36 protein-coding genes, 7 tRNA genes and 1 pseudogene are annotated in these 41,699 nt (G+C 62.7%); 30 read left to right on the forward strand and 14 right to left on the reverse strand.

What is annotated here, in order from left to right; genetic code table 11:
* The first annotated feature begins 172 nt into the window (after positions 1-172).
* Entirely contained in the window at positions 173-517 is a 345-nt protein-coding gene (locus MnOB_RS16190; RefSeq protein ID WP_158713826.1) for a hypothetical protein, read from the forward strand.
* 29 nt (positions 518-546) lie between these two features.
* Here the strand turns inward: MnOB_RS16190 and MnOB_RS16195 are convergent, their stop codons facing one another.
* Complete coding sequence (locus MnOB_RS16195) at positions 547-1,275, reverse strand: substrate-binding periplasmic protein (RefSeq protein WP_077525258.1); 729 nt, start codon at positions 1,273-1,275, stop codon at positions 547-549.
* 142 nt (positions 1,276-1,417) lie between these two features.
* Between MnOB_RS16195 and dnaX the strand changes: the two genes are divergently transcribed.
* The 5 genes from dnaX (at position 1,418) to MnOB_RS16220 (ending at position 6,561) form a co-directional block, all read left to right on the forward strand.
* Positions 1,418-3,553: a DNA polymerase III subunit gamma/tau gene (gene dnaX, locus MnOB_RS16200; protein WP_077525259.1), complete on the forward strand. Its 2,136-nt coding sequence runs from the start codon at positions 1,418-1,420 to the stop codon at positions 3,551-3,553.
* Between the two features lie 11 nt (positions 3,554-3,564).
* Positions 3,565-3,891, forward strand: coding sequence for a YbaB/EbfC family nucleoid-associated protein (locus MnOB_RS16205; protein WP_077525260.1), 327 nt, complete (start codon positions 3,565-3,567; stop codon positions 3,889-3,891).
* Positions 3,892-4,075: 184 nt separating this feature from the next.
* Entirely contained in the window at positions 4,076-4,675 is a 600-nt protein-coding gene (gene recR / locus MnOB_RS16210) for a recombination mediator RecR (RefSeq protein ID WP_077525261.1), read from the forward strand.
* Positions 4,676-4,779: 104 nt separating this feature from the next.
* Positions 4,780-5,928 carry an acyl-CoA dehydrogenase family protein gene (locus MnOB_RS16215; RefSeq protein ID WP_077525262.1) on the forward strand — a complete coding sequence of 383 codons (1,149 nt, stop codon included), beginning with the start codon at positions 4,780-4,782 and terminating at the stop codon, positions 5,926-5,928.
* A 99-nt stretch (positions 5,929-6,027) separates the two neighbouring features.
* The gene (locus MnOB_RS16220) at positions 6,028-6,561 is read left to right on the forward strand and encodes a PaaI family thioesterase (RefSeq protein WP_077525263.1); all 534 of its coding nucleotides are present in this window, start codon (positions 6,028-6,030) and stop codon (positions 6,559-6,561) included.
* 240 nt (positions 6,562-6,801) lie between these two features.
* Here the strand turns inward: MnOB_RS16220 and putA are convergent, their stop codons facing one another.
* Positions 6,802-10,779, reverse strand: coding sequence for a trifunctional transcriptional regulator/proline dehydrogenase/L-glutamate gamma-semialdehyde dehydrogenase (gene putA / locus MnOB_RS16225; RefSeq protein WP_077525264.1), 3,978 nt, complete (start codon positions 10,777-10,779; stop codon positions 6,802-6,804).
* Positions 10,780-11,086: 307 nt separating this feature from the next.
* The gene (locus tag MnOB_RS16230; RefSeq protein WP_077525290.1) at positions 11,087-11,656 is read right to left on the reverse strand and encodes a TetR/AcrR family transcriptional regulator; all 570 of its coding nucleotides are present in this window, start codon (positions 11,654-11,656) and stop codon (positions 11,087-11,089) included.
* A 335-nt stretch (positions 11,657-11,991) separates the two neighbouring features.
* Here MnOB_RS16230 and MnOB_RS16235 point away from each other — a divergent pair, with 335 nt between their 5' ends.
* Complete coding sequence (locus tag MnOB_RS16235) at positions 11,992-12,873, forward strand: DMT family transporter (RefSeq protein WP_077525265.1); 882 nt, start codon at positions 11,992-11,994, stop codon at positions 12,871-12,873.
* Here the strand turns inward: MnOB_RS16235 and MnOB_RS16240 are convergent.
* Positions 12,870-13,181, reverse strand: coding sequence for a transcriptional regulator (locus MnOB_RS16240; RefSeq protein ID WP_077525266.1), 312 nt, complete (start codon positions 13,179-13,181; stop codon positions 12,870-12,872). The genes MnOB_RS16235 and MnOB_RS16240 overlap by 4 nt on opposite strands.
* 286 nt (positions 13,182-13,467) lie before the next feature.
* Between MnOB_RS16240 and MnOB_RS16245 the strand changes: the two genes are divergently transcribed.
* Positions 13,468-14,157, forward strand: a complete 690-nt coding sequence (locus MnOB_RS16245; RefSeq protein WP_077525267.1) for an endonuclease — start codon at positions 13,468-13,470, stop codon at positions 14,155-14,157.
* Positions 14,158-14,265: 108 nt separating this feature from the next.
* Here the strand turns inward: MnOB_RS16245 and MnOB_RS16250 are convergent, their stop codons facing one another.
* The gene (locus MnOB_RS16250) at positions 14,266-16,518 is read right to left on the reverse strand and encodes an ATP-dependent DNA helicase (RefSeq protein WP_077525268.1); all 2,253 of its coding nucleotides are present in this window, start codon (positions 16,516-16,518) and stop codon (positions 14,266-14,268) included.
* Position 16,519: 1 nt separating this feature from the next.
* Positions 16,520-18,151, reverse strand: a complete 1,632-nt coding sequence (locus tag MnOB_RS16255; RefSeq protein WP_077525269.1) for a VRR-NUC domain-containing protein — start codon at positions 18,149-18,151, stop codon at positions 16,520-16,522.
* Positions 18,152-18,473: 322 nt separating this feature from the next.
* Between MnOB_RS16255 and MnOB_RS16260 the strand changes: the two genes are divergently transcribed.
* The 7 genes from MnOB_RS16260 (at position 18,474) to MnOB_RS16290 (ending at position 25,328) form a co-directional block, all read left to right on the forward strand.
* On the forward strand, positions 18,474-19,790 hold the full coding sequence (locus MnOB_RS16260) for a flavin-containing monooxygenase (RefSeq protein WP_077525270.1): 1,317 nt from the start codon (positions 18,474-18,476) through the stop codon (positions 19,788-19,790).
* A 72-nt stretch (positions 19,791-19,862) separates the two neighbouring features.
* Positions 19,863-20,294 (forward strand): RidA family protein, encoded by a 432-nt coding sequence (locus MnOB_RS16265; protein WP_077525271.1) that lies wholly within the window; start codon positions 19,863-19,865, stop codon positions 20,292-20,294.
* 11 nt (positions 20,295-20,305) lie between these two features.
* On the forward strand, positions 20,306-20,983 hold the full coding sequence (locus MnOB_RS16270) for a DUF1028 domain-containing protein (protein ID WP_077525272.1): 678 nt from the start codon (positions 20,306-20,308) through the stop codon (positions 20,981-20,983).
* A complete protein-coding gene (argE, locus tag MnOB_RS16275) occupies positions 20,976-22,148 on the forward strand; it encodes an acetylornithine deacetylase (RefSeq protein ID WP_077525273.1) in 1,173 nt (390 codons plus the stop codon). The genes MnOB_RS16270 and argE overlap by 8 nt, the downstream gene beginning before the upstream one ends.
* Positions 22,149-22,429: 281 nt before the next feature.
* Positions 22,430-24,109, forward strand: a complete 1,680-nt coding sequence (gene rpsA, locus MnOB_RS16280; RefSeq protein ID WP_077525291.1) for a 30S ribosomal protein S1 — start codon at positions 22,430-22,432, stop codon at positions 24,107-24,109.
* A 148-nt stretch (positions 24,110-24,257) separates the two neighbouring features.
* Positions 24,258-24,536, forward strand: a complete 279-nt coding sequence (ihfB, locus tag MnOB_RS16285; protein ID WP_077525274.1) for an integration host factor subunit beta — start codon at positions 24,258-24,260, stop codon at positions 24,534-24,536.
* A gap of 468 nt (positions 24,537-25,004) precedes the next feature.
* Positions 25,005-25,328, forward strand: coding sequence for a ComEA family DNA-binding protein (locus MnOB_RS16290; RefSeq protein WP_077525275.1), 324 nt, complete (start codon positions 25,005-25,007; stop codon positions 25,326-25,328).
* 205 nt (positions 25,329-25,533) lie between these two features.
* Here the strand turns inward: MnOB_RS16290 and MnOB_RS16295 are convergent.
* Both MnOB_RS16295 and MnOB_RS16300 read right to left on the reverse strand, forming a co-directional pair.
* A tRNA-Asn gene (locus MnOB_RS16295) sits at positions 25,534-25,609 on the reverse strand.
* 69 nt (positions 25,610-25,678) lie between these two features.
* On the reverse strand, positions 25,679-26,875 hold the full coding sequence (locus MnOB_RS16300; RefSeq protein ID WP_077525276.1) for an amino acid aminotransferase: 1,197 nt from the start codon (positions 26,873-26,875) through the stop codon (positions 25,679-25,681).
* Between the two features lie 180 nt (positions 26,876-27,055).
* Between MnOB_RS16300 and uvrB the strand changes: the two genes are divergently transcribed.
* Positions 27,056-29,071, forward strand: coding sequence for an excinuclease ABC subunit UvrB (gene uvrB / locus MnOB_RS16305; protein WP_077525277.1), 2,016 nt, complete (start codon positions 27,056-27,058; stop codon positions 29,069-29,071).
* A 39-nt stretch (positions 29,072-29,110) separates the two neighbouring features.
* Here uvrB and MnOB_RS29270 read toward each other — a convergent pair whose 3' ends face one another.
* The 4 genes and pseudogenes from MnOB_RS29270 to MnOB_RS16320 form a co-directional block, all read right to left on the reverse strand.
* A complete protein-coding gene (locus tag MnOB_RS29270; RefSeq protein WP_234358278.1) occupies positions 29,111-29,488 on the reverse strand; it encodes an EamA family transporter in 378 nt (125 codons plus the stop codon).
* 154 nt (positions 29,489-29,642) lie between these two features.
* A pseudogene (locus tag MnOB_RS29275) lies at positions 29,643-30,011 on the reverse strand (EamA family transporter); the annotation flags it as partial.
* A gap of 41 nt (positions 30,012-30,052) precedes the next feature.
* Positions 30,053-31,612: an MDR family MFS transporter gene (locus MnOB_RS16315; protein ID WP_077525278.1), complete on the reverse strand. Its 1,560-nt coding sequence runs from the start codon at positions 31,610-31,612 to the stop codon at positions 30,053-30,055.
* Positions 31,602-32,648 (reverse strand): HlyD family secretion protein, encoded by a 1,047-nt coding sequence (locus MnOB_RS16320; protein ID WP_077525279.1) that lies wholly within the window; start codon positions 32,646-32,648, stop codon positions 31,602-31,604. Before MnOB_RS16320 ends, MnOB_RS16315 begins: the two co-directional genes overlap by 11 nt.
* A 107-nt stretch (positions 32,649-32,755) precedes the next feature.
* Here MnOB_RS16320 and MnOB_RS16325 point away from each other — a divergent pair, with 107 nt between their 5' ends.
* The 12 genes from MnOB_RS16325 to MnOB_RS16380 all read left to right on the forward strand — a co-directional run bounded on the left by MnOB_RS16325 (position 32,756) and on the right by MnOB_RS16380 (position 38,792).
* Positions 32,756-33,676: a LysR family transcriptional regulator gene (locus MnOB_RS16325; protein ID WP_077525280.1), complete on the forward strand. Its 921-nt coding sequence runs from the start codon at positions 32,756-32,758 to the stop codon at positions 33,674-33,676.
* 26 nt (positions 33,677-33,702) lie between these two features.
* Positions 33,703-35,184 carry a glutamate--tRNA ligase gene (gltX, locus tag MnOB_RS16330; RefSeq protein WP_077525281.1) on the forward strand — a complete coding sequence of 494 codons (1,482 nt, stop codon included), beginning with the start codon at positions 33,703-33,705 and terminating at the stop codon, positions 35,182-35,184.
* A 146-nt stretch (positions 35,185-35,330) separates the two neighbouring features.
* A tRNA-Ala gene (locus MnOB_RS16335) sits at positions 35,331-35,406 on the forward strand.
* Between the two features lie 39 nt (positions 35,407-35,445).
* Positions 35,446-35,521, forward strand: a tRNA-Glu gene (locus MnOB_RS16340).
* Positions 35,522-35,564: 43 nt separating this feature from the next.
* Positions 35,565-35,640: transfer RNA gene (locus tag MnOB_RS16345), tRNA-Ala, on the forward strand.
* A 63-nt stretch (positions 35,641-35,703) separates the two neighbouring features.
* Positions 35,704-35,779: transfer RNA gene (locus MnOB_RS16350), tRNA-Glu, on the forward strand.
* A gap of 43 nt (positions 35,780-35,822) precedes the next feature.
* A tRNA-Ala gene (locus MnOB_RS16355) sits at positions 35,823-35,898 on the forward strand.
* Between the two features lie 63 nt (positions 35,899-35,961).
* Positions 35,962-36,037: transfer RNA gene (locus MnOB_RS16360), tRNA-Glu, on the forward strand.
* A gap of 161 nt (positions 36,038-36,198) precedes the next feature.
* Positions 36,199-36,738, forward strand: a complete 540-nt coding sequence (locus tag MnOB_RS16365; RefSeq protein WP_077525282.1) for a TetR/AcrR family transcriptional regulator — start codon at positions 36,199-36,201, stop codon at positions 36,736-36,738.
* A gap of 11 nt (positions 36,739-36,749) precedes the next feature.
* The gene (locus MnOB_RS16370) at positions 36,750-37,592 is read left to right on the forward strand and encodes an alpha/beta hydrolase (RefSeq protein WP_077525283.1); all 843 of its coding nucleotides are present in this window, start codon (positions 36,750-36,752) and stop codon (positions 37,590-37,592) included.
* Between the two features lie 103 nt (positions 37,593-37,695).
* Complete coding sequence (locus MnOB_RS16375; protein WP_077525284.1) at positions 37,696-38,346, forward strand: bifunctional 4-hydroxy-2-oxoglutarate aldolase/2-dehydro-3-deoxy-phosphogluconate aldolase; 651 nt, start codon at positions 37,696-37,698, stop codon at positions 38,344-38,346.
* Complete coding sequence (locus MnOB_RS16380; protein ID WP_077525285.1) at positions 38,343-38,792, forward strand: acyl-CoA thioesterase; 450 nt, start codon at positions 38,343-38,345, stop codon at positions 38,790-38,792. Before MnOB_RS16375 ends, MnOB_RS16380 begins: the two co-directional genes overlap by 4 nt.
* Positions 38,793-38,795: 3 nt before the next feature.
* Here the strand turns inward: MnOB_RS16380 and MnOB_RS16385 are convergent, their stop codons facing one another.
* Positions 38,796-39,188 carry a hypothetical protein gene (locus MnOB_RS16385; RefSeq protein ID WP_077525286.1) on the reverse strand — a complete coding sequence of 131 codons (393 nt, stop codon included), beginning with the start codon at positions 39,186-39,188 and terminating at the stop codon, positions 38,796-38,798.
* A gap of 126 nt (positions 39,189-39,314) precedes the next feature.
* On the opposite strand from MnOB_RS16385, the gene MnOB_RS16390 reads away from it, so the two are divergent.
* Entirely contained in the window at positions 39,315-40,295 is a 981-nt protein-coding gene (locus MnOB_RS16390) for a tRNA dihydrouridine synthase (protein WP_077525287.1), read from the forward strand.
* Here MnOB_RS16390 and MnOB_RS16395 read toward each other — a convergent pair.
* Positions 40,292-41,038 carry an SDR family oxidoreductase gene (locus MnOB_RS16395; protein WP_077525288.1) on the reverse strand — a complete coding sequence of 249 codons (747 nt, stop codon included), beginning with the start codon at positions 41,036-41,038 and terminating at the stop codon, positions 40,292-40,294. The two genes, MnOB_RS16390 and MnOB_RS16395, sit on opposite strands and share 4 nt — an antisense overlap.
* A 112-nt stretch (positions 41,039-41,150) precedes the next feature.
* Between MnOB_RS16395 and MnOB_RS16400 the strand changes: the two genes are divergently transcribed.
* The gene (locus MnOB_RS16400; RefSeq protein ID WP_077525289.1) at positions 41,151-41,597 is read left to right on the forward strand and encodes an Hsp20 family protein; all 447 of its coding nucleotides are present in this window, start codon (positions 41,151-41,153) and stop codon (positions 41,595-41,597) included.
* Positions 41,598-41,699: the final 102 nt, after the last annotated feature.

Below are 41,699 nucleotides of genomic sequence, written 5' to 3' on the forward strand. Positions count from 1 at the left end.
CTTCAACCAAATCGCCGTTCTTTTTTCATGGCTCCCCGGAAATCCGTGAAGAACCTTTTATCTCCCCTAGCGGACATCTGGCGTAGTGCGCTCCCCATGACAGCATCGGCGTCTGTCGACTACCCGTCTGACCTAAACTCATGTATGGCCTACTCGAGTGGGGGCCGTCGATATGAGCATTTCAAGAACGTTCGTGGCGCTACTTGCGATTTTGCTTTACTCGGGAGCGGCATACGGTTTGGGCTGCAACCACACATTCGACCTTGAAATGAGGACACGCATGTGTGCCTTGGAGCTTGAGAACGAGTGGAGGGCAAAACTGAAGCCCGATGATTCGTGTGCGAGGCTGATGGCTGAAGCCAGAAGGTTTGTCTCCAACTTTGAAAGAGGGGAAATACAGGTCAATGAGGGTTGTACGGCAGAGGCGTTGATGAAGGCCGCGGAGAACGCGACTGCGACGATCGCCAAGGCCCGAGAAAAGGGCTGGACAACTCTTGAGGACTATTTGAATTACTAGGGCGGGAATCATTTTTCAGTGGCGCATCCTCACTGGTAGCGCGCCAGAATCTCATCGATCTCCCCTGACTCCTTCATCTGCACCAGCGTGCGCAGGATGCGTTGCGCCGGAACTGCGGGGTCGTTTCGGATCAGGCAGCCCACAGGTTCTTCTTCCAGGATGCCGACGCTCACCAGCTGGTCCGTGTCTGGAAGGTCGCGATTGAACCAGCCCAGGGCCAACTCGTTGCTTACTGCGTACTTGTAGCGGCCGGCCAGCAGCTTCTGCAGGACCAGTTCCTGGTTGCGTGCTTCGTCGCGCAGCAGTGAGCCGCGATCGAACAGGGGTTGCAGGCGTGGATAGGTGTAGCCCAGCACGGTGCCGACACTTTCGCCCGAGCTGGCGTCGGGGCTGGCCAGGCGTTCGCTTCCCTGGCGCGAGACGATCAGGTCGCGCTGATAAAGGAGGGGCACGCTCCAGAGGAAATCGGTGCTGTTGGTGATCCACTTCGGGCTGACGTAGCAGCGTACGTCGATTTCTCCCTGCTTCACGGCCAGCTCCACGCGGTTGCGCGGGAGGACCAGGATCTGTGCGGGGATGTCGAGGTGTTGCGCCAGGCGGTTGATCAGGTCGTGAAGGATGCCGCCGATCAGATGGTTGTTCTTGAACTCGGCCAGCGGCATGGCCCAGCTATCCACCGCCGAGAAGCGCAGGACGGCCGGCGCAGCGGTGCTGAGGGAGCTCCAGCAGAGCAATAGGGCGAGGACAAATGAGCGCATCAGGCTCCCTCGTCTGGATGGACGGTGGCCCACAATGCCTGTTGTCGGGCGGATTGAACAGGGCGCCGTTCGCATCGGATGCAATTTGCGCATCGCTCCGCTAGCATTAGCTCCTTCTGCTCTCCAGACGCGATGGTTTTCAATGAGTTATCAGGTCCTTGCACGCAAATGGCGTCCGCGCTCGTTCCGCGAAATGGTCGGCCAGACCCATGTGCTGAAGGCTTTGATCAACGCCCTGGACAACCAGCGCCTGCACCACGCGTACCTGTTTACCGGTACGCGCGGCGTTGGCAAGACCACCATCGCGCGCATCCTGGCCAAGTGCCTGAACTGCGAGACCGGCATCAGCTCCACCCCCTGCGGCCAGTGTTCGGTGTGCCGGGAGATCGATGAGGGGCGTTTCGTCGACCTGATCGAAGTGGACGCCGCCAGCCGCACGAAGGTGGAAGACACCCGCGAACTGCTCGATAACGTGCAGTACGCTCCCAGCCGCGGTCGTTACAAGGTCTACCTGATCGACGAAGTGCACATGCTCTCCACGCACTCGTTCAACGCACTGCTGAAGACCCTTGAAGAGCCGCCGCCCCACGTCAAGTTCCTGCTGGCCACCACTGATCCGCAGAAGCTGCCCGTCACCATTCTTTCGCGCTGCCTGCAGTTCTCCCTGAAGAACATGCCGCCGGAGCGTGTGGTCGAGCACCTGACCCACGTACTCGGGGCCGAAAACGTGCCCTTCGAGGCCGATGCGCTCTGGTTGCTGGGCCGTGCCGCCGATGGCTCGATGCGTGATGCCATGAGCCTCACCGACCAGGCCATCGCCTTCGGGGAAGGCAAGGTTCTGGCCGCCGACGTACGCGCCATGCTCGGCACCCTCGATCATGGCCAGGTCTACGGCGTGCTCCACGCGCTGCTGCAGGGCGATGCCCGCGCGCTGCTGGAGGCCGTACGCCACTTGGCCGAGCAGGGGCCGGACTGGAACGGCGTGCTCTCCGAAATGCTCAATGTGTTGCACCGCGTGGCGATTGCCCAGGTGCTGCCGGACGCTGTCGACAACGGTCAGGGTGATCGCGACCGCGTACTGGCGCTGGCACAGGCCCTGCCGGGCGAAGATGTCCAGTTCTACTACCAGATGGGTCTGATCGGCCGGCGCGACCTGCCGTTGGCCCCGGACCCCCGCAGCGGCTTCGAGATGGTGCTGCTGCGCATGTTGGCGTTCCGTCCGGCAGATGCCGATGGTGCGCCGCGGGTCCAGCTAAAGGACCCGGGGATCAGCCAGGCCACGGTTGATCCCCAGAAGAACCCAGTGGCCGGAGCCACCTCGTCGGCTTCGGTCGCTATTGCTGCGCCGCAACCTGCTCCCATACAGGCGCCCGCCCCAGTGGTTGTACCTGCTCCCGTAGTCAGCCAGCCTGTCGCGGCTCCGGCTCCGGCTCCGGCTCCGGTCGTTGAAGCGCCTGCGCCCGTTCCGGTGGCCGCTGTCGAGGAGGTCGCTGCTCCCGTATCTGCGGTCGAGGCCGCTCCCGAACCGGTAGCAGAACCCGTGACGGAAGAGCCTGTAGCTGTAGTCGAGGCACCGGCTGAGGTAGTCGACCTGCCTTGGGATGAGCCTTCGGTCCCGGTTGCCGCTGCACCAGTAATCGCGCCCCTGGCTGCGCCCGAACCGGAGCCTGTGGTCGAGTCCGCGCCGGTTGTTGAGGCGCCCGTGGTCCAGCCAGCGGCCGAGCCGCCAGTTGCCGAGTCCACTGACGAATCCGACGACGAGCCGCCGCCCGGCGATTACGACGACTATTACGAGGGCGATGCCGACAGCATTGCCTATATGGACGACATCGGACCGGCGGATGAACCTGCCGCTGTCGCCGAGGTCCTGCCTGCCGCGAAGCCTGCCACTGGGCTGGCTGCCGAATGGCTGGACCTGTTCCCGCGCCTCGGGCTTTCGGGCATGACCGGAAACATCGGCGCCAACTGCACCCTGGTGGCGGTGGAAGACGATGTCTGGCGCCTGCACCTGGACCCGGCACAGAGCGCGCTGTTCAATGCGAACCAGCAGCGCCGCCTGAACGATGCGCTGAACCAGTACCACGGCCGATCTCTGAAACTCGAAGTTGAAGTGCGTCGTCCTGAGCAGGAAACCCCTGCGCAGGCTGCCGCACGCAAGCGCGCCGCTCGTCAGCGGCAGGCCGAAGAGGCCATTGCCAGCGATCCGCTGGTGCTGAAAATGATCGAACTGTTCGGCGCCCAGGTGCGCGCCGACACCATTGAACCCCTTGACCGCTGAGGACAATCATCATGATGAAGGGTGGCATGGCAGGCCTGATGAAACAGGCCCAACAGATGCAGGAAAAGATGCAGAAGATGCAGGAAGAGCTGGCCAATGCCGAGGTTACCGGCCAGTCCGGCGCCGGCCTGGTGACAGTGGTGATGACCGGTCGCCATGACGTCAAGCGCGTCTCCCTGGATGACAGCCTGATGCAGGAAGACAAGGAAATCCTGGAAGACCTGATCGCGGCTGCGGTGAACGACGCCGTGCGCAAGATCGAGCAGAACAACCAGGAAAAAATGGCCGGCATGACGGCCGGGATGCAATTACCCCCCGGCTTCAAAATGCCCTTCTGAGTGAGTGACGCCCAGCCAGCACGCATTACTGCGTTGCGCGCGGCCCCGGGCATCCTCATTTACAGACGTAAACTCCGGTGCCCGAGGCCGCTCGCGCCTTGTACTGCATACCGTCTGGTCGCCCCAGTCGATGCTGTCGAGAGGCACTGGAGTCCATCCATTCCATCCGCACTTTGAGACGCCCATGAGCTTCAGCCCGCTGATCCGCCAATTGATCGATGCTCTGCGCATTCTGCCCGGTGTGGGCCAGAAGACTGCGCAACGCATGGCGCTGCAGATGCTGGAGCGTGATCGCAGTGGCGGCCTGCGTCTGGCGCAGGCGCTGACGGCGGCCATGGAAGGCGTCGGACATTGCACGCAATGCCGTACCTTGAGCGAGGAAGCGCTCTGCCCGCAGTGTGCTGATCCGCGCCGCGACGATTCCCTGCTTTGCGTCGTGGAAGGTCCGCTGGATGTGTTCGCCGTGGAGCAGACCGGCTATCGCGGTCGCTTCTTCGTGCTCAAGGGGCATCTGTCACCACTGGATGGCCTGGGGCCGGAGGCCATTGGCATCCCGGAACTGCTGGCGCGAATCGAAGCCGGGCAGTTCACCGAGGTGATCCTCGCCACCAACCCCACGGTGGAGGGCGAAGCCACCGCCCATTACATCGCCCAACTGCTGGCGCCCAAATCCATTACGGTTTCCCGCATCGCCCATGGCGTACCGCTGGGCGGCGAGCTGGAGCTGGTGGACGGCGGCACCCTTGCCCACGCGCTCGCGGGGCGTCGTCCTATCGGGCTTTGAGGCCGGGTTGCGCGGCTGATACGGCCGCGTCGATGGCACAAGTCTCGCCTTGAAAACCAAGCAAGCGCTCGGTAAGTTCGTTTGATCTTACCGGGAGTCTTGCCATGTCTGCCTACCAGGAATACTTCGACGAGTCCCATCAACTGGTCCGGGATTCGGTTCGCCGCTTCGTCGAGCGGGAAATCCTGCCCCATATCGCCGAGTGGGAAGAGGCCGAGGAGTTTCCCCGCGAGCTCTACCTCAAGGCGGGCGCTGCCGGCATCCTCGGTATCGGTTATCCGGAAGCGTTTGGCGGCAGCCACGAAGGCGACGTGTTCGCCAAGGTGGCGGCCAGCGAAGAGTTGATGCGTTGTGGCTCCGGCGGGCTGGTTGCCGGGCTGGGCTCCCTGGATATCGGCCTGCCGCCGGTCATCAAATGGGGGCGTGCCGAGCTGCGCGAGCGCGTCGTGCCGCAGGTCCTGTCCGGCGAGAAGATCATGGCGCTGGCAGTCACCGAGCCATCTGGCGGTTCGGACGTGGCCAACCTCAAGACCCGAGCCGTACGCGACGGCGACTTCTATCGCGTCTCCGGCAGCAAGACCTTCATCACCAGCGGTGTGCGTGCCGACTACTACACGGTGGCGGTGCGCACCGGTGGCGAAGGTTTCGGTGGCGTGAGCCTGTTGCTGGTGGAGAAGGACACTCCGGGTTTCACTGTCGGCCGCAAGTTGAAGAAGATGGGCTGGTGGGCGTCCGACACTGCCGAATTGTTCTTCGATGATTGCAAGGTGCCGGTGGCGAACCTGATCGGCATGGAAAACATGGGCTTTGCCTGCATCATGGCCAATTTCCAGAGCGAGCGTCTGGCGCTGGCCATCATGGCCAATATGACCGCGCAGTTGGCCCTGGAGGAGTCGCTGAACTGGGCCCGCGAGCGCGAAGCCTTCGGCAAGCCCATTGGCCGTTTCCAGGTGCTTCGTCACCGGATGGCGGAAATGGCTACGCAGCTGGAGGTATCCCGCGAGTTCACGTATCGCCAGGCGGCGAAGATGGCGGCGGGCAAGAGCGTGATCAAGGAAATTTCCATGGCGAAGAACTTCGCCACCGACATCGCCGACCGCCTTACTTACGACGCCGTGCAGATCCTCGGTGGCATGGGCTACATGCGCGAGAGCCTGGTGGAGCGGCTGTATCGTGACAACCGGATCCTCTCCATAGGTGGCGGTACGCGGGAGATCATGAACGAGATCATCGCCAAGCAGATGAGCCTCTGAATCGGGCCGGAACTTCCGAACGGGAGTTCCGGTTTTCTTTGGTTGATATATATTACGGTCGACATTCAATTCATTCATGTGATCCAGGAGATGACCCCGATGAGCGATCTGTCCCGCGAAGAGAAACTCCAAGTCTGGCTGGCCGCAGAGGCCGAAATCCGTGCCCGTCTCAAGCCCGGCACCATGAGCATTGCAGAGGTGGCGACGCTCAACCCCCTGGAGTTCTTTGATGGCATCGGTCGCGGCGACCTGCCGGCACCGCCCATTGGCGAGTTGATGGGCTTCGTCCCGGTCGAATGGTCGAAGGAGCGTTTCGTCTTCCAGGGTGTGCCGCAGATGCAGCACTACAACCCGATCGGGTCGGTGCACGGGGGATACGCAGCCACGCTGCTGGATTCGTGCATGGGCTGCGCCATCCACGCCAATCTGGAGAAAGGGCAGGGCTATACCACCACCGACCTGCGCATCAGCTACATTCGCGCTCTGACCACCAAGACCGGCCCGGTGCGGGCTGAGGGACGGATCATCCATGTCGGCCGCTCCACCGCGCTGGCGGAAGGACGCATCTACGATGTGGATGGCAAGCTCTACGCGACCGGCTCCACCACCTGCCTGATCCTGGGTGGCAAGTAGCTCCTGCGATGACCTGTAGGGGCGAATTCATTCGCCAAGCAGGCCGAAGGCCTGCCCTGACGGGCAAAAAGAAGGGGGCACGCTTGTGGCGTGCCCCCTTTTGCCATCAGTGAATGACAGCCAACCGTTGAAGAGATGGGCGAAGTCGCCCGGTAAGGCGGTCCGCCTGGAGGCCAGGCCTCCGGTGTAGCGACCGTCGCTCGCCTTGTGGGTGAACGACGGGTGAAGCGATGTCGCGTGTCAGCCGATGGTCATCAGGCTGGCGTTGCCGCCAGCGGCGGCGGTGTTGACGCTGATGGCGCGTTCGATCAGCAGACGCTCCAGCGGGACCGAGGTCTCGCCGCGGGACAGGCCCTGGACGCCGATGATCGGCCCCTTGCGCGAAGCGACCTGTTTGCAAACCGCGCCCAGCTGGTCGGAGTCGCCATGGTGCAGAACGGCATCGAACTCCACTTCGGCCTGGTTCCAGTCGGCTACCAGTTGGATACGAGCCTGCACGGCCTTCGGCAGGGCGCCGCGCAGCTTGCTGGTCAGGTCGCTGGTGGCCCAGAGCGCGCTGCTGCCAACGGCGAGTGTTGCGGCCAGTTGGGTCAGCAGATCGGCTTCATCGTCAGCCAGGCAAAGCACGGCCTCGCGCGGCAGCAGCACATAGGTGTTGCGCTCGCCGGTCGGGCCGGGGAGCACGCGGCTCAGGCCGCTCTGGGAGTGCTCGGCGAAGTTGTCGCAGGCACTGGCGAGGCCATCCTTGCCGTTCTTGGCGGCCCAGGCCTTAAGGGCTTCCAGCGGCTTGCCCTGGCTTTCCTGCAGGGACTTGCGCTGCTGCGAGTCGGCGACGTTCTGGCCATCCAGGCGCTGGAAGGTGCGGCTCACGCCATCGGCCGGGCGGGTGGCGAGCAGGCGGTACATGTACAACGGGCCGCCGGCTTTCGGGCCGGTGCCGGACAGGCCTTCACCACCGAAGGGCTGCACACCGACCACGGCGCCCACCATGTTGCGGTTGACGTAGAGGTTGCCGGCATGAGCCTTGTCCACCACCTTGGCGATGGTTTCGTCAATGCGGGTGTGGACGCCGAGGGTCAGGCCGTAGCCGGTGGCGTTGATCTGATCGAGCAGCGCGTCCATGTCCTCGCGCTTGTAGCGCAGCAGGTGCAGGACCGGGCCGAAGATTTCACGTTCCAGGTCGGCGAGGCTGTCCAGTTCGATCAGGGTCGGCATCACGAAGGTGCCGCGCTGCATCACATCACCCTCGGTGCGGGCGATCTGGAACACGCTGCGACCTTTGCTGCGCATGGCCTGGATGTGCTTGTCGATGTTGGTCTTGGCTTCGGCGTCGATGACCGGGCCGATATCCACATTCAGGTGCTCGGGATTGCCGATGCGGCACTCGGCCATGGCGCCCTTGAGCATTTCAACCACGCGATCGGCCACGTCTTCCTGTACGCAGAGTATGCGCAGGGCGGAGCAGCGCTGGCCGGCGCTGTCGAAGGCGGAGGCGATCACGTCGGTCACCACCTGCTCGGCGAGAGCGGAGGAGTCCACGATCATCGCGTTCTGGCCGCCGGTTTCGGCGATCAGCGGAATCGGGCGACCCTGGGCGTCCAGGCGACCGGCGACGTTGCGGGCGAGGATGCCGGCGACTTCGGTGGAGCCGGTGAACATCACCCCTTTCACGCGCTCATCGCTCACCAGGGCGGCGCCTACGGTGTGGCCGAGGCCCGGCAGCAGCTGCACCACGCCTTCCGGAATGCCGGCCTGGAGCATGATGCGCACGGCCTGGGCGGCGATCAGCGGAGTCTGTTCGGCGGGCTTGGCCAGCACGGTATTACCGGCGGCGAGCGCGGCGGCTACCTGGCCGGCGAAGATCGCCAGAGGGAAGTTCCACGGGCTGATGCACACCACCGGGCCCAGTGGGCGGTGGGTGTCGTTGGCGAAGTCGTGACGGGCCTGGGCGGCGTAGTAGCGCAGGAAATCGACGGCTTCGCGCACTTCGGCGATGGCGTTGGCGAAGGTTTTGCCGGCTTCACGGGCGAGGATGCCCATCAGCGGTTGCATTTCGCTTTCCATCAGGTCGGCGGCGCGATCCAGGGCGGCCGCGCGCTCAACCGGCGGAGTGGACTGCCAAATCGGTGCGGCGGTGATGGAGGCCAGCACGGCATTGCCGACGTCAGCGGTCGTGGCGTTCTGCACGTGGCCCACCACATCGCGGTGATCCGCGGGGTTCAGCACGGGCTCAGCCGCGCCTTCACTGGTCGGGCAGCCGAGCATGGGCTGGGCGCGCCAGTCAGCGTGCCCCGAGCTCAGCAGGGCGCTGGACAGCGAGGCCAGGCGGTGTTCGTTGGCCATGTCGATGCCGCTGGAGTTGACGCGGGCTTCGCCGTACAGGGCCTTGGGTTGCGGGATGCGCGGATGCGGCAGGCCCAGGGAGCCTTCGACGCTGGCCATGGATTCGGCGCTGGTCACCGGGTCTTCCACCAGGTCCTTGATGGAGATGCTGTGGTCGGCGATGCGGTTGACGAAGCTGGTGTTGGCGCCGTTTTCCAGCAGGCGGCGGACCAGGTAGGCCAGCAGGGTTTCATGGGTGCCGACCGGTGCGTAGATACGGCACGGGCGGTTCAGCTTGCCGTCGGCGACCTTGCCCACCACTTGCTCGTACAGGGGCTCGCCCATGCCGTGCAGGCACTGGAACTCGTACTGGCCCGGGTAGTAGTTCTGGCCGGCGATCTGGTAGATGGCCGACAGGGTGTGGGCGTTGTGGGTGGCGAACTGCGGGTAGATCGCGTCCGGTACGCCCAGCAGCTTGCGGGCGCAAGCGATGTAGGAGATGTCGGTGTAGACCTTGCGGCTGTAGACCGGGAAGCCTTCCAGGCCGTCCACCTGGGCGCGCTTGATCTCGCTGTCCCAGTAGGCGCCTTTCACCAGGCGGATCATCAGGCGGTGCTGGCTGCGGCGAGCGAGGTCGATCACGTAGTCGATCACGTACGGGCAACGCTTCTGGTAGGCCTGGATGACGAAGCCGACGCCGTTCCAGCCCTTCAGGGACGGCTCGAAGCAGAGGCGCTCAAGCATGTCGAGGGAGATTTCCAGGCGGTCGGCTTCTTCGGCGTCGATATTCAGGCCGATGTCGTACTGCTTGGCCAGCAGGGTCAGGGACAGCAGGCGCGGGTAAAGCTCGCCCATCATGCGCTCGTACTGGGTGCGGCTGTAGCGCGGGTGCAGGGCCGACAGCTTGATGGAGATGCCTGGGCCTTCATAGATGCCACGGCCGTGGGAGGCCTTGCCGATGGCATGGATGGCCTGCTCGTAGGAGGCGTAGTAGCGCTGGGCGTCTTCTTCGGTCAGCGCGGCTTCGCCGAGCATGTCGTAGGAGTAGCGGAAGCCCTTGGCTTCGAAGTTGGTGGCATTGGCCAGCGCTTCGGCGATGGTTTCGCCGGTGACGAACTGCTCGCCCATCAGGCGCATCGCCATGTCCACGCCCTTGCGGATCACGGGCTCGCCGCTCTTGCCGATGATGCGATTCAGCGAAGACGACAGGCCGGCTTCGTTGTGGGTGGACACCAGCTTGCCGGTGATCAGCAGGCCCCAGGAGGCGGCGTTGACGAACATCGACGGGCTCTGGCCCAGGTGCTGTTGCCAGTTGCCGGTGCTGATCTTGTCGCGGATCAGGGCGTCACGGGTGCCCTTGTCCGGGATACGCAGCAGGGCTTCGGCCAGGCACATCAGCGCCACGCCTTCCTGGGAAGACAGGGAGAACTCCTGCAGCAGGCCCTGGACGATGCCGGCACGGCCGCCAGCGCTCTTCTGGTTGCGCAGCTTCTCGGCGATGCCGTAGGCCAGTTTGTAGGCAGCGTCGGCCATTTCGGCGGGCAGGCGCGCCTGCTCCAGCAGCATGGGTACGGCTTCCTGCTCGGGGCGGCGGTAGGCGGCGGTGATGGCCGCACGCAGCACGGATTGCGGCAGGATGCTTTCGGCGAATTCGAGGAATGGCTGGTGAGTGGCCTCGGGCAGGGCTTCGAGGGCGTCGTGGTCACCTTCGGCCAGGCGCTGGGCGATGCCCTGGAGTTCCGGCAGGGTCATGCCGCTTTCCAGTGCCTCGAGGTAGCTGAAGATCGCTTGCTTGATCAGCCAATGCGGGGTGCGCTCGATCTTGCGCGCAGCTTCCTTGAGACGATCGCGGGTCGCTTCGTCCAGTTTCACGCCAAGGGTGGTGCTCGTAGCCATTTCTTGTCCTCTTCTCAGCCGTGGTCGACGGCATTTAGCGGCGCAAAGAGTAGCGATGTCCTACAAGGGGTGCAACCGGGTGCAACCAAAGGTTGTGGGCTGGCGACATTCTCCAGATGAAAGGTCGTATCAGGGCTTGTAAAAGTTGCACCTGAAAAGTGTGGAGGCAGGGCAATCCGGGGATTCAGCGGCACATGCGTGGCGGAAAAGAGGGAGGGTGCAACCCAGGTGCAGCCGGTTTCGGCCCTACCTGGAAAGCATAGGCTGCCCTCGGTGGATGCCGAAGGCGGCGACGGATGGCGAGACCTCAGACCTTGGCCGCTTGTGCTGCCTCTACTTGGGCGAGGAGGGTGGTGCGGGCGCTTTCGAGAATGCGGTCGGACAGTTCTTCACTGGCCACGCTGCGGGCCAGAGTCAGCGCGCCCACAAGGGTGGATAGCATGGTCAGGGCCTGATCGGAGCTGCCGACTTCCTTCTCCACCAGTACCAGCAGGTTGTTCAGCACGCTGTCCGTGATGGGGCTGGCATTGCCGCGATGGCCGAGCTCCGCCGCCATGGTGGGCAGCGGGCAACCCTGTTCGGGATGGGCGCGGTGCTGCGGGGAAAGGTAGCGCTCGAAGAAGGTCCTCAGCGGCTGGTCCTTGGCGAAGGCCTTGACCCATTGGGCGTTGGCGTCGTTCGCCGCTGCCTGCAGAGCTTCTTCCACCAGGGCGTCCTTGGATTTGAAGTGTGCATAAAAGCCGCCATGGGTCAGGCCGAGGGCCTTCATCAGCGGTTGCAGGCCAGTGGCGTCGATGCCTTCGGCACGGAAACGGCGGGACGCTTCGGCAACGATACGCTTGTGGGTTTCGGCTTTGTGATCTTCGGGGTAGCGCATGTCGGTCGCCTCGTTCGCAAAGTTGATATGGCGATTGTAATTCATATCCCCTGTTGTGCGAGGCGTAATCGACCGGCGCGCATGAGGGCGCCGTGGACCTTCGTCGGATCGATGTCCGGTTCGCGGGTACAGGTGGGGATCGGTCAGCCGGAAGCCAGGGCTTGTTCGGTTTTCACCGCATTGGAAGGCCTGCATGGTGGAGCGAGGCCAGCTCGTTCCCGCCCGGCACCGCACGCCAGCCGGCTCTTGAGTCATGCAGGCTTAGCCGATATCTTGAGTCGCCTAATCATTAGTCTGCTACCAAGCCCTTCCCCGGCAGACGACCCGGACCCCTGATGAGCTCCCAAAGTCCCTTGTCGCAACGCATCGACCAGCCGCTGAAAGGTATCGTGCTGGTCTGCCTGGCTACTTTCCTGTTCTCCAGCCACGACGCGATTTCCAAGTACCTGTCCGCCTTCTACCCCATCGTGATGGTGGTCTGGGTGCGCTATCTGGTGCACACGCTGCTGATGGCGGGCTTCCTGCTGCCGCGTGAGGGGATGCGGGTGCTGCGCACCAAGCGGCCTTTGTTACAGATAGCACGAGCCCTCTGCCTGATCGGGGTGAGCCTGCTGTTCACGACCGGCTTGCGCTATATCCCGCTGGCCGAGGCGACCTCGGTAATCTTCCTCGCGCCGCTATTGGTCACCATGCTTTCGGTGCCCCTGCTGCGCGAGCGGGTCTCCCGCGGGCAATGGGGGGCGGTGCTGGTGGGCTTCGCCGGGGTGCTTCTGATCGTGCGCCCGGGCGGTTCGCTGTTCACTCCGGCCGTTCTGTTTCCGTTGGCTGCGGCCGTGTGCTTTGCCTTCTACCAGTTGTTGACGCGCATCCTCACGCGCACCGACAGCTCGGCCACCAGCAACTTCATCACGGGGCTGACCAACACGCTGATCATGAGTGCTCTGGTGCCGTTCTTCTGGCATCTGCCGAACAACCTCGGCCACAGCCTGCTGATGCTGGCCCTGGGGGCCTGCGGCATGGGCGGGCACATGCTGCTGACCCAGGCGTTCCGCCACGCATCGCCGCCGCTGCTGGCGCCCTTCGGTTACGGGCAGATCGTCTTTGCCGGCCTGCTCGGGTTGCTGCTGTTCAACCACGCGCCGGACCAGGTCGGCCTGCTCGGCATCGCGATCATCGTGGGTAGCGGACTGTTCATGGCCTACGCGCAGAAGCGTTAAGCACTTTCTGCTTGACGCGAGTCGACGTAGTCCTTCAGCCACCGCAGTACCTGCACCGGCTCCCAACGGGACGGGTCGAACAGGGCATAGGCCTGCCCCTGGTACCCCACCACATCCAGTTGCCGGTGATAGCCGGCACGCTGGAACAGGGCCTCGATCTCAGCCAGGCAGGTGTTGAAGTGCAAGCGGCCGAAGGGCGTCTTGCCGTCGGTCACCAGGCCTTCCAGGCGTAGTTCTTCCACCGCTTCGCGGATTTCTTCCGGGGCCATGCGGCTCACGGTGTACTTCAACTGGCGCACATCCAGCATCGGGTCTTCCTCGGATTCAGTGCAGCCGCCGGCTGGCGGACAAAGGCTGCACCCGGCCACGGGGTGGGAAGGGCAGCGGCAGCTGATAGGGCAGCGGTACGTTTGATGGAACAGGTTGCTCGGGCATCGGCAAGCGGATCGGTGCTGATACAGGCATAGGACTTTTCCTGAATTACTGTATATTTATACAGATATCAGTTGCCGCCGTCTGATGGCAACCAAACCAAAGGAAAAATCTGTTGTCAGTCATTTCCCCTGACGCAGTACCCCGAGAACAAGAAAACTGATGATTCGCTCTATCCTGCTGTTTTGCCTGCTGTTTTCCGCCACTACCGAAGCCGCCGCGCCACGCACCTTCAACGAAGCGAAGAAGGTCGCCTGGAAGCTCTATGCCACTCACCCGGTGGAGTTCTATTGCGGCTGCCGTTATCAGGGCAATCGCGTGGACCTGAAAAGCTGCGGTTACGTGCCGAGGAAGACACCGCAACGGGCCAAGCGCATCGAATGGGAGCACATCGTGCCGGCCTGGGTGATCGGCCATCAGCGCCAGTGCTGGCAGCAGGGCGGGCGCAAGAACTGCGCGGAGAACGATCCGGCCTACCAGCGTGCCGAAGCGGACCTGCATAACCTGGTGCCGAGCATCGGCGAGGTGAACGGCGATCGCAGCAACTACAGCTTCGCCTGGCTGCCGCAGAAGCCGAGCCAATACGGCGCTTGCCCGATGGTGGTGGACTTCAAGGCACGCAAGGCGATGCCGCGCCAGCAGATCCGCGGGATGATCGCGCGTACCTACTTCTACATGAGCGACCGCTATGGCCTGCGAATCTCCAGCCAGGACCGCAAGCTCTACAACGCCTGGAACCGCCAGTACCCGGTGGAAGCCTGGGAGCGTAACCGCAACCAGCGTGTGGCCTGCGTGATGGGCTACGGCAATCCGTTCGTGGGGAAGGTGGATATGGGTGTTTGCCGGCGATAGATAAGAGACTCTGCTCCAAGGGCGGCGTTGTGCGCACCCGGTGAACTCGTAGGGTGCGCCATGCGCACCACCGAGCCGGCAGGAGGTCTGCGGTGCGCGCGGCGCACCCTACGTTCGTGGCTCCACCACCCACCAGCTGGGCAGTAGCCGCTGCACCTCCGGCCGCGCAAAACGGTCGTCGATCAGGTGCACCACGCCCCTGTCCTCGGTCGTGCGGATGACCCGCCCGGCCGCCTGCACCACTTTCTGCAAGCCGGGGTAGAGATAGGCGTAGTCGTAGCCGGCGCCGAACTGTGCGGCCATGCGCAGCTTCAACTGCTCGTTGATGGGGTTCAGTTGTGGCAGGCCAAGGGTGGCGACGAAGGCGCCGATCAGTCGCTCGCCGGGTAGGTCGATGCCTTCACCGAATGCGCCGCCGAGCACGGCGAAGCCGATGCCCTGGCCGCCGGCTTCGAAGCGCTGGATGAATGCCTGGCGCTCGGCTTCGTCCATCTGCCGTGCCTGCAGCCAGACGGGCACCTGCGGATGTTCGCGGGCGAACAGGCTGGCGACCTGCTGCAGATAGTCATAGCTGCTGAAGAAGGCCAGGTAGTTGCCGGGACGTTCCGCAAACTGCCGGGCCATCAGCCGTGCGATGGGGGTGAGCGATGCGTCGCGGTGCTGGTAACGCGTGGAGACGTCGGTGGCAATCCGAACCTGGAGCTGTTCGGCGCTGAAGGGGGAGTCCACTTCCAGCCAGGGTGTATTGGCGGCCAGTCCCAGCAGGTCGCTGTAATAGCGGCGCGGGTTGAGGGTGGCCGAGAACAGCACGGTGGAATGGCTGGCGGCGAATCGGGGACCGATGAAGGGGGCGGGCACCAGATTGCGCAGACACAGGCGTGACAGGCTGCTTCCACTTTTGCCGAGGCGCTTGCTGAGGTCGAACAACGAATGGCTGTCGAACTGCTCGGCCATGCGACCGAATTGCATGGCTTCGAAGTAGAACTCCTGCAGGGCGGCATCCATGGCGGTGGGGTTGTCGGTGAGGTAGTCGGTAATTGCGGTTACCGCCCCCTGAAGGGCATTGAGCAGTTTGGTCGGAGGTGCGTCATAGGCGCGGTAGTCCTCGGCCTGCTCCTTGTTCAGTTCGCTCCAGGCGCGGCCGACCCGTTCCAGGGATTTCTTCAGCACGGCCGGTGCGCTCTTGCGCAGCGCCTTGAGGCTGAGTTGGTCGAGCCCGGCCGAATACATCTTGCGCGCCCGTTCCACGAGGTTGTGGGCTTCGTCCACCAGCACCGCAACGCGCCACTGGTTGACGTTGGTCAGCCCATGGAGCAGGGCGCTCGCGTCGAAGTAGTAGTTGTAATCGCCTACCACCACATCGCTCCAGCGGGCCATCTCCTGGGCCAGGTAGTAGGGGCAGACCTGATGGGCGAGTGCGATTTCACGAAGGGTTTCTCGGTCCAGCCAGCGGCGTTCCGTTGCTGCCTTGCGGGCGGCCGGCAAGCGGTCGTAGAAGCCGTGGGCGAGGGGACAGGATTCGCCGTGACAGGCGTTTTCCGGGTGTTCGCAGGCCTTGTCGCGAGCGACCAGCTCGAGCACCCGCAGGGGTGCGGCCTCGATCTGCTGAAGGGCGTCCAGGGCCAGTTGGCGGCCGGGTGTTTTCGCGGCGAGGAAGAACACCTTGTCCAGCGCCTGGCGCGGAACTGCCTTGAGCAGGGGGAACAGGGTGCCGAGGGTCTTGCCGATGCCGGTGGGCGCCTGGGCCATCAAGCAGCAACCGGTGCTGGCTGCCTTGTACACGGCCTCGGCAAGCTGGCGCTGGCCTTGGCGGAACGCGGCATGGGGAAAGGTGAGGGTTTCAAGTGTGGCGTTGCGCGCCGCTGTGTGGGCGAGCTCCTGTTCGGCCCAGGCAATGAAGCGTTGGCACTGGGTTTCGAAAAACAGGCGCAGGTCTTCGGCCTTGTGGCGCTCGGTGAACAGGGTTTCCTTCTGGCTGCCGATGTCGAAATAGACCAGCGTTAGCTCGACTTCCGGAAGCGACTGCTGGCGGCAGAGCAGCCAGCCGTAGACCTTTAACTGGGCCCAGTGCAGGTGTCGGTGATTGTCCGGCATGCGCTGGAGATCACCGCGATAGGTCTTCACTTCCTCCAGACGGTTCAGCACCGGGTCGTAGCCGTCGGCGCGACCGCGTACACGCAGTGGGCCGAACTCGCCAACCAGCGTGACTTCCGTCTGGTAGCCCTCGCCCCGACGGCTGGCCACGAGCGCGTGGCCGGCGATGCCTTCCTGGGCAGTGGGCGCCGGGGTGAAGCGCAGGTCGAGGTCGCCCGTCTTGGCGGTGAACTCGCAGAGCGCGCGCACGGCGACGCTGTAGTTCATGTCAGGCGTCCACCCATTGCACGTAGCAGACTTCCACGGGAATCCCGTGTTGGGCGCAGAACTCCAGCCAGCGCAGCTGGTTGTCCTGCAGGCGGTCACCGGGACCCTTCACCTCGATCAGGCGGTAGCGGCGTTCGGCCGGCCAGAACTGGATCAGGTCCGGCAGGCCGGCGCGGTTGGACTTGATGTCGGCAAGGATTCGCTGGAAACAGGCCTTGAGCTGTGCTGCCGGCAGGCAGGTCAGGGCCTGGTCGAGCAGGGTTTCGTCCAGGTTGCCCCAGTAGACGAAGGGCGACAGCAACCCCTGCTTGGCGGCGAAGGTCCGGCGAATGCTGGCCTGGTAGGCGTCGCTATCCAGTTGTGCCAGGCAGGCATCGAACAGTTCTGCCCGGCGTGCATGGAAATCAGGACTGAGCAGGTCCGACGGCCCATTGTGGAACGGGTGGAAGAAGGCGCCGGGTAGCGCGGCGAAGATGGCGTCCCAGCACAGCAGGCCAAACAGCGAGTTCAGCAGGGTGTTCTCCACGTAGTGCACGGGCGCGCCGTCTTCGTGGAAATGCAGCAGCACGGCATGCTCCACCGATAGCGGTTCCGGGGGTTGCGGCAGCAGCAAGTCGATACGCTGCACCGTTGCGCTGCCGGCTGGCGGCTCCTTGGGCAGGCCAAGTTTGCGTCGCAGGCGCGGCAGGATGCGGGTCAGGTGCTGCTGCTCTTCCTCGCTTTCGGGTGCTGCGTTGGCGAGTTGCGCAAGGCCGAAGGCATCGTCATGGGCTTCCAGGCGTTCGAACACACGGATGCGTCGCACCCGCGCCCCTGGGTAGTCGCAAAGGCCGTACAGGCCAAGCGCCGCTTCCAGCAGCTCGCAGCGCTCGCAGTGCTGGCCGACCTGGAACAGCAGCTTGCGCCGACGCGCATCCAGCCAGGGGTTGGCGTGGGTTTCCAGCGGAAGTTCGGGCAGCAGTTGTTCGAGTGCTTCACCCGCCTCGAATCGCTCTCTCCAACGGTGAAGGCGCAGGTAGTAGTCGAGATCGGCACGCTCGCGGAAACCCCTTGCGGAGGCATCGATCTCCACCTTTTCGTACTGATAGATGCCGAGGTCGGCGAGGACGAATTCGGACCAGTCCTGGTAGAGGTTGCCGAAGAACATCAGCCGCAGGCGGTCGCAGATCTCCATCAGGTCCACGGCATAGACACAATCGCTGCTGGCCGGAAACCAGTTCGCGAAGGTGCGGCGCCCATCGTGATCGGCAAGCAGGTTCTCCAGACGCTCCGCCTTGCGCCCCGGTGCCTTGCCGAAGCACGCATCCACTTCGCCCAGCGTGAGCAGGCCGAAGAGCTGGATGAGGTCCAGTTCCGCTGCTGCATCCACCCAGCCAAGTGTCAGCAGCGGAAGAGCCGCCTCGCGGGTGTCGCCGATCTCCTCGTAGTTCAGCTTGCTCGCTCGAAACAGCGTGCCTTTGCGCATCACCATGCGAACCAGGAGTGCCTGGGAGGCCCGGGGCAGGGCACGGAAATCTTCGATGAACGCCACTTCCTCGCTGTCCAGCAGGTCGTGATAACGCTCACTGATCCAGTCCAGTAGGGTGTGGAAGTTGTGCAGGTAATAGAAAGGATCGTCGAGTGCGGCAGGCATGGCGGGGAAGGCAGACCGGTCTTTCACTGTGGATATATACAGATATCAGGCGCGGCGGGGGCGCGGCAAATGCATTTCGATCAGTGGGGCTGCGGGCGGCGCGACGCTATTTATTTTGTCGCGCCTGAATCTAAAAAACCTATATCCAAAGCCTTCTGGCGCGCGGGGCCCAGCGCTTTTCGCCCTGGTAGCTTTTTCCTAGCCAGCGACTACAAAAATCATAATTTCGCGAATTCCTCGCTCTGAACAGAATGCGGCCAACACCCCTTACCGATAGCCGCATCAGCAAAACAAGAATGATCAGAGTCAGAGGAGGCAAGCGATGACCGACCTGAACCAGACCGCGTTTCAGAAGTACGCGGAGAAGGCAGTTGAAACAATAGAAATCGATACGCTGGTTGTGGGTGCCGGCCAGGCCGGCGTGGCCATGAGCGAGCACCTGACCAAGCTCGGCGTACCGCACCTGGTGCTGGAGCGCAATCGCATTGCCGAAGCCTGGCGCACAGGGCGCTGGGACTCGCTGGTGGCCAACGGGCCGGCCTGGCATGACCGTTTCCCGGGGCTGGAGTTTGACCTCGATCCCGACGCCTTCGCTTCCAAGGAGCAGGTGGCGGCCTATTTCGAAGCCTACGCCAAGCAGTTCGATGCCCCCATCCGCACCGGTGTGGAAGTGAAGTCGGTGGTGCGCAATGCCGACCGTCCAGGATTCACCGTCGAAACCTCCGAGGGTGTGATCCAGGCCAATCGTGTGGTCGCCGCTACCGGACCTTTCCAGCGCCCGATCATCCCACCGATCGCGCCCAACAACGCAAGCGTCACGCAGATTCACTCCGCCCAGTACCGCAATCCGCAGCAACTGCCGGAAGGCGGTGTACTGGTGGTAGGGGCCGGATCGTCCGGGGTGCAGATTGCCGATGAGCTGCAGCGCGCCGGCAAGCAGGTCTACCTGTCGGTCGGTCCGCACGATCGTCCGCCGCGCGCCTACCGCAATCGCGACTTCTGCTGGTGGCTTGGTGTGCTCGGTCTGTGGGACGCGGAAGCCGCACAGCCGGGCAAAGAGCACGTGACCATTGCTGTGAGCGGGGCTCGTGGTGGTCATACGGTCGACTTCCGGGCACTGGCCCATCAAGGTGTGACGCTCGTCGGTCTGACCAAGTCGTTCGAAGGTGACGCGGTGACGTTCCAGGCGGACCTTGCGGAAAACATCGCTCGCGGCGACGAGAACTATCTGTCGCTGCTGGATGCAGCGGACGCATACATCGAGCGCAATGGCCTCGATCTGCCGGAGGAACCCGAAGCCCGCGCGACCTATCCGGACCCGGAATGCGTGAGCAACCCGATGATCGAGCTGGACCTGGCCAAGGCCGGTGTTACCTCGATCATCTGGGCGACTGGCTACGCGGTCGATTACAGCTGGCTGAGGGTCAACGCCTTCGACGCCAAGGGCAAGCCGCAGCACCAGCGCGGTGTGTCGGCTGAGCCGGGCATCTATTTCCTCGGCCTGCCGTGGCTGTCCCGCCGGGGCTCCACCTTTATCTGGGGTGTCTGGCACGACGCCAAGCACATCGCCGACCACATCGCCACTCAACACAAATACCTCGCCTACCGCGATGCCTCGCAGCGCCGGGTGAAAAGCTGAGAGACAGCGCTTCCGTGCAGGCGACTGCCGTTATTCGTGTGTTCAAACAATCAGATTTCAGGAAGTGATTCGATGCCTACCCATACTCGCATCCGCATGTTCAACACCAAGGACACTTATCCGAACCAGTCGCTGGACAACGACCTGTGCCAGGCCGTGCGTGCCGGCAACACCGTCTATGTTCGCGGCCAGGTCGGGACCGATTTCGAGGGACGGCTGGTCGGCCTCGGCGACCCTCGCGCGCAGACCGAACAGGCCATGAAGAACGTCAAGCAACTGCTGGAAGAGGCGGGCAGCGATCTGTCCCACATCGTCAAGACCACCACCTACCTGATCGACCCCCGCTACCGCGAGCCGGTCTACCAGGAAGTGGGCAAGTGGCTCAAAGGCGTGTTCCCGATCTCCACCGGGCTGGTGGTTTCCGCCCTGGGCCAGCCCCAGTGGCTGATGGAGATCGATGTGATCGCGGTGATTCCGGACGACTGGCAGTCGGCACAGGCATAAGGAGCAGGAGCATGACGTTCTCTATCATTGGTCGCTGCCCTGAGACTGGGCAGCTCGGCATCGCCATCAGCTCTTCGAGCATCGCGGTCGGCGCGCGTTGCCCGTGGGTGCGGGCGGGAGTGGGTGCGGTGGCGACCCAGAACGTCACCCTGCCGGCCTTGGGGCCGCAGATTCTCGATCTGCTCGACGCGCAGCAGCTGGAGCCCGCGGCGGCCCTGGATCGGGCCCTCAGTACCAACGGCTGGAGCCAGTATCGCCAGGTCACGGTGATCGATAGCCACGGCCGCACCGCGCTGTTCAGTGGCAGCGAGGCGTTGGGCGTGCACAACGCGGTGGCTGGCGAGCAGTGCGTCGCAGCAGGGAACCTGTTGTCCGGCACCCATGTCATCGAAGCCATGGTGAAGGCGTTCGAGGCAGCTCCCGGCCTTCTGGCGGACCGCCTGCTGGCTGCCATGCATGCCGCGATGGCGGCAGGTGGCGAGGCGGGCCCGGTTCACTCGGCAGCACTCAAGGTGATGGGTGACCTCACCTGGCCGCTCGTCGATCTGCGGGTCGATTGGGCGGAGGAGGACCCTATCGGCCAGCTGGACGCTCTCTGGCAGGCCTATCGGCCGCAGATGCAGGATTACGTCACCCGTGCACTGAACCCGACGGCGGCCCCCAGTTACGGGGTACCAGGTGATGAATGAGGTCTCCAGTCGCGATCTGCTCGAACGGCTGGTGGGTTTCGCCACCGTCAGCTGGGACTCCAACCTGGAGCTGATCGCGTTCATCCGGGATTACCTCTCCGGGCTCGGGGTCGAGAGTGAGCTGTTCTATAACCCGGAACGCACCAAGGCCAACCTGTTTGCCACCATCGGTCCTCGCGACCGGGGTGGCGTTGTGCTGTCTGGCCATACCGACGTGGTGCCCGTGGACGGGCAGGCCTGGACGGTCGAGCCATTCAGGCTGACCGAACGGGAAGGGCGGTTGTACGGGCGCGGTACGGCGGATATGAAAGGCTTCATTGCCTCGGTACTGGCTGCTGTCCCGGTCTTTCTGGAGCGGCCACTGACGCTGCCGGTGCATCTGGCCTTCTCCTATGACGAGGAGGTTGGCTGCCTGGGGGTGCGTCCCATGCTGGCGGAGCTGGAAAAACGACCGCACAAGTCGCGCCTGTGCCTGATCGGCGAACCCACGGAGCTGAAGCCGGTGCTGGGCCACAAGGGGAAGCTGGCCATGCGCTGTGAAGTCCAGGGCGCCGCCTGTCATTCCGCGTACGCGCCTTACGGCGTGAATGCCATAGAGTACGCGGCTCGATTGATCGGCAAGCTGGGCGAGATCGGTGCGGAGCTGGCACGGCCGGAACTTCACGATGAACGTTTCGATCCGCCGTTCTCCACGGTGCAGACCGGCACCATCAAGGGCGGTCGTGCGCTGAACATCGTGCCGGCGGAATGCGAGTTCGACTTTGAGGTGCGCGCGCTGCCAGGCTTCGATGCGCAGCAGGTGGCGGATGAGCTGCAGGCCTTTGCCGAGGACGAACTGGTACCGCGGATGCGCAGGGTGCAGGCGGACACTGGCATCAGTCTCAAGCCGTTGAGCGCCTATCCGGGACTGGCAACTCCGCCCGACGGTGAAGCGGCTCGCCTGCTGGCGCTCCTCTCTGGTTCGACGGAGTTCGGCACCGTGGCCTTCGGCACTGAGGGAGGGTTGTTCGATCAGGCAGGCATTCCCACGGTCGTCTGCGGCCCGGGCAGCATGGATCAGGGGCATAAGCCGGACGAGTTCGTCAGTCTTGAACAGCTGTTGGCGTGCGACGTCATGCTGCGCCGCCTGGCGCTTTATCTACAGGGCGAAGAGCGTCTGCTGTAGACTGCCGCACCCCTTTAGGTATGGCTGGGGTGTGTGATTGACGGGCGTCAACCCCATTGCTACCATTCCAGCCCTTATGTTGGCTCGATTCCTCCGTCCGGAGGTTGAAAAAGCCAATGTCAACCCCGAGTTTTGCGCAGCTTCCGGTTTCCGCTGGGAGTTGCGCCACCGGGACGGTGTGGGATACCAGCTTCGATCCCCATCGCCTCTATTGATGACTTGACCGCATTGGCTGGAGTGCGGAATAGGGCCTTTCCTGGCCTTTGACTACAGGTATGAACATGAGCGAAAGCTTTGCAGAACTTTTTGAAGAAAGCCTGAAATCCCTCGACATGCAGCCGGGTGCAATCATCACCGGCATCGTGGTCGACATCGATGGTGACTGGGTCACCGTCCATGCTGGCCTGAAATCCGAGGGCGTCATCCCGGTCGAGCAGTTCTATAACGAACAAGGCGAACTGACCATCAAGGTGGGTGACGAGGTCCACGTTGCGCTTGACGCGGTGGAAGACGGCTTCGGTGAAACCAAGCTGTCCCGCGAAAAAGCCAAGCGCGCCGAGTCCTGGCTGGTTCTGGAAGCCGCCTTCAACGCCGAAGAAGTGGTCAAGGGCGTTATCAATGGCAAGGTCAAGGGCGGTTTCACCGTCGACGTCAGCGGCATCCGCGCGTTCCTGCCGGGCTCCCTGGTCGACGTGCGTCCCGTACGCGACACCACCCACCTGGAAGGCAAGGAACTCGAGTTCAAGGTCATCAAGCTGGATCAGAAGCGCAACAACGTTGTCGTTTCCCGTCGCAGCGTCCTGGAAGCCGAGAACAGCGCCGAGCGCGAAGCTCTGCTGGAATCCCTGCAGGAAGGCCAGCAAGTCAAAGGTATCGTCAAGAACCTCACCGACTACGGTGCGTTCGTTGACCTGGGCGGCGTAGACGGCCTGCTGCACATCACCGACATGGCTTGGAAGCGCATCAAGCATCCGTCCGAGATCGTCAACGTTGGTGACGAGATCGACGTGAAGGTCCTGAAGTTCGACCGCGAGCGCAACCGCGTTTCCCTGGGCCTGAAGCAACTGGGCGAAGACCCATGGGTTGCCATCAAGGCTCGTTACCCGGAAGGCACTCGCGTGACCGCCCGTGTAACCAACCTCACCGACTACGGCTGCTTCGCCGAGCTGGAAGAGGGCGTGGAAGGCCTGGTACACGTTTCCGAAATGGACTGGACCAACAAGAACATCCACCCGTCGAAAGTCGTTCAGGTTGGCGACGAAGTGGAAGTTCAGGTTCTGGACATCGACGAAGAGCGTCGTCGTATCTCCCTGGGCATCAAGCAGTGCAAGTCCAACCCGTGGGAAGACTTCTCCAGCCGCTTCAACAAGGGCGACAAGATCTCCGGCACCATCAAGTCGATCACTGATTTCGGTATCTTCATCGGCCTGGAAGGTGGTATCGACGGTCTGGTTCACCTGTCCGACATCTCCTGGAACGAAGTTGGCGAAGAAGCCGTACGCCGCTTCAAGAAGGGCGACGAGCTGGAAACCGTCATCCTCTCCGTTGATCCGGAGCGTGAGCGCATCTCCCTGGGCATCAAGCAACTGGAAGACGATCCGTTCTCCAGCTACGCCTCCATGCACGAGAAGGGCAGCATCGTTCGCGGCACAGTGAAAGAAGTTGACGCCAAGGGCGCTGTAATCAGCCTCGGCGGCGAGATCGAAGGTGTTCTGAAGGCTTCCGAAATCAGCCGTGACCGCGTTGAAGACGCTCGCAACGTGCTGAAGGAAGGCGAAGAAGTCGAAGCCAAGATCATCAGCATCGACCGTAAGAGCCGCGTAATCAGCCTCTCCATCAAGTCCAAGGACGTTGATGACGAGAAGGACGCCATGAAGGAACTGCGCAAGCAGGAAGTCGAGTCCACCGGCCCGACCACCATTGGTGACCTGATCCGTGCTCAGATGGAGAACCAGGGCTAATCACCCTGCTCCATCAGCAAAAAGGGCGGCCTAGGCCGCCCTTTTTGTTGCCCGCGATTTACCGTTCCGCGTTAAGGCTGTTCAAAGCCCTTTCGGCGTGCTAAAACTCATAGAGCTGATCTAGCCGCTTGAATTAGAAGGGAAAACCATGACCAAGTCGGAGTTGATCGAACGAATCGTTACCCACCAGGGGCAGCTGTCGTCCAAGGATGTTGAGCTTGCCATCAAAACGATGCTCGAACAGATGTCGCAGGCGTTGGCGACAGGTGATCGGATCGAAATTCGTGGGTTTGGCAGTTTTTCCCTGCACTTTCGTGCGCCGCGAGTCGGACGTAACCCGAAGACTGGGGAGTCGGTGCGTCTCGACGGTAAATTTGTGCCGCATTTCAAGCCGGGCAAGGAGTTGCGCGATCGAGTTAATGAGTAACTCGGTCCATTGAGGGGCGATAACTCCCCATCCCTCGTTAGAGTGGGTGAATCAACCTCTGGAGTTCCCCGATTGCGCTTGGGGCGCAGTTCCTTGCGCAGAATCAAGCATCTCTCGATACCCTTTATTTCTCTATTGCACGCAGATATCTACCGTTAGCAGCACAGTACGGTGGGCGGTGTGCTCAATTGGGTAATGAGCCTTGCGGTAAGGTCGCGGTTAGAGTCTTGCGCTGAAAACTCGTGTTGAATTCGGCAAGGGTCGTTCGCTGCTGTTGAGGCCGATGACTACGTTCGAGTGCGCCAACTCCTACGCGAGACCGTCAACGGTTACACCCCGGAAGAGGAAATTGTTGACTGGATCCATCAGCAGCGACGAATTGAGCCTTCTAACTCCAGGCATTAGTTTGTGTCGGGCGGTTTCTGGATGTACCGCCCTTCCCCTTACTGATGACAAGGAGTGTTCACGATGTTTCGTGTACGTATCGCCTCGCTGTTTCTCGTTCTCTGTTCATCTTGTCTCGGCTATAGCCAAGTAGCTTTAGCAGCTAAGGCTGCGCCAGCGGCAGTAGTTGAAAGTTCTGCGAACCAGGCGGGCAAGCTGAATATCAATTCCGCGGACGAGTTGGCGTTGCAGGACCATATGGTTGGGATTGGTGCAGCGAAGGCCAAAGCAATCGTGCAGTACCGCGAGGAGAACGGTCCGTTCTCCTCGGTAGACGACCTGCTAGAGGTCAAGGGAATTGGTGTCAAGACTCTGGAGAAGAGTCGTGACAGGCTGACCGTCGAGTAGCGTACGGGCAAATCTAGAGCCGGCCTTCAAGGCCGGCTTTTTGTTGGCTGTCCCTGCTGCTAGCCAGAATGGCGGCGTTGCGATTTGGATATGGGGCGAAAGCCCAGCGCGCTTAAGAGAGGGGGCGGGGTGAGCGACGTGGGTCTAGACGAGTGTCCGTCGCCCAAAAGAAAAAGCCCCCGGCATGTGCCGAGGGCTTTTAATTTGGCTCCGCGACCTGGACTCGAACCAGGGACCCAATGATTAACAGTCATTTGCTCTACCGACTGAGCTATCGCGGATCGGATGCGCGTATCTTACTGATTAGAAAGGAGAAGTCAAGCATCTGCTTGAGCTTCTCCTTTTCCACGTCAGAGTACCTGGGTAATCGCGCGGGTGATGCTTTCCAGGTTGCTGTTGTTCAGCGCGGCAACGCAGATGCGGCCGGTGCTGACGGCGTAGATGCCGAACTCGTTTTTCAGGCGTTCCACTTGCTCGGCGGTCAGGCCGGAGTAGGAGAACATGCCGCGCTGACGAGCCACGAAGCTGAAGTCGCGCTTGGCGCCCTGGGCCGCCAATTGCTCGACCATGGCCAGGCGCATGCTGTGGATGCGCGTACGCATCTCGCCTAGCTCGCCTTCCCACATGGCACGCAGTTCCGGGCTGTTGAGCACAGAGGCAACCACGGTAGCGCCATGGGTGGGCGGGTTGGAGTAGTTGGTGCGGATCACGCGCTTGACTTGCGACAGCACGCGGCCAGCCTCTTCCTTCGAGTTGGTTACCACGGACAGGGCACCGACGCGCTCGCCGTACAGCGAGAAGGACTTGGAGAAGGAGCTGGAGACGAAGAACTGCAGGCCGGATTCGGCGAACAGGCGTACCGCGAACGCGTCCTCATCAATGCCGGCGCCGAAGCCCTGATAGGCGATGTCGAGGAACGGCACATGCTCGCGCTCGCGCAGAACTTCCAGAACGGCTTTCCAGTCTTCCAGTTCGAGGTCCACGCCGGTCGGGTTGTGGCAGCAGGCGTGCAGTACCACGACGGACCGAGCGGGCAGGGCCTTGAGGTCTTCCAGCAAGCCGGCACGATTCACACCATTGGTGGCTGCATCGTAGTAGCGGTAGTTCTGCACCGGGAAACCGGCGGCTTCGAACAGGGCGCGGTGGTTTTCCCAGCTCGGGTCGCTGATGGCGACTACGGCATTGGGCAGCAGGCGCTTGAGGAAGTCGGCGCCGGTTTTCAGTGCGCCGGTACCGCCCACGGCCTGGGTGGTGACAACGCGGCCTTGGGCCAGCAGTTCGGAATCAGCGCCGAACAACAGCTTTTGCACGGCCTGGTCGTAGGACGCGATACCCTCGATTGGCAGGTAGCCACGCGGGGCGTGCGCTTCGATGCGGGCCTTTTCCGCTTCAGCTACAGCGCGCAGGAGCGGGATACGGCCCTGCTCGTTGTAGTAGACGCCCACGCCCAGGTTGATTTTGTCGGCACGGGTATCGGCGTTGAACGCTTCGTTGAGACCCAGGATAGGATCACGCGGAGCCATTTCGACGGCAGAAAACAGACTCATGATGCGGCAGCTCGGAGGAAGATGAGGATGGGATGCAACCCCGAACGATGTGCGCTAGGGGTTGCGCAATCGGGCCGGTATTATAGCGGCCCAGACAGTTTGCGGCGACATCGCGCGCAAGCTTTCCGCCAGGTATGACGCCCGTTCTGCCCAGGTGTCACATCCAATGTCGAGGTCAGCATGTCGGAGTTCCAGCTTGTAACCCGTTTCGAGCCCGCCGGCGACCAGCCGGAGGCCATTCGCCAGATGGTGGAAGGGCTTGAAGCCGGCCTTTCGCACCAGACGCTGCTGGGGGTTACCGGGTCGGGGAAGACCTTCAGCATTGCCAATGTCATTTCCCAGGTACAGCGTCCCACGCTGGTACTGGCGCCCAACAAGACATTGGCGGCGCAGCTGTATGGCGAATTCCGCGCGTTCTTCCCGAACAACTCCGTCGAGTACTTCGTTTCGTACTACGACTATTACCAGCCGGAAGCCTACGTTCCGTCCTCCGATACCTATATCGAGAAAGATGCCTCGATCAACGACCATATCGAGCAGATGCGCCTGTCCGCGACGAAGGCTCTGCTGGAGCGTCCAGACGCCATCATCGTCGCCACCGTTTCTTCCATTTATGGTCTGGGTGATCCGGCGTCCTACCTGAAGATGGTGCTGCACATCGACCGCGGCGACCGTCTCGACCAGCGGACCTTGCTGCGGCGCCTGGCAGAATTGCAGTACACACGCAATGACATGGACTTTGCCCGCGCAACCTTCCGCGTTCGCGGCGATGTCATCGATGTTTTCCCGGCAGAATCCGATCTGGAGGCGATCCGTGTCGAACTGTTCGATGATGAGGTGGAAAGCCTAGCGGCGTTCGATCCTCTGACGGGCGAGGTGATCCGCAAGCTGCCGCGCTTCACTTTCTATCCGAAAAGCCACTACGTGACGCCGCGCGAGGTGCTGCTGGAGGCGGTGGACAAGATCAAGGAAGAGCTCAAAGAGCGCCTCGAGCAGTTGCGTTCAGCCAACAAGCTGGTGGAGGCGCAGCGGCTGGAGCAGCGTACCCGCTTCGATCTGGAAATGATTCTCGAGCTGGGCTATTGCAACGGCATCGAAAACTACTCCCGCTATCTCTCCGGTCGCGCTCCGGGCGAGGCGCCGCCGACGCTCTATGACTACCTGCCTGCGAATTCGCTGCTGGTGATCGATGAATCCCACGTCACGGTTCCCCAGGTGGGGGCGATGTTCAAGGGCGACCGTTCGCGCAAGGAAACGCTGGTGGAGTACGGTTTCCGCCTGCCGTCGGCGCTGGACAACCGCCCGCTGCGCTTCGATGAGTGGGAAGCGATCAGTCCCCAGACCATCTTCGTGTCTGCCACCCCGGGCCCCTACGAGGGTGAGCATGCCGGCCGGGTGGTCGAGCAAGTGGTGCGACCGACGGGCCTGGTGGACCCGCAGGTGGAAGTACGTCCGGCTACTACCCAGGTGGACGACCTGCTTTCCGAGATTCACAAGCGTGTAGCAGTCGAAGAGCGGGTGCTGGTCACCACGCTGACCAAGCGCATGGCGGAGGACCTCACCGACTACCTGGCTGACCATGACGTCAAGGTGCGTTACCTGCACTCGGATATCGATACCGTGGAGAGGGTGGAAATCATTCGCGACCTCCGTGTCGGCGCTTTCGACGTGTTGGTGGGGATCAACCTGCTGCGCGAAGGCCTGGATATGCCGGAGGTTTCGCTGGTGGCCATCCTGGATGCCGACAAGGAAGGCTTCCTGAGATCCGAGCGTTCGCTCATCCAGACCATCGGACGCGCGGCGCGCAACCTGAACGGCAGGGCGATTCTTTACGCCGACAACGTCACCGGCTCCATGCAGCGAGCGCTGGATGAGACCGATCGACGCCGCAGCAAGCAAGTGGCGTTCAACGAAGCCCACGGCATCGTGCCGAAAGGTGTGAAGAAGGACATTCAGGACATCCTCGAAGGTGCGACCGTACCGGGCTCGCGCAGTAACAAGCGCAAGGCCATGGCCAAGGCTGCCGAGGAGAGCGCCCGGTACGAGGCGGAACTGCGTTCGCCGAGCGAGATCACCAAGCGTATTCGCCAGATGGAGGAGAAGATGTTCCAGCTGGCCCGCGACCTGGAGTTCGAAGCTGCGGCACAATTGCGCGACGAAATCCAGAAGTTGCGGGAGCGGCTGCTCCAGCTCTGAATGAAAGAGGGCGCCATCTGGCGCCCTTCTTCATTGTCGTTAGCGCCTACCGAAGATGATCATCACAACGCCTGCCAGAGTCGCCAGGCAGGCAAGCAGTGCGGCGGCTTCGAGTCGTTCTCCGAGGATCACGAAACCGAGCAGGAGTGCCACTACCGGATTGACGAAGGCGAAGGTCGAAACCAGGCTCGGTTTCACTTCCCTCAGCAGCCAGAAATAAGCGGGATAAACTCCCAGGCTGACCGGCACCACCAGATAGGCCATCCATAGCCAGGCATCCACGCTCACGCTGGACAGGTCCACTCCGCTCCAGTCCCCACGCCACAAACCGAAGATCGCGAGAATCAGCGTGCCCGTCAGCATCTGCAGGCTCAGCCCCATCCAGCTGGAACGGAAGGGCGGGCGCTGGCGCAGCATCCACGCGCCGCCCCCCCCAGAGGAGCGTGGCAATCACCACCAGCGCACTTGCGAACCATTGATCGAAGCCGGAGTCGGCGCCCAGTCCCTTGCCCATCAGCATCACAATGCCGCCGCTGGCGAGTGCCAGGCCGCAGAGGACCCAGAGCGGCGGTCGGCGATCCAGCAGCCATTCCAACGCCACGCTCCAGAGGGGGAGGGTGGTATAAAGCATCGCCAGCATGCCGGTGGGCAGGAACTGGTTGGCGTAAATCAGCGCTCCCTGGCCAACGGCAATCAAAAGGACGCCACCAACCAGGGCGCCACCGAAGTCGCTGCGCTGGACTTGCGCCTTGCCGCTGGCCAGCACCCAGCCCAGGGCCAGGGTGCCCGCGAACAGGAAGCGCAAGGTGGCGATGACAAAGGGCGGCAGTTCACGCAGGAGGAAGTGGTTGGCCAGGTAAGTGGTGCCCCAGCCGATGTAAATCATGGCGAAGGCACCGATCAGGAGAAGGGTGCGGCGGGTTGAAGCGTGGAAAGACATGTACAGCCTGAAGCGAAGCGCGCCGGATGTCCGGCGCGGGATTAGTGGGCGGCGGCGCTGGCGCCACCTGTAGCGCCGACGGGCAGGGCGCGGGTGAGCAGCACGGCGAGCATGCTGACGCCGAGGGCGATACCGATGAAATGGAAGGCGTCATTGTAGGCCATGATGCTGGCCTGCTGGTGTGCGATTTCGCTGAGCTTGCCCAGGGCCGCTTGCTCGCTGCCGAGCTTCTCCGTCAGCAGTGCCAGACGTTCGGCGACCTGCGGATTGCTGGGCACCAGGGACTCGCGCAGGTAGTCGAAGTAGACCTTGGCGCGGGCGTCCAGCAAGGTGGCAAGCAGGGCGATCCCGATGGCGCCGCCCAGGTTTCGCAGGATGTTGAACAGGCTGGAAGCAGAGCCGGCGTCCTGCGGCTGGATGTAGGCGGTGGCGATCAACGACACAGTCACCATCACCAGAGGCTGGCCGAGGGCGCGAATGATCTGGATCTGGTTGAACTGTGGCCCCGCGAAGTCCGGGTTGAGCACGCCAGAGGCAAAGCTGGCGTAACCAAACAGGCCAAAACCCAGGGCGCAGAGGAACTTGGGCGAAATGACTTTCATCAACTTGGGGACGAGCGGAATCAGGAACAGCTGCGGGACGCCCATCCACATGATCACTTCGCCGATCTGCAGTGCGTTGTAACCCTGGATCTGCGCCAGATACAGCGGCAACACATAAATCGAACCGTACAGGCCCATGCCAAGACCAACACTGGAAATGCTCGACAAGCCGAAGTTGCGGTTTTTCAGGATGCCGAGGTTGATCAGCGGATTGGGGCGCGAGACCTGGAGGATGACGAAAAGGACCAGGCTCACCAGCGCAATGCTGCCCAGTCCGACGATCAGGTCAGACTCCAGCCAGTCCTTGCGGTGGCCTTCTTCGAGAAACACCTGCAGGCAACCGAGCCCGACACCGAGCGTCACGATGCCGGCGTAGTCGGTACGCTTGAGCAGTTCCCAGTGCGGTGCCTTCTTCTCCAGTCCATAGAGCAGCCCGGCAATCATCAGCAGGCCCGGCGGCACGTTGATATAGAAGATGTATTCCCAGCCGAAGTTTTCCGTCAGCCAGCCACCCAGGGTCGGGCCGATGGAAGGGGCGAAGGTCGCAGTAATGGCAAACAGCGCCATGCCCTTGGCGCGATGATGCTCCGGCAGCTTGATCAGGGTGAGGGTGAATGCCAACGGAATCAGCGCGCCGCCAGTGAAGCCCTGCAAGGCTCGGAAGGCGATCATGCTTTCCAGGCTCCAGGCGAAGGAGCAGAGCAGGGAAGAAATCAGGAAGCCGACGGACACCCACACCGCCAGGCGCCGCGCCGAGAGGAGCTGCACCAGCCAAGCGGTGAGCGGAATCATGATGATTTCCGCTACCAGGTAGGAGGTAGAAATCCACGAGCCTTCTTCGAGCGTGGCAGAGAGCGCGCCCTGGATGTCCTTGAGCGAGGAGTTGGTGATCTGGATGTCCAGCACCGCCATGAAAGCGCCGAGCATGGCGCTCATCACAGCTATCCAGTCACGTCGGCTCGGTTCGCCAGTGGGGCGAACCAGTGCATCACCCGCCATGGTTCTCGGCCTTCAGGCGCACTTTGACCATAACGGACATGCCGGGACGGATGCGGCCCTTGAGCGGATTGTCGGAGGCGAAGGTCAGCTTCACCGGAATGCGTTGGACCACCTTGGTGAAGTTGCCTGTGGCGTTATCCGGCGGGAGTAGGCTGAACTGTGCGCCGGAGGCCGCGAAGAGGCTGTCCACGCGGGCTTCGATGGGGGTATCGGGGAAGCTGTCGAAGATCAGTTCTGCGGTCTGGCCCGGCAGCATGCGCTCGATCTGGGTTTCCTTGAAGTTCGCCTGGACCCAGATGTCTTCGTCCGGCACCAGGGACATCAGGTGCGCGCCCACCTGGACGTACTGGCCATTGCGCGCGGCGCGCTGGCCGACGCGACCGTCGATGGGCGAACGGATTTCGGTACGGCTGAGGTTCAGCTCTGCCTGGGCGACCTCGGCACGTGCTGTTGCGATCTGCGCTTCCAGGCGCTTGATCTCGGCGTTCAGCGCATCCACTTGCTGGCGCTGGGCCTTGAGGTCGGCCTCTGCCTTGGCGACCTGGGAGCGGGCGACGCGGGAGTCAGCGGACAGGGTAGTGACGCGCTCCTCGGAGACGTAGCCGGGCTTGCGCAGGGTCTGTGCGCGGGACAGGTCGATCTGAGTGCGGCCCAGGGTGGCTTGGGTCGCGGCGACATCAGCCTGGCTCGCGGCGATCAGGCTGGACTGCTGCACGAGTTTGCTCTGCGCCTGGGCCAGCTCGGCTTCGCGCGTATCGAGCTGGGCCCGGGCCCGTTCCAGGGCGAGCTTGAAGTCGTCGGCGTCGAGACGCACCAGAACATCGCCTTTCTTCACTTGCTGGTTGTCGCTGACCAGCACTTCATCGATGCGCGCACCCAGCTGGCTGGAGACGCGAGTGATTTCCCCCTGCACGTAAGCGTTGTCGGTGGATTCGAGGAATCGGCCGATCAGCAGCCAGTGGCCGAAGAGGCCGGCGGCGACCAGAGCCACCAGGGCGATGAAGGTGAACAGGCGGCGTTGCAGTTTGGCGGGCATGGAAAACGTGGCTCGAAGTCTTTGCAGAATGTTGCGAATCTAGCAGTGTTCCGTGCTCGCCAATAGCCGGTACAATTCAGAAACTTTGTTGCTTATAAGGAACAATAATGGGGCTGGATGATGCGCTTATCTTCACTCGCGTAGTCGAGTGCCACAGCTTCACCCAGGCTGCGCAAAGCCTGGGCATGCAGAAATCCACCGTCAGTCGCCGCATTGCGCTTCTGGAAGAGCGTCTCGGGGTGCGCCTGCTCAATCGCACGACCCGCAAGCTGCGGCTGACCGAAGTAGGGCTGGCGTATTACGAAAGATGCCGGCAGATCATGCTGGACTTCGCCGAAGCCGAGCAGGCGGTCATGCAATTGCAGCAGGAGCCCTCTGGCCTGCTGCGCGTCACTGCGCCTATCGAATTTGGCCAGTTGTTCCTCGGCAAGGTGCTGGGCAGTTTCATGCGCCAGTACCCGCAGATCACTGCTGAAGTTGAAATCACCTCGCGCAATGTCGATCCGCTGGAAGAGGGCGTGGACATCGCGATCATGATCGGCCAGCCGCAGGACTCAACCCTGATCGCTCGCAAGTTGTTCGAGAGCGGTCGGCGGCTTTGCGCGAGCCCGGCTTACCTCGCTGCCCACGGCACACCGCGTACGGTGGAGGCCCTTGCTGGCCATCGTGCCGTCCTGCTGCCCCAGGATTCCCAGCGCTACTGGATGCTGCAGGGGGAAAGCGTGCCCTGCCAGCGCGTCCTCTATTGCAACAACATCACCTTTGCCCGCGAGGCAGTGTTGGCGGGTGCCGGCATTGCAGGTCTACCGCTGATGTTCACCGAATCGGCCGTGCAGCGCGGCGAACTGATCGAGCTGCTGCCTGAAGCGCAATTGCCCAGTGGCGAAATCTATGCGGTCTATCCGTCGCGGCGTTTCCAGGCGATGAAGGTCAAGGCATTTCTCGACTTCCTGATGCGCAGCCTGCCGGTACAAGAAGGACACTTGCTGGAGCCGATGGCGACCAGCCTGATAAGATCGCGCCTTTGATTCACCTTGAGTTTCGAGACCACTCCATGACCACCGTCCGTACCCGTATCGCGCCGTCGCCCACCGGCGACCCGCACGTGGGCACCGCCTACATCGCCCTGTTCAATCTGTGTTTCGCGCGCCAGCACGGCGGTCAGTTCATCCTGCGTATCGAGGACACTGACCAGCTGCGTTCCACGCGTGAATCCGAACAGCAGATCTTCGACGCCCTGCGTTGGCTTGGCATCGAGTGGGACGAAGGCCCGGACGTTGGTGGCCCGCATGGCCCGTACCGCCAGAGCGAGCGCGGTGAGATCTACAAGAAGTACTCCCAGGAGCTGGTGGTCAAGGGGCATGCCTTCCCGTGCTTCTGCACCGCTGAGCGCCTGGACAAGCTGCGCGCCGAGCAGACCGAGCGCAAGGAAACCCCGCGCTACGACGGCCACTGCATGCATCTGGCCAAGGATGAGGCAGACAAGCGCATCGCCGCCGGTGAGCCCCATGTCGTGCGCATGAAGGTGCCGAGCGAAGGCGTCTGCGTGGTCCCGGACATGCTCCGTGGTGATGTCGAAATCCCGTGGGATCGCATGGATATGCAGGTCCTGATGAAGACCGACGGCCTGCCGACCTATTTCCTCGCCAACGTCGTGGATGACCACCTGATGGGCATCACCCATGTCCTGCGTGGCGAAGAATGGCTGCCTTCGGCGCCCAAGCTGATCAAGCTCTACGAGTACTTCGGTTGGGAGCAGCCCAAGCTCTGCTACATGCCGCTGCTGCGCAATCCGGACAAGAGCAAGCTCTCCAAGCGCAAGAACCCCACCTCCATCACCTTCTACGAGCGCATGGGCTTCCTGCCTGAAGCGATGCTCAACTACCTGGGCCGCATGGGCTGGTCGATGCCGGATGAGCGCGAGAAGTTCTCCTTGGCGGAGATGGTCGAGCACTTCGATCTGTCGCGTATTTCGCTGGGCGGTCCGATCTTCGATCTGGAAAAACTCTCCTGGCTGAATGGCCAGTGGATCCGGGAACTGCCGGTGGAGCGTTTCGCCGCCGAGATTCAGAAGTGGGCACTCAACCCCGAGTACCTCATGCGCATCGCGCCGCACGTGCAGGGCAGGGTGGAGACTTTCAGCCAGATTGCGCCATTGGCCGGTTTCTTCTTCTCCGGCGCGGTGCCTCTGGATGCCAAGCTGTTCGAGCACAAGAAGCTGAGCCCGGACCAGGTGCGCCAGGTCATGCAGCTGGTGCTGTGGAAGCTGGAATCCTTGCGTCAGTGGGAAAAAGACCGCATCACCGGCTGCATTCAGGCCGTTGCCGAGAGCCTGGAGCTCAAGCTGCGAGATGTGATGCCGCTGATGTTCCCTGCCATCACCGGGCAGGCCAGTTCGGTTTCGGTGCTGGATGCCATGGAAATCCTGGGGGCTGATCTCAGTCGCTTCCGGTTGCGTCAGGCCATCGAGCTTCTCGGCGGCGTATCGAAGAAAGAAACCAAGGAGTGGGAGAAGCTGCTCGCGGCCATCGCCTGATGGCCCTCCGGTCGGTTCAGGGAAGGTCCTGTGCCGACCGAGGTCGGGTAAGTGTTTGTTCTTCCAGATAAAAAAGTTCGGTTTGTAGAAAAAATATTGTTGACAGCAGGAGGGGGCGCCCCTAATATGCGCCCCGTCCTCGCGACGGGGCTATAGCTCAGCTGGGAGAGCGCTTGCATGGCATGCAAGAGGTCGACGGTTCGATCCCGTCTAGCTCCACCACTCTTTCAAGAGTGGGTCGCGAAAAGGCATGAAGGTTTCGTCCCCTTCGTCTAGTGGCCTAGGACACCGCCCTTTCACGGCGGTAACAGGGGTTCGAGTCCCCTAGGGGACGCCATTTTCCAGCAGCATCGGCCATGCCGGTGCAGCCGAAGTAATTCGGGGCTATAGCTCAGCTGGGAGAGCGCTTGCATGGCATGCAAGAGGTCGACGGTTCGATCCCGTCTAGCTCCACCAAACACGATGCGCCACGCATCACAGGGGCCAGCTTGAGAGCTGGCCCTGTTGTCAGAAGGTTTTGTCCCCTTCGTCTAGTGGCCTAGGACACCGCCCTTTCACGGCGGTAACAGGGGTTCGAGTCCCCTAGGGGACGCCACTTTCCAGCAGCATCGGCCATGCCGATGCAGCCGAAGCAATTCGGGGCTATAGCTCAGCTGGGAGAGCGCTTGCATGGCATGCAAGAGGTCGACGGTTCGATCCCGTCTAGCTCCACCAAATCGATGCCAAGCGCATCACTCAGGGCCAGCCTAAGTGCTGGCCCTGCTGTTCGAAGGTTCTGTCCCCTTCGTCTAGTGGCCTAGGACACCGCCCTTTCACGGCGGTAACAGGGGTTCGAGTCCCCTAGGGGACGCCACTTTTCATTTCCCGCTTTGCGGGCTTTCAAGGGTCATTCCAGCTTGGGATGGCCCTTTTGTTTTTCCGCCCTTTTTCCGCGCCGACGAATGGCTTTCCAGCCAGCTTGCCATTTTGTATTACACAAATAATATTATGGCTGTAATTCAAGAGGAGGCTGACATGAGCGAGAAGAAAGCCCAAACCCGAGAACGCATCCTCCAGGCCGCCGCTTCGGCCATGTTGCAGCATGGTCCGCAGGAGCCGGGTGTCGCTGATGTGATGGGGGCCGCCGGGCTGACGGTGGGCGGTTTTTACGCTCATTTCGCCAGCAAGGATGCCCTGATGCTGGAGGTGTTCGAGCAACTGCTGCGAAAGCGTCGGGATCTCATGGCGTTGATTGACCAGGGGCTCCCCGGCGCTGAGCGACGTGCTCTCGCCGCGGGTTTCTACTTGTCGCGCAAGCACCGGGATGCTACTCGCTCCGGTTGCCCGCTACCCAGCTCCCTGAGTGCGATGGCGCAGCTGCCGGGAGCGTACCGGGAACTATTGGCCGAGCACCTGGAAGTGCTCAGCGCCAGGATGTGCGACAGCCCCGAGGAGGTCGATAAGGCGCTCGCCGACCTCGCACTGATGGTAGGTGGCCTGGCGCTGGCGCGGGCCCTGGGTGAAGGTGATCTGTCCGATCGAGTACTGCGTGCCGCCAAGTCGGCGGTCATTTGAGGAGCTTGATGATGAATAGCCTTCGCCTCATTCGCGGCGTGAACGCCACCCTTGGTCGTCTGGCACCGCAGGCTGTCGCCCGGCACATGCGTCGCCAATTCATGACGCCTCGCAACCGGGCGCCGCGGGAATGGGAGATGCAGCTGCTCGGCAGCTCCGAGCGGATCACCCTGCGTTTTGGCCTATCCGCGCTGCGCTGGGGAAGCGGTCCCACTGTCTTGCTGATGCATGGTTGGGAAGGGCGCCCCACCCAGTTCGCCAGCCTGATCGAGGCACTGGTGGCGGCCGGCTATGGTGTGGTGGCGCTGGATGGTCCCGCCCATGGGCGCTCGCCCGGACACGAAGCGAATGTGGTGCTTTTCGCGCGGGCGTTGCTGGAAGCCGCAGGAGAGCTGCCGCCGCTGCATGCGGTGATCGGTCACTCCATGGGTGCCGCAAGTGTCCTGTTGGCGAGTCAGATGGGATTGCGAGCCAAGGCCCTCGTGAGCATCTCGGGCCCCAGCCGAATCCTTGGGCCGCTGCGTAGCTTCGCCCGAATGATGGGTCTGCCGGCAAAAGCGCGAGCGCATTTCGTCAACCAGGTGGAGCGGCACGCGGGCATACCCGTTGCCCATCTCGACGTGGAGCGCTATCAGCTGGAAATACCCGGACTGGTCGTGCATGCCGAGGACGACCTGTTGGTGCCGGTCGCCGATAGCCAGGTCATTCACGATGCGTGGTTCGACAGCCAGTTGCTGAGGCTGGAGCAGGGCGGCCACCAGCGCCTTCTCGCCGATACCCGTGTAATCCAGGCCGTGCTCACCCTGCTGGAACAGGTTCAGGAGGTCCGCATCGCGACAGAAGCTCTGCGTTGAGGCTGGCAGGTGACCTGCCGACAGTGCTCTACTTCCAACGTTCACCGGCTCGCTATGTCGCGTGCGGCAATGGGCCGGGGACTTTGCAATGTGGAGAACTGACATGAGCCTGACGATGGATGTGGTGCTGCAGCGGGCGCGACCGGTTCTGCCCGTGCTGGTGATCGAGGATACCGGGTTGGCCCTGGACCTCGCCGGGGCACTGAGCGCTGGCGGCGTCGAAGTGCTGGAGGTGACCTTGCGTACGCCGCGGGCGCTGGACGCACTGGCGGCAATCCGCAAGGAGTTCCCGGACCTGCTGGTGGGCGCCGGTACCTTGATCCATACCGAACAATTCCTCGAGGCGCGCGATGCCGGGGCGCATTTTGCCGTCAGCCCTGGATGTACCGAGCGTCTCGCGGCAGCCGCGGAAGATTCCGGCCTGCCATACCTGCCTGGTGTGATGACGCCCTCCGAAGTGCTGTTGGCGCTGGAGTACGGCTATCGCTCGCTGAAGCTGTTCCCGGCCAATGGCAATGGCAGTGTGAAGATGCTGAAAAGCCTCAAGGGGCCGTTTACCGGCATCCGTTTTTGCCCTACCGGCGGCGTGACGCCCGACAACTTGCCCAGTTTCCTGCGCTTGCCCAACGTGGCCTGCGTGGGTGGCACCTGGATCGCGCCCTCGAGCCTGATCCGTGCCCGCGCGTGGGACCAGATCACTCAACTCGCCACCGAGGCCCGCGAACTGGCCAGCAACCTGGAGCAGCATCCATGAACTGGGACATGCCCAATCCTTTCGTCATCGATATCAAGGTAGGTGCCGACGACATCGACGGCCTTGGTCATGCCAACAACGCCGTATACGTCAGTTGGCTGGAGCGATGTGCGTGGCGGCACTCTCAGAACCTCGGGCTGGACCTGGCCGAGTACCGCCGACTGGATCGTGCCATGGCGGTGCTGCGGCATGAGATCGACTACCTCGCCGCAGCCTACGAGGGCCAGGAGTTGCAGATGGCAACCTGGATCGTGGAGTCGGATCAACGCCTGAGGATGGATCGCCGCTTCCAGCTGGTGCGACCGGAAGATGGCGCCACCCTGCTGCGGGCGAAAACCACCTTCGTCTGCATCGAACTCTCCTCCGGCAGGCCGAAGCGTATGCCGACGGAGTTCGTCGAAGGGTATGGCCAGGCGCTGCAGCCGCCATTTCCGCTGGAGCTCTGAGGCTCACCCCTCTACCGGCGCGAGGAACACCTCGTGCTGGTCCTGGACGATACGAAAGTGGCGGACTTCGCCGGGCTTGAAGAGGGCCGACTGCGGGTCGCCGGCAAACAGTCCGGCACAGTAGCCGGAACCGCTCTGCGCCACTCTCAGCGCGACCTCGCCCGCGGGTACCGGAATGCTCACCGACTGGCCGGGCGCTATCTTCGCCACGAGTTCGTTCTGCACGTAAAGGTCGATGTCGCAGGCGTTCGGGATGTTCTCATCGCGGCTGACCAGAAGTTCACCAATGGCGTCCGGTACCGGTTGCCGCGGCGACGCCAGGATCGCCTCGCTGGCGGCGAAAACCACCGTGGAAGCCAGCGTGAGTGCGGCAAGGACGGGTACGAGCGAATTCATCGTGGCGTTTCTCCTGCGCTGAATCTGAGAAAATTCGACCACCAGTCCAGCCGGATGCTCCCCGGGATATTCGCCGTCCGTCATGCTGCGTAAACTACGCGCCTTTTTCCTGTGAGCCTGTCATCCATGCAAATCGCCCTGGCCCCGATGGAAGGGCTGGTCGACGAAATCCTTCGCGATGTGCTGACCCGTGTCGGTGGCATCGATTGGTGCGTGACCGAATTCATCCGGGTTTGCGACCGCCTGTTGGCGGCCAGCACCTTCGAGAAGTTGGCCCCCGAACTGGCCGATGGCGCCCGCACCCGTGCCGGTACGCCCATGCGCGTGCAATTGCTGGGTTCCGACCCGGTTTGCCTGGCGGAGAACGCGGCCTTTGCCTGCGAGCTCGGCGCGCCGGTGATCGACCTCAACTTCGGCTGCCCGGCCAAGACGGTGAACAAGTCTCGCGGCGGCGCGGTGCTGCTCAAGGAACCCGAGCTGCTCCATGCCATCGTCCGCGAGGTGCGCCGTGCCGTCCCCGCGTGTATTCCCGTGACCGCGAAGATGCGCCTCGGTTTCGATAGCCCCGATGGCGCCCTGGACTGCGCACGCGCGCTAGCCGACGGCGGTGCCCAGCAGATCGTGGTGCATGCGCGGACCAAGGTCGAAGGCTACAAGCCGCCAGCGCACTGGGAATGGGTGGCGCGGGTGCAGGACACGGTCAAGGTGCCCGTGTTCGCCAATGGCGAGGTCTGGACTCTGGCTGATTGGCGTCGCTGCCGCGAAGTGAGTGGCGTGGAGGACATCATGCTGGGTCGTGGCCTCGTGTCGCGGCCGGACCTGGCGCGACAGATCGCTGCGGCGCGCGCCGGAGAGCCGGTAGTGGAAATGACCTGGGCGGAGCTTCAGCCGATGCTTCAGGATTTCTGGCGCCAGGCCCGGCGCAAGCTCGCTCCACGCTATGCGCCGGGACGCCTGAAGCAGTGGCTGGGCATGCTCACTCGCAGCTATCCCGAAGCAGTCGCACTATTCGCCGAGGTGCGCCGCGAGAATGACTGCGCCCGGATCGACGCCTTGCTTGGCGTCCCGAACCTGCAGCGGGAGTGGGCTGAAGCCGTCTGCGCCTAACGCCCGCCAGAGACATCGAGGAAGCTGCCGCTGGTGTACGACGCTTCCTCGCTGGCCAGCCAGAGAATCGCTGCGGCCACTTCCTCCGCTTCGCCACCTCTGCCCATGGGCACCGACTGACGCACACGCTCGACACGATCCGGTTCGCCGCCGCTGGCGTGGATTTCGGTGCGGATCACGCCAGGGCGCACCGCGTTGACGCGAATCCCTTCCGCCGCCAGCTCCTTGGCCAGTCCCAGGGTCATGCTGTCGACAGCTCCCTTGGCTGCCGCGTAGTCGATGTACTCGTTGGGAGCGCCAATGCGCGCGGCAATGGACGACAGGTTGACGATGGCGCCGCCCTGGCCGCCATGCCGCGTCGACATGCGCTTGATGGCTTCCCGCGCGCAGAGGAAGCTGCCCACTACATTGGCCCGCAATACCCGCTCGAAACGGGCCACGTCCATGTCCTCCAGGCGCATCTGGCGCTCCAGCATGCCAGCGTTGTTGACCAGCACATCCAGCCGCCCGAATTCCTGGTCCAGGCGTTCGAACATGTCCATCACCTGGGATTCATTACCGACATCCGCGCGCAGGAGGAGGGCGCGACCGCCGGCGGACTCGATTTCACGCGCCAGTGTTTCGGCCGCTTCCTGTTGCTGTCGGTAGTTGATACCCAGGGCGTAGCCGCGTTGTGCCGCGAGGCGGGCCGTGGCGGCACCGATGCCACGGCTGGCTCCCGTGATCAGCATGACTTTCTGCATGGGATTTCCTTCGGGGCTTGAAAAGTTTTCGGCTGTCCCAATCTAGGGTACTGCGGGATGCCGAAGTCGGGTCCCGCACTTGAACCACTTGCTGATTATTCAGGAGATTTTCATGAGCACTGCATTTTCCCTTGCCCCTCTGTTCCGTCATTCCGTGGGCTTCGACCGTTTCAATGACCTGTTCGAATCCGCCCTGCGCAATGAGAGTGGCAGCACCTATCCGCCCTACAACGTCGAGAAACACGGTGACGACCAGTACCGTATCGTCATTGCCGTAGCCGGCTTCCAGGAAGAAGACCTGGAGCTCCAGGTAGAGCGCGGTGTGCTGACTGTCGGTGGCGGCAAGCGTGAGAAGAGCGACGAGTCCGTCACCTATCTGCATCACGGCATCGCCCAGCGCGCTTTCAAGCTGTCCTTCCGCCTGGCCGACCACATCGAAGTCAAGGCTGCTGCCCTGCAGAGCGGCCTGCTGAACGTCGACCTGGTACGCGTAGTGCCGGAAGAGGCCAAGGCCAAGCGCATCCCGATCAACGGGCACCGTGCAGTGCTGGAGAACTGATCTCCTGGCTTCACCCCCAAAAGAAAGGGCGCCTGCGGGCGCCCTTTTTTGTGGTTCTTCGCGGATTTCCGGGGAGCCATGAAAAAAGAACGGCGATTTGGT

The organism is Metapseudomonas resinovorans (genome assembly GCF_002003485.1).
Lineage (GTDB): Bacteria > Pseudomonadota > Gammaproteobacteria > Pseudomonadales > Pseudomonadaceae > Metapseudomonas > Metapseudomonas resinovorans_D.

What these genes read in the sequence shown, in the direction of transcription:
- MnOB_RS16380 (WP_077525285.1), top strand. Translation starts at nt 38,343, where the DNA reads ATGAACTGGGACATGCCCAATCCTTTCGTCATCGATATCAAGGTAGGT.
- MnOB_RS16300 (WP_077525276.1), bottom strand. Translation starts at nt 26,875, where the DNA reads ATGAGTCTGTTTTCTGCCGTCGAAATGGCTCCGCGTGATCCTATCCTG.
- MnOB_RS16215 (WP_077525262.1), top strand. Translation starts at nt 4,780, where the DNA reads ATGTCTGCCTACCAGGAATACTTCGACGAGTCCCATCAACTGGTCCGG.
- MnOB_RS16240 (WP_077525266.1), bottom strand. Translation starts at nt 13,181, where the DNA reads ATGCTGGATGTGCGCCAGTTGAAGTACACCGTGAGCCGCATGGCCCCG.
- MnOB_RS16390 (WP_077525287.1), top strand. Translation starts at nt 39,315, where the DNA reads ATGCAAATCGCCCTGGCCCCGATGGAAGGGCTGGTCGACGAAATCCTT.
- MnOB_RS16205 (WP_077525260.1), top strand. Translation starts at nt 3,565, where the DNA reads ATGATGAAGGGTGGCATGGCAGGCCTGATGAAACAGGCCCAACAGATG.
- MnOB_RS16235 (WP_077525265.1), top strand. Translation starts at nt 11,992, where the DNA reads ATGAGCTCCCAAAGTCCCTTGTCGCAACGCATCGACCAGCCGCTGAAA.
- ihfB (WP_077525274.1), top strand. Translation starts at nt 24,258, where the DNA reads ATGACCAAGTCGGAGTTGATCGAACGAATCGTTACCCACCAGGGGCAG.
- putA (WP_077525264.1), bottom strand. Translation starts at nt 10,779, where the DNA reads ATGGCTACGAGCACCACCCTTGGCGTGAAACTGGACGAAGCGACCCGC.
- MnOB_RS16385 (WP_077525286.1), bottom strand. Translation starts at nt 39,188, where the DNA reads ATGAATTCGCTCGTACCCGTCCTTGCCGCACTCACGCTGGCTTCCACG.
- MnOB_RS29270 (WP_234358278.1), bottom strand. Translation starts at nt 29,488, where the DNA reads ATGCTGCGCCAGCGCCCGCCCTTCCGTTCCAGCTGGATGGGGCTGAGC.
- MnOB_RS16365 (WP_077525282.1), top strand. Translation starts at nt 36,199, where the DNA reads ATGAGCGAGAAGAAAGCCCAAACCCGAGAACGCATCCTCCAGGCCGCC.
- MnOB_RS16260 (WP_077525270.1), top strand. Translation starts at nt 18,474, where the DNA reads ATGACCGACCTGAACCAGACCGCGTTTCAGAAGTACGCGGAGAAGGCA.
- uvrB (WP_077525277.1), top strand. Translation starts at nt 27,056, where the DNA reads ATGTCGGAGTTCCAGCTTGTAACCCGTTTCGAGCCCGCCGGCGACCAG.
- MnOB_RS16245 (WP_077525267.1), top strand. Translation starts at nt 13,468, where the DNA reads ATGATTCGCTCTATCCTGCTGTTTTGCCTGCTGTTTTCCGCCACTACC.
- MnOB_RS16250 (WP_077525268.1), bottom strand. Translation starts at nt 16,518, where the DNA reads ATGAACTACAGCGTCGCCGTGCGCGCGCTCTGCGAGTTCACCGCCAAG.
- MnOB_RS16195 (WP_077525258.1), bottom strand. Translation starts at nt 1,275, where the DNA reads ATGCGCTCATTTGTCCTCGCCCTATTGCTCTGCTGGAGCTCCCTCAGC.
- MnOB_RS16190 (WP_158713826.1), top strand. Translation starts at nt 173, where the DNA reads ATGAGCATTTCAAGAACGTTCGTGGCGCTACTTGCGATTTTGCTTTAC.
- MnOB_RS16320 (WP_077525279.1), bottom strand. Translation starts at nt 32,648, where the DNA reads ATGCCCGCCAAACTGCAACGCCGCCTGTTCACCTTCATCGCCCTGGTG.
- MnOB_RS16400 (WP_077525289.1), top strand. Translation starts at nt 41,151, where the DNA reads ATGAGCACTGCATTTTCCCTTGCCCCTCTGTTCCGTCATTCCGTGGGC.
- recR (WP_077525261.1), top strand. Translation starts at nt 4,076, where the DNA reads ATGAGCTTCAGCCCGCTGATCCGCCAATTGATCGATGCTCTGCGCATT.
- rpsA (WP_077525291.1), top strand. Translation starts at nt 22,430, where the DNA reads ATGAGCGAAAGCTTTGCAGAACTTTTTGAAGAAAGCCTGAAATCCCTC.
- MnOB_RS16325 (WP_077525280.1), top strand. Translation starts at nt 32,756, where the DNA reads ATGGGGCTGGATGATGCGCTTATCTTCACTCGCGTAGTCGAGTGCCAC.
- MnOB_RS16315 (WP_077525278.1), bottom strand. Translation starts at nt 31,612, where the DNA reads ATGGCGGGTGATGCACTGGTTCGCCCCACTGGCGAACCGAGCCGACGT.
- MnOB_RS16290 (WP_077525275.1), top strand. Translation starts at nt 25,005, where the DNA reads ATGTTTCGTGTACGTATCGCCTCGCTGTTTCTCGTTCTCTGTTCATCT.
- argE (WP_077525273.1), top strand. Translation starts at nt 20,976, where the DNA reads ATGAATGAGGTCTCCAGTCGCGATCTGCTCGAACGGCTGGTGGGTTTC.
- MnOB_RS16255 (WP_077525269.1), bottom strand. Translation starts at nt 18,151, where the DNA reads ATGCCTGCCGCACTCGACGATCCTTTCTATTACCTGCACAACTTCCAC.
- dnaX (WP_077525259.1), top strand. Translation starts at nt 1,418, where the DNA reads ATGAGTTATCAGGTCCTTGCACGCAAATGGCGTCCGCGCTCGTTCCGC.
- MnOB_RS16230 (WP_077525290.1), bottom strand. Translation starts at nt 11,656, where the DNA reads ATGCGCTACCCCGAAGATCACAAAGCCGAAACCCACAAGCGTATCGTT.
- MnOB_RS16265 (WP_077525271.1), top strand. Translation starts at nt 19,863, where the DNA reads ATGCCTACCCATACTCGCATCCGCATGTTCAACACCAAGGACACTTAT.
- MnOB_RS16270 (WP_077525272.1), top strand. Translation starts at nt 20,306, where the DNA reads ATGACGTTCTCTATCATTGGTCGCTGCCCTGAGACTGGGCAGCTCGGC.
- gltX (WP_077525281.1), top strand. Translation starts at nt 33,703, where the DNA reads ATGACCACCGTCCGTACCCGTATCGCGCCGTCGCCCACCGGCGACCCG.
- MnOB_RS16395 (WP_077525288.1), bottom strand. Translation starts at nt 41,038, where the DNA reads ATGCAGAAAGTCATGCTGATCACGGGAGCCAGCCGTGGCATCGGTGCC.
- MnOB_RS16220 (WP_077525263.1), top strand. Translation starts at nt 6,028, where the DNA reads ATGAGCGATCTGTCCCGCGAAGAGAAACTCCAAGTCTGGCTGGCCGCA.
- MnOB_RS16375 (WP_077525284.1), top strand. Translation starts at nt 37,696, where the DNA reads ATGAGCCTGACGATGGATGTGGTGCTGCAGCGGGCGCGACCGGTTCTG.
- MnOB_RS16370 (WP_077525283.1), top strand. Translation starts at nt 36,750, where the DNA reads ATGAATAGCCTTCGCCTCATTCGCGGCGTGAACGCCACCCTTGGTCGT.